Raw genomic sequence first — 55,056 nt, 5'->3', positions numbered from 1 at the left:
CATTTCTGCCCACGCTCTGCGCTCTGTTGATCACCGCGGTGGTCTGGACAAGTACCTGGCGAAAGCCAAGGACACCGAACTGTCCGCACACGCGCTGAAAGTGAAAAAAGAGATCGCCAAGGCGCAAGCTGCCGAGGCGTGATCCGCGGGCCATATGGCCTGAGTGATAGAAAACCCCTACCGCGTGGCGGTGGGGGTTTTTCTTTGTGTTCTATTGTTCTTGGCGGACGCGCTCACCAAAGATGCTGACCGAGGTAATCTGGTTGTCGGCCAAAAGGTCCAACAGCGAAGTGAAAGCTGTGACCGGTGCGGTGCCAAAGTCGACGAAAACTGTATTGTCTTGCAAGATTACGGAGTGAATACTGGCGAGATAGGCCTCACCCGATGGCGTGTGAACGCCATCTATGTCCATCCAACGATCGAACCAGGGCTCAAAACCCGCGATCTTATGCGCTGGGATAGGGAGTTCGATGTTGATGTCGTCCCAACTGCTAGGAAACATTGTCACTGCGATAGTGTTGAACACATATGAACCTGGGCCACTATAATCGCTCTCCTCTGCAGCTATTTCCACGGCACTTGGACCGTCGGGATAGCTTTCAAGAAAATCTACCACATATAGGCGATTAAAGACGGTGCTGTCCTCAGAGAGTTCAAAGGCGACTTCTGCCACAACTTCGTTGGTGCTTTGGAGAAGCTCTTGATGGGCGGCTTCGTAACGCGTCATGTAATCGTTGCGTAACGCTTCGAGAAGACTGAGAAATTCCATTATTCATCCAAGAGCTCAAAAGTTCTTTGTCGCAACGCTAACAGGTCTGCCACCTTAGACAAGTGCCTCGGCAATGCGAATTTTCAAATACAGATATTAGATACTGCTTTTAACTCTCTTGAGCGGGAACTATGTTTGCCAACAATGAACGTGTTTCTGCGATCTCTCACCGCCTGTGTGATGGCGCTGATGCTCGCGCTGACCAGCCAGACCCTGGCGGTGGCGCAGGGGCAGGCGGCGGCTGTGGGCGAGTTGGAGATTTGCCACGGCTTTGGGGTTGTCAGCATTCCGGTGGATGCCGAAGGCAACCCGACCGGCCCGCCCATTGTCTGCCCGGATTTCGCGGCGGCACTGGCGTTGGAGGGGCAGGATGGCCCGTCTTTGGCGGCGCTGAACCCGGTTTGGAACACGGCTGATTTTGTCCCAGGAACTTATCGCAATTCAGGGCGCGCGCCCCGGCTGGCAAGCGCCCGCGATCCGCCCGTTTGGGGCTGAGCTGACACGGATGTGTTGGCCTGGCCAGAGATCACTCCAGGTCTGAGTGAATCTGGCCTGGGATCAAAGACGAAATCACCCTGTAAAATACTGTAAATCAAGGAAACCCTTGTTATGAAATTGAATGCTGTTCTGGCAGGCGCTGCGCTTGCCGTTTTTTCGACCGCGGCTTTTGCTGAGATCGCTGTTGTTGATCCTTACGCCCGCGCGGCGGGTAAATCGGCCAAGGCTGGCGCGGCCTTTATGGTGATTGAAAACACCGGCTCTGAAGATGATCGTTTGATTGGAGCGGCCTCTGACATCTCCAAGCGGGTTGAGTTGCACACCCATAAGGATATGGGCGAGGGCGTGATGAAGATGATGGAAGTCGAAGAGGGCTTTGTCATCCCGGCCGGTGGCAAGCATATGCTGAAGCGGGGCGGGGATCACGTGATGTTCATGGGGCTGAATGGCCCGATGGAGCAGGGGGCCACGGTCAAGGTGACCCTGACCTTTGAAAAGGCGGGTGAGGTTGTTGTCGATATTCCCGTGGATCTGGAGCGCAAGCCGATGACAGGCATGGGTGAGGGGCACGGGCACAAGCACGGTCACGATCACTAAGCCCTGATGAATTGAATGTTGGGGGGCGTGGGGAAACCTGTGCCCCCTTTTTTCTGCCCAGCCGTGGCACGCCGCCCACCCACCCACCCCGTCGCGCCACGGCTGGGGTTTTGACCTTGGCGGGAAAGCGCCCTATGCAGGGGCATGACCAGATCTATCCTCTTTGTGTGTCTCGGAAATATCTGCCGCTCCCCCTCGGCGGAGGCTGTGACACGGGCCAAGGCTTTGGCGCGTGATTTGCCGTTGGAGTTGGACAGCGCTGGGACCGGGGCGTGGCATGTGGGCGAACCGCCCTATGGGGCGATGCAGGTCTGTGCGGCTAAGCGGGGCTATGACCTTGCGCCGCTCAGGGCGCGTCAGGTGACGGCGCAGGATTTTGAGCGGTTTGATCTGATTGTCGCGATGGATGCGGACAATCTGAGGAACTTGCAAGATTTAGCGCCCAACTCGGCCCGGGCCAAGCTGGCCCTGTTCACGGATTTTGCGCCGCAAACCGGGGCCGACCATGTGCCCGACCCCTATTATACACGTGACTTTGACGGCACGCTTGATCTTGTTGAGATATGTGCCGACGCGCTGCTGGATCAGCTATAGATCGCCTTGGCTACCAGATAAGCCACGGGCAGGGCCAGTACGAACCCCGCCGCCGCCGCTGCCAGGATCGGCGTCAAAGTGCCATATCCGGCCGTGAGAACGGCAATGACCAGGGTTCCGGCCAGGGTGGTTGAAATCAAAGAATAGAGGATACTTGCCAGACGCAGCATGTCAGGTCTCCTGAGTTGAAATCCGCGCTTTTTATATTCTGGTTTTGGAATAATTTGATTGACCTAGATCAGGCCGCACCACTGGGCAGCCTGATTTTTGCGCGTCCTGTTGGCATATGGCAAAATTGACAGGCCGATTTTGTGTCAGGCTGCGCGGGTGTCGTGAGGTCTGACTTGAAGCGATGCGGGGAAATCCATTAAATTAAGGCGATTTCAGAATTCTAGGATTAGCTATGATGAAAAGCGCCTTATTAGGGGTATGCGGCCTGGTCATCACCGGGTGTGCTCCGTTTTTGGCCTTGGAAAAGGCCCAAAAGACCGACCTGCCCGAAGTGTCCTGCTTTACCCGCCCGCAAGGGGGATGTGTTTTTGATCACAACCCCTTACGCGTTGAGACCAAAGCGATCACCATTCAAAACCGCCCTTATAAATTCTTTCCGACTTCGGTGACATTGAACTTTGTCGATGCGCTGGGTCGGGATTGGCAGGCGCCTAAGGGGACGTTGACGGATGGGGCGTCGATTCCGGAGATTTTTACCGCCATTGTGGGCAAGCCGACCTCGCCGGAATATATCAACGCGGCCGCCGTGCATGATGCCTATTGCGGTATCGGCAATGAGTCCGGGCCGCGTTTTCACGATGGGCGTTGGGAGGATGTGCATCGCATGTTCTATGACGGGCTGATTGTGGGCGGCACGCCCGAGCTGCGGGCCAAGCTGATGTATGCCGCCGTCTGGCTGGGCGGCCCGCGTTGGGAGACCACGCGCATGTTGGATCGCGTGTCGGATGCGGACCTGCAAACCGCTATGAGGGCTACGAAAAATTACATTTCGGCCAATTCGCCAACCCTGCCTGAGCTGGACAGATATCTGCGCAAATGGGAGAACCATTTGCTGTTGGATACGCATGAGGAAGAGGTTCCGGAAGACAACGCCGCTGGCCCGATGGAGCCTTATGAGCCGACCTATCCCGATGATCCTTACGAGCCGACCTATCCCGATGATCCCTACGATCCGACCTATCCTAGCGAACCCAATGATCCGACTGATCCGGGGCTGACGTGACCTTAAGATGCGCCCCGATGGGGGGCGAGATCTGAGCGATTTCACAGCTTTGCCCGGTAGGGGTAAATCCAGCGCCCGGTGGTTTAACCCTCGGGCGTTTGCTTTTTCTTAAGGTGCAATCTGTCCGAAACAGGGTTTGTTTGGGGGAGATTGCCTGGGGCGTGCAACCGGGGTCCGAGGGGGCGTCTGGGGCCCCGGCTCAGGCAATCTGTCCGATTCTGGCTCTGTTTCGGACAGATTGGGGTGACGCGCAGAAAGGGTCGAGCATGGAACACGTCTATCGCCGGATTTCGATCTCACGTTTTCGTGAGAAGGCAGGGAAAGACCTGAAATGGGTGGAGCAGATTGGCGGGCATCTATGGCTGACCCGGCATGGCAAACATGTGGCGGCGGTGATCCCGTTTTATCAGCTCAAGATGCTGGAGGAGTTGCTGGGCCAGGTCGAGAGCCAAAAGGCGCAACGGCTGGAGCAGGAATATTCGCGCTGGCGGGCGGCGAAATCGGTGCAGGCGGCGGAAGAGCTGGCGCGGCTGAATTCCGGCAAGCTGGTCGGCGGCGAGGCGCGCTCGGGCGATATTCGGAAACGGGCGCAAAAGGGCGAAGACCCCTGGGACGACGACCCGGTGCTGATCACCACGCATCCCTGAAAGTATCATAAGCCGTTTGAGGTGGAGGGGAATGGGTAGCAGGCGTTAGAAAATTTGAAAAATGTGACAAAAATAACGCATTTATGAGCGAAACGATGCCGAAGTGCTTTGTTCTTGTGGCGATGAAACGTTGGGAGAAGAAAACTATGACATTCGAAACTCTTTGTGATTGCGGGGTAATTTTTCTCAACTCGTTGATATTAATTGAAAATTAATTGAGAGGTCGGAAGTTTTTGTGATTCGGTTAACTAAAACCTTGTCAACTAGTTGTTAGCTTTCACGTTATATGTGAAAACATGTCAACCGGTGGCGCTAGACAGTGTCATTGAAAAAACACAATCAGTTCTTAATTTTTAGTTATCTTGGCTCAAGCCGTTGGGAGTGATCATGACACAGAGTGCAACTACAAATAGGCTGCATTCGCTTCTGTTTGAAGAAGGAAGGCAGCTCGTGAACTTTAAGTTCTTTCCGGGCGACGATAGAGGTTTGTCTGCTTCTGAAATGTGTGAAGCGGCTGAAGCAGCTATTCGCTCTGCGCTTGCGAAGGGTTTGGTCGATAATGCGCCAGCAACAGGTAAACAAAAACAGATGATTTAATCTGGAAAAAGCGAAATTAGTTTGATAAGCCCGGGTACTGACCGGGCTTATTTTGTATAGGAAGCATAAATGTTGCGTGCATTGATTGAAAAATTCCAAGATTGTGTAATGCTTCCAATTGAAATAGACGAAATACGTGATGCGATTATTGAACTGGGTGTCCAAGACAAAATTATTTTTTCGGGCGAGGATTTGGATACCGGTGTTCTTAAGGGAGCCTTTTACCAGTGGTATGAGAGTTCTGGGATGTATGCTGAATCCACTTGGACTACGCTAATAGTGTATCCTGATGGCGAGCCCATTGAGATGCAAAGGGTAATATGCGCTAAAGAGCTAATTCACATTTGTGATAAGGCCATTGCTCGAACACATACCCCCGAACTTATTGATAAACTGGCCAAAAAAGTTCTCGGTCCGTTCGAGTCTCCAGATACTTCATCTGCAGACCTAATGGCCACGATTGACAAACTTGCGCAATACCAGGGGCTAGACTTGCTGTTGCCTAAAGCCGCGCGAGAAATTGCAAGAGATAAAATTTCTAAGGGGTTGCTTACTCCTTCTGATGTGGCAGAGGCCGCAGTAATGCCTCTGAGTCAAACTCTTCTGGTTCTCGATGAAAGTTGGGAAGATATCAGTTCATTTCTATGCACGATAAGTAATGGCCATTGATAGAACTTGAGAGTTTAAATCAACTCGTTTGAAGCAGTTGCGCATTTTTCGGTATTTGGAGTGAGGGCGTCAAAGTGAACTCACGCTGAATCGGTCAGTTGCGTGCGATTCATGCCAAGAGTAGAGAAGGTGCCGCCGCGCGGGGGCGCGACGTAGCGAATGCATGCCTTTGGCATGACGCCGGCGCGGTGGCCTAAAGGCCTTGATGCCGCACCGTGTTTTTCGCCGAGGGGACGAGGCGAGACTGGAGGTCATAAGCTCAAGAGCCTCACCGGGTGGGCTACGCAGAGTTTTGTGCCAAAACTCGCTTTCGCCCATGCGCGCTCGAAAAGGGCCGTCTAAGGGCTTGGTCCTTAGTCGTCCATTTTGAGCGCGGAAATAAACGCCTCTTGTGGGATATCCACCTTACCAAACTGGCGCATTTTCTTTTTACCGGCCTTCTGCTTTTCCAGCAGTTTCTTTTTCCGGGTCGCGTCGCCGCCGTAACATTTGGCCGTCACGTCTTTGCGCATCGCGCTCAAGGTCTCGCGCGCGATGACCTTGCCGCCAATCGCCGCCTGGATCGGGATTTTGAACATGTGGCGCGGGATCAGGTCTTTGAGCTTTTCGCACATGGCGCGGCCCCGCATTTCGGCGCGGTCGCGATGCACCATGGTCGAGAGCGCATCGACAGGCTCGTCATTCACCAGGATCGACATCTTGACCAGGTTGTCTTCGCGGTAGCCTTCCATCTGGTAATCGAAGGAGGCATAGCCCTTGGTCACCGATTTCAGCCGGTCATAAAAGTCAAACACCACCTCGTTGAGCGGCAGGTCATAGACCGTCATGGCGCGCGAGCCGGCATAGGTCAGATCCAGCTGGATGCCGCGGCGGTCCTGGCAGAGTTTCAGCACGTCACCCAAATATTCGTCGGGCACCATGATGGTGGCCTTGATGCGCGGCTCTTCGAGATGGTCGATGGTCGAGGGGTCGGGCATGTCGGCAGGGTTGTGCAGCTCGTGCATCGTGCCGTCTTTTTGGTAGATGTGATAGATCACCGATGGGGCGGTGGTGATCAGCTCGATATTATATTCACGCTCGATGCGGTCGCGGATGACTTCGAGATGCAAGAGCCCGAGGAAGCCGCAGCGGAAGCCGAAACCCAGCGCGGCAGAGGTCTCCATTTCGGACGAGAAAGAGGCGTCGTTCAGGGCGAGTTTCTCGATCGCGTCACGCAGGTCTTCGAATTCGGAACTGTCGACGGGGAAGAGACCACAGAAGACGACGGGCTGCGAGGGTTTGAAGCCCGGCAGCGGCTCGGGCGTCTGGCGTTTCTCATGGGTGATGGTGTCGCCGACCTTGGTGTCGCGCACCTGTTTGATCGAGGCGGTGATAAAGCCGATCTCACCGGGGCCAAGCGAGGGCATGTTTTCCATCTTGGGACGGAAGACGCCGATGCGGTCGACGCCGTATTTGGCACCGGTCTGCATCATGCGGATCTGGTCGCCCTTTTTCAGCGTGCCCTCCATGATGCGCACCAGCACGACCACGCCGAGATAGGGGTCATACCAGCTATCCACCAGCATCGCCTTAAGCGGCGCATCCGGGTCGCCGCTTTCCGGCGAAGGCAGGCGGGTGACGATGGCCTCAAGCACATCCGGAATGCCGATCCCGGTTTTGGCCGAGATCAGGCAAGCGTCAGTGGAATCGATGCCGATCACATCCTCGATCTGCTCGGCCACACGCTCGGGCTCGGCTGCCGGAAGGTCGACCTTGTTCAGCACCGGCACGATCTCGTGATCGGCCTCAATCGCCGTATACACATTGGCCAGGGTCTGCGCCTCAACCCCTTGCGAGGCGTCGACCACCAGCAATGACCCTTCGACCGCGCGCATGGAGCGGCTGACCTCATAGGCGAAATCCACATGGCCGGGGGTGTCGATCAGGTTCAACACATAATCAAGCCCATCATTCGCCGTGTAATCGATGCGCACGGTGTTGGCCTTGATGGTGATGCCACGCTCGCGCTCGATATCCATGGAGTCCAGCAGCTGTTCCTGCATATCCCGTTCGGCCACCGTGTTGGTGGATTGGATAAGCCGGTCAGCCAGGGTGGATTTCCCGTGGTCGATATGGGCGACGATGGAGAAGTTGCGGATGCGATCAAGAGGGGTCATGGTGACGGGATATGCGGTGGAATCTGCGGGTGGTCAACACCTCACAGCTAAGCACTAGTTGGAAATTTTATAAATTCGAGCTTTTACACAAAATGAAGTTGAACATTGAAAACCTGCACGCTGCCTGTTCACTCCGGTCTGTATTACGAGCTGTTCCGGTCATCCTTGCAGCAAGAGAACACTGTATTTCGAATAACCTAGGCGAAGATCTGAAATTTTGCGACAGAAGACTGCTAGAGATCTGTCGTTCGCTAACTGTTAATTTCTGCTATGTCTGCGTAAGTACGAAGCCGATCAAGTTGCAAATGATTGAAGCAGAGAAAAGGTTGAAACACATAAGGTTCAAAATTCAATCTGATCCCGATAACGAGCCGGTTTCACCAACAAATGATCTGTTGGCTGCGGCTGAGAGTTCGATAAGCGGTAGTTGGCGCTCCTCTGTCGAAACAACCAGGATCAATGCTAATGTCTTGGCAGCACGTGCTATCTTAGCACTAACAGACTTGCCAGTTTCTGGGCAATGGTCGAATGATCTTGTGGTTCCTGCCGAAACCATTTTTTCAACGCCACTTTGGATGGAGATAGACCCACCCGAACCCATACTCTCGTACGTGGACAGTTGGGGAGTTCCAACTGAAAGTTGGGGATTTTGGAGAAAATGGTACGACAGTTTTCTCATTGGCGAACCGATTAGCGTCGAACTTCAAAGGCGAGTTGCTGAGATCCCAGATGAAGTTTGGCAGTCCGGTCCCGAAGCCGTCGCCAAAGAAATCGCTCGGATCGAAGCGGAGTGGTTGGCGGAGCAGGTGCCGCAGGCGGAGGTTATTGAGCTTAATCCCGAGACGCAGAAGTTCTTTGTCACACCGATCCCTGTGGAAAATCCGCCTCTGACCTACAATCTGATTTCGCGGGTTGAGGATGCTTTGGAAGATGCGGTTCAGGGGCATAATGGCTTGAATGAACGCACTTCAGTGGTGCGCAAATTGCAGCGCTGTTGTCAGCGCTATGCCAATGATCCGCAACGGGTTGAGATGGAGTTTACCTCGGCCGCTGTCAGTTTGCGGCGGCAAATGCATGAGAGCTTTGAGATCCCCGATAGCGAAGACAACATCATGCTGTTGGAAGCAGTCGAGGAGGGCGTGCGTGGTATCAGAGCCAGCCACCCAGAGGTGGCGCAGAACCGCGAGCAATTGGCCAAGCTCAAGGTCAAGGAGTTGTTGCCAGAGGAACGCGAGATTCTGGAGCAGGCGGAGCCGGTACTGCGGGCCTTGTCAGAAGGGCAGTTGGAAGAGGATTTCGCTGAGGATATTCCCCAACTGCTGAACACCTCGGTCGGGCCATTGCCAACGGGCTCGCCGGCTTTGCCGGGGGTGGATGCGTCGATGCGGGTGTTCTCGCGGGCAGCTAAAATTATGTCGATGGAGGACAAAATCGACAAGATGCATGATGGTAAGGCGCATCGCTCTGCAACGATGGCAAACACAGTGTGGGGATTAGGTGGAATGCTATACAAGATTTTACAGATCGGCCTGCGGCTATTTGGTGTAGGCCCCTAATACTGTCCCGCCCGGCTTGCCGGGCTGCGCCGACCCGCCCCATGGGCGGCGCAATTGCGCCACCCCGGGTCGGCGCTGCCCTCTGTTGAAGATTGCCATGACCGCGTTGATCAGTGGTCAGGTATTCCCTGATCCGGTTTTCCTGACTGATGCCGGGACCCTTGCCGCGCTACATTAAAGGCACAGATATGGAGCCCGCTATGACCCGCATGACCTTGACCCTCACCGTGATCTCACTGACCGTTTTCACCAGCGGAGCGCAGGCTTTGACCGCTCAGATTGACGGGTTGCGCGGAGCGGATGGCAAGGGCGCGTCGCTGACGGCGCAGATTGATGGCTTTGCCAGTGCTGGCGGGTTGGGCACGACGCGTGTCCGCAAGTGACATCCGCAAAACCCTTTGACTTCTTCCTCCCTGACTGATTAATTTCCATCACTAAAATAAATGCCCGACCGCGAGTCGGCAGACATATGTTTGGGAGGACATCATGTATCTTGGGCTCGATCTGGGCACCTCTGGGTTGCGTGCGCTTTTGGTGGATGGCACTGGCGCGCCTCTGGGCAGTGCCGAGGCGCATTATGATGTCTCTCACCCCCATCCCGGTTGGAGCGAACAGGACCCCAAAGATTGGGTAAGCGCCTGTGAAACGGCGATTTCTCAGTTGAAATCCCAGCATGGCGCGGCCTTTGCGCAGCTCAGCGGCATTGGCATCAGCGGCCATATGCATGGTGCGGTGCTGCTGGGGGAGGCGGATGAGATCCTGCGCCCTTGCATCCTATGGAATGACACGCGCTGTGCCGATGAGGCGGCGATCTTGGACGCGACTCCGGGGGTGCGCGAACTGTCGGGTAACATCGTCTTTCCAGGCTTTACCGCGCCGAAACTGCTTTGGGTCGAAGCCCATGAACCCGATATTTTCCAGCAAGTGAAAAAAGTCCTGCTGCCCAAGGATTACCTGCGGCTCTGGCTGACCGGGGCCCATGTGGGCGACATGTCGGATATGGCGGGCAGCAGCTGGCTGGATGTGGGCGCGCGCGATTGGTCGGAGACGCTGCTGGAGCACGGGCATATGCGTCGCGACCAGATGGCGGATCTGGTGGAAGGCTCGGAAAGCTCAGGCATTTTGCGCGGCGCGCTGCAAGAGGCCTGGGGCGTGGGTGAGGTCGTGATCGCCGGGGGCGGTGGCGACAATGCGGTCGCGGCTTGCGGTGTGGGCTGTTTCAAAGAGGGGCAGGGATTTGTCTCGCTCGGCACCTCGGGTGTGCTTTTGGCGGCCAAGGACAGTTTTGCCCCAGATCCGGCCACGGCGGTGCACACGTTTTGCCACGCGGTGCCGGGGCGCTGGTATCAGATGGGGGTGATCCTGGCGGCGACGGATGCGTTGAATTGGTTGTCCAAGCGGCTAAAGGCGAGCCCGGCGGAGCTGTCGGCCTTAGTCACTGCTGTGGACGGGCCGGGGCAGGCGCTGTTCCTGCCCTATCTTTCGGGCGAACGCACGCCGCATAATGACAGCGAGATGCGCGGGGCTTTTGTCGGGCTTGATGTGGGCGGCGGGGATGCGGCCTTGGTGCAGGCGGTGATGGAAGGCGTGTGCTTTGCCCTGCGCGATTGTCTGGAGGCCTTGCGCGCGACGGGGACGGAGTTAGAACAGGTTCTGGCCATTGGCGGCGGCACGAAATCGCGCGTCTGGGTTGAGATGCTGGCAACGGTGCTGGGCCTGCCCTTGGCGCTGCCCAAGGATGGGGAGTTTGGCGCGGCTTTGGGTGCGGCGCGGCTGGCCATGGTGGCGACAGGGGCCGAGATCGAAGCGGTGATGACGCAGCCGGAAATCGGCGAGGTTGTAGCTCCCAAGGCTGAGCTGCGCGAGGCCTATGAGGCGGCTTATCAGCGGTATCGGCGGCTCTATCCGGCGATCAAGGGGGCCTTGGCGTGACGGGGCGCGCGACATGGCTCTGGCTGATGGCATTGCCGGTAGCGGCCAGTGCCGAGATGGTCGCGCCAGTCTTTGACACGCCTGACCCGGCGCGGGTGAAACTGGGCTGGCAGCTGTTTTATGACCCGATCCTGTCGGGCAATCGCAATATCAGCTGCGGCACCTGCCATCATCCGCGCTTTGGCACGGCGGATGGGGTGTCGCTGGGCCTCGGGGAAGGCGCGATGGGGCTGGGGCCGGATCGCCATGTGGGCAGCGAGAATGTGCCCGAGCAACGTATTCCCAGAAACGCCCCCGCATTGTTCAACCTCGGGGCCAGCGAATTCACCGTGATGTTCCATGATGGCCGGCTTGAGGCCGACCCGGATCACCCGGATGGCATGCGCACGCCTTTGGGCAGCGAAATGTTGTCGGGTTTTGACTCGGTCCTGTCGGCGCAGGCGATGTTCCCGGTTCTGTCGGGTGACGAAATGGCTGGGCATTACAGCGAGAACGAGGTGGCGCAGGCGGTGCGGCTGGGCTTTTTGTCGAGCGAGGGCGGGGCCTGGGATCGGATTGCGGCGCGGGTGACGGATATCCCGGAGTATCGCGCGCAGTTTCAGGCTGTGGCACCGGGCGAGCCGATCTCTTTTCCCCTGATCGCCAATGTGATTGCCGATTTTATCGAGGTGGAGTGGCGCGCGGATGACAGCCCGTTTGACCGCTTTTTGCGAGAGGGCACGCCGCTGGACCCGGCGGCAGAGCGCGGGCGGCAGTTGTTTTATGGCGCGGCGGGCTGTTCGGAGTGTCATTCGGGCTGGTTCCAGACCGATCACGATTTCCACGCCATCGCCATGCCGCAGGTCGGACCGGGCAAGGCGGCGCGGTTTGAAAACCACGCCCGCGATGTTGGGCGGATGCGGGTGACAGGGCGGGCGGAGGACGCCTATGCCTTCCGCACGCCGTCGCTGAGAAATGTCTATGAAACAGCACCTTATGGGCATGATGGGGCCTATGCGACGCTTGAGGCGGTGATCCGTCATCACCTTGATCCGGTGGCGGGGTTAGAGGGTTATGATCGCACGCAGCTGGTTTTGCTGGGGCTTGAGGGCGCGCAAGACTGGAAGGCCAGCGATGACCCTGATGAGACGGGTCGGATCGGGGCGGCGAATGGCTTGGCCGCGGTGTCATTGGACGCGGCCCAGATCGCGGATGTGCTGAGCTTTCTTGAGGCGTTGACGGATGAGAGCTGGAAGGTTGGTCGGTTGGGGGTGCCTGACAGCGTGCCGAGCGGGTTGCCGGTGGATCGGTGAGAAACAACAGAGGTTCGCGCCCGGCCCGTGGGCGGCTTTCAATCTGGTGTTAGCTGAAAACAAACTCAACGTAGTCGGCAGTTAAGACGTTGAAGTTTCGCACCCGCCCAGGGGGGCGGGTCGGGTGCGAACCGGATTGCGGGGCAATCCGGAATTGGGTCAAAACTGAGTGCTTAGCGCTCTATGGCGATGGTTTGATTGACCGCCACCTCTAACCACTCAGACACGGTTTGATCCGGCCAGATCACCCGCAGCTTGGCCTTGTCCCAATCTCCCAGACCAAAATGCTGCGCCCCGAGCGCGCCGCCCGCATGACCGCCGCCAATGGTGATCTCGCGGGTGTGGCAGTGATCGCCTGCTAGATCACACAGCTCGATATGGGTACCGATGGCGTTTGGATTCACGCCTGTCTGAGCCACATTTACCAGCAACCAATTGCCTCCGGCGCTGACATTCTCGTAAAGCTCCATTGGCGTGCGGCGGTTGACCACGGCGAGGTCGAGGTCTCCGTCAAAGTCGAGATCGGCCAGAACCGCGCCGCGGCTTTTCGCCATCGAGGCGACGCCTGCCGGGCCGGACATCTCGGTAAAACGGCCGTCATCCCCTTGAATCAAAAGGGTATTCGGGTCCTGCATGGCGGCATCGGGCATCTGTTCGACATTGCCCTTGGCCACAAAAATATCGTCGCGACCATCGTTGTCCACATCGCCAAATGCAGCGTGCCATCCGGTGGAGGGGCGGCCATCTTCGCCGATATGGGGGCGGTGTGCGGTGGTGCCGCGTTCATAGGTGGCATCCCTGTAAGCGGGTGAGTTCGCGTCGCCCTCAAAGGTCTGGAATTTTTGATCGCCCATCGAGGTCAAATAGACATCGGCAAACCCATCCCCGGTGAGATCACGCGAGGCAATGCCCATGCCCCAGATGCTGAACGGGTGCCAGCCTTCTTCGGCCTCGTAAAGCCGGGGCGTGGGCTCCATGGCCCACATCTGCTCCTGCCCGGTTTTGACATAGTAATGCCGGTCATTGGAGACACGCAGATCGGCGCGGCCCGTGCGGGACCAATCGCTGAACAACATGGAAAGTGCGCAATATCCGGGGCTTAGGCGCTGTGGCGTGCCATATCCATCCCCAGTGGGGCGGTAAAGCAGCGTGTCATCACAGGTCTCAAACGGCCCTTTGGGATCAGAGCGATCGACATAGGTGCCAATGGCCAGTGTCGGCAGGGTCTGCCCGGTTTCCCAGGTGGCGGAAAAGGCGGTGGACCAGTGATCGCCGCTTTCAAAGCCCAGATCAAAGGGGGTGAATTGGCAATCACCCGTGCCGCGCATCAGCATGTCTGGCCCGACGCGCAGAATGGCGAGGTCGGTCAGCCCGTCGCTGTCGATATCCAGCGGATAGGCCCCGATCACGCCGGTCAGGGCCAGAGCCTCTGGCGTGTCAGCGGCAAAATTCAGCGCGCCGGTGTTGTGCAGCAATTGCGCCGGGTTGCTGCCGCCTGCGGCATAAAGCTCGGGCAGGGCATCGCCATTGCAGTCAAAGCTGGCCAAGCCGCCGCCCACAAAATGTTCCCAGCCGCCCGCATAGACATGGTCGGGCAGGGGGCGGGGGGTGAATTGTGGGTCGTTGGCCAGGGCAGCGCTTGTGATGGTGGTGCTGGCAAGAAGGCATAAAATCAAGGCGTTACGCATCAACCGGGACCTCGCGCACGGTCAGGGCAGAGACCTTTTCGATGGCATAGGCCGCCGCGCCCTTGGCCCACATCTGATCGCCCCAGGCATGGACCCGCACCTCGGGCAGGGGGGCGTCGACCTGGATCGAGGATTGGTGCATCGCCTCAAGCACCGCATCGGCATAGAGATAGTCAAAGGAGAGCTGCTCACCGGCGAGGACGATCAGCTTGGGGTCGAATATGTTGATGATATTGGCCAGGCCCATGGCGAACATGCGCCCGGCGCGTTCAAAGATTGACCGGGCCATGGCGTCCCCCGCCTCGGCGCGTTTGAACAACATGCCGATATCGGCCAGAGGCATTTCGCGATCCATGATATTGGCCTCGCGCAGCAGGGCGTAATTTCCGACATAGGCCTCGAGACAACCGCGCTGGCCGCATTGGCAAAGCGCGCCGTCGAGATGCACCTTGGTATGGCCGAATTCAGCGCCGCAGCCACGTTCGCCGCGATAAATCTCGCCGCCAATGACGATGCCCATGCCGACACCGTGTTCGATGGTCACAACGATGAAATCATCAACCTTGCGGCCTTCGCCGAACAGGTGTTCCGCCTTGGCGACCAGATTGGCGTCATTGTCGATAAAGACCGGGCAGGGGAGCACGCGGTCCAGATGCGCGCCCAGATTGACATTGCGGTCGGTCAGGGAGGAGGACCAGTAGACGAAATTGCGCTTGGCATCGACAAGGCCGGCCATGGCGACCCCGATGCCGGAGAGATCGGAGAGCGCAAAGCCACCCTTGGCGCAGGCCTGAGACACGGCGCGTTTCAGGGTTTCGCAGAAATAGGGGGTGGCCATGCGCGGTTCTGGCATGGGCATGTCATGGCTGACAACTTCGCTGCCCTCGAAATCCAGGATCAGCACCGAGACGGAATTATGCGCCACCTTGATCCCGGCAATCAGATGCGCCGCGCCGCGTAGACGCAGGGAGACACGGGGGCGGCCGCGTCGGGTTGAGGGTTTTGCATCGGCCGCAGGTTCCGGGGTGATTTCCTCGATCAGCCCGGACTCGAGCAATTGCGAGGTGATCACCGTCACGGTTGCCGGGCTGAACCCGGTTTCCTTGGCGATGTCGATGCGGGCAATTGTGCCGGCTGCGCGAATAACATCGAGCACCTGAAGGCGCCCGGCTTCGCGCTGGTCACTATTGTGATTACTTTTTTCTATCTGCGCCAAGACGCTGTTCCTCCCATAGGCGACCCCGCAACCCGCCCATGTTTTGTTGACATGGTCTCCAACCGGGAAGTTCGGGGCCTGTCAAACAGAATAATTATTTTTGAGATCAAAAAAAGTATTTTTTAGTCAGTAAAAAAATGTTATACCCGATTCCACCGGCTCGGAGTGACGAGGGTCATTCGGGGCTAACAAGTTGAAAATGAAAATGTTTCGATAGGGAGGAGAAACATGAAATTCGCAACAGGTATTTCCGCATTGGCGCTGAGCCTTGCCATGGCGGGCGGTGCATTGGCCGCAGACCTGACCGTTGGTGTCAGCTGGTCCAACTTCCAGGAAGAGCGTTGGAAAACTGACGAAGCGGCGATCAAAGCAGCGCTGGACGCGGCTGGTGCGGCTTATATCTCGGCAGATGCGCAGTCTTCTTCGGCCAAGCAGCTGGCGGATATTGAATCGCTGATCGCACAGGGCGCAGATGCGCTGATCATTCTGGGTCAGGACACCGCAGCGGTGATCCCGGCGGTGCAGGCCGCTGCTGACGAAGAGATCCCGGTGATTGCTTATGACCGTCTGATCGAAGACAGCCGTGCGTTCTATCTGACCTTTGACAATGTCGAAGTTGGCCGGATGCAGGCCCGCGCGGTTCTCGAAGCCATGCCCAAGGGCAATTATGTGATGATCAAGGGCTCGCCCACCGATCCAAACGCGGACTTCCTGCGCGGTGGTCAGCAGGAAATCATCCAGGCGGCGATTGACGCCGGTGACATTACCATCGTTGGCGAAGCCTATACCGATGGCTGGGTTCCTGCCAACGCGCAGCGCAACATGGAGCAGATCCTGACTGCCAATGACAACAAGGTTGACGCGGTTATCGCTTCCAATGACGGCACCGCCGGTGGCGTTGTGGCGGCTCTGACGGCTCAGGGGCTCGAAGGTCTGCCGGTTTCCGGTCAGGACGGCGACCATGCCGCTCTGAACCGCGTGGCCACAGGCACCCAGACCGTTTCGGTTTGGAAAGACGCGCGTGAGCTGGGCAAAGCTGCTGGCACCATCGCTGTGGCCCTGGCCAAAGGCGAAAGCGTGGATGGCGCGGTTGAGTGGACCTCGCCCGGTGGCACCACCATGAATTCCATGTTCCTGGCACCGGTTCCGATCACCGCTGACAACCTGAACGTTGTCATCGATGCGGGCTGGATCGCCAAAGACGCGCTGTGCGCGGGTTCCGAACTGGAAGTCTGCAAGTAAGCCTGTAACATCGTCTCCTCGGGTGGCACTGGCCGATCCGGGGAGACCCCCAAACTCTCAATGAAAATGTGGTAAGGTTAACCGATGCTGGGGCAGGGCCCGTGGCGTCCGGGTTTCCGCGCGTTTTCACAACTGCGATCCGGGACGTGGTTCTTATGCAAGACAATGCAAAATCTTTCTTTTCAAAGTTGGGGATAGATACCCGACTGTTGGGCATGATCGGGGCGCTGGTCGTTCTGTGGATTGTGTTCGACGTGATCACCGGCGGGCGTTTCCTCACGCCGCGCAACCTGTTTAACCTGTCGGTGCAGACCGCCAGCGTTGCCGTGATGGCGACCGGCATGGTCTTTGTCATCGTCACCCGCAATATCGATCTGTCGGTTGGCTCGATGCTGGGCTTTATCGGCATGACCGTCGCGGCGCTGCAAGTGCAGGTTCTGCCTGACATTCTGGGCCTTGGGCATTGGTCGATCTGGATCATTGCCGCTTTGGCCGCGATCCTGATGGGCGCGGTTCTGGGGGCGTTCCAGGGCTGGATCATTGGCTATCTGACCGTCCCGGCCTTTATCGTGACGCTGGGCGGTTTCCTCGTCTACCGCGGCGCGATGTGGTGGGTCACCAAGGGCCAGACCCAGGCACCGCTGGACGCAACCTTTCGCCTGATGGGCGGCGGGGCCGAGGGCACGCTGGGCGAAACCCTGAGCTGGGGCTTTGGTATCGTTGCTGCTGTGGCGGCGGTGGTGCTGATCCTGATGAGCCGGCGCCGCAAGGCCGGTCACGGCTTTACCGTGAAACCGGTTTGGGCCGAAGGCATTCTGATCGCGCTCGCCGCCGGTTTGATCCTGTGCTTTGTCTGGGTGATGAACAGCTACCCGATTGCCAAAGGCGCGATGAAACGGATCGCCCGGGCCGAAGGGATTGAGCTGACCGAAGGCATGGTCTGGTATCACGGTGTCGCCATTCCGGTGGTGATCCTGCTGGCGGTCACGGTGATCATGACCATTGTTGCCAGCCGCACCCGCTTTGGCCGCTATATCTATGCCACTGGCGGCAACCCCGAAGCGGCGGAACTGTCGGGCATCAATACCCGCCTGTTGACGGTCAAGATCTTTGCCCTGATGGGCGCGCTGACCGGGATCGCCTCGATCATCGCCTCGGCCCGTTTGAACGCGGTGGATGTGGGACTTGGCACGCTGGACGAGCTGCGCGTGATCGCGGCGGCTGTGATCGGCGGGACGGCTTTGTCGGGTGGTTTTGGCACCATCTATGGGGCTGTGATCGGCGCGCTGATCATGCAATCGCTGCAATCGGGCATGGCCTCGGTCGGGGTGGACGCCCCGTTGCAAAGCATCGTTGTCGGGATCGTGCTGGTCTTTGCCGTCTGGGTCGACATCGTCTATCGCCGTCGCACCGGCCAATAAGGAGAGAGTCAGATGGATAAGCAAACTCCTCTTGTCGAAATGAAGAACATGAGCATCGCATTCGGCGGCATCCGCGCCGTGGACGATGTGACGGTTGATCTATATCCGGGCGAAGTTGTTGGCCTGCTGGGTCATAACGGGGCGGGGAAATCGACGCTGATCAAGATGTTGTCGGGGGCCTATCAGGGCGAAGGCGACATCTATGTGAACGGCGAAAAGGTCGAGATCCACAACCCGCGTGACGCGCGCAATTACAATATCGAGACGATCTATCAGACGCTGGCGCTGGCAGATAACCTTGATGCCGCCGCCAACCTGTTTTTGGGGCGCGAGTTGATGACCCCGGCGGGGACGCTGGATGATGACGCGATGGAGGCCGAGACCCGCAAGATCATGGGCCGGTTGAACCCGAACTTTCAAAAGTTCAGCGCGCCGGTATCCGCCCTGTCGGGTGGTCAGCGTCAATCGGTGGCGATTGCCCGCGCGGTCTATTTCAACGCCAAGATCCTGATCATGGACGAGCCGACAGCGGCGCTGGGCCCACATGAGACGCAGATGGTGGCGGAGCTGATCCAACAGCTCAAGGCCGAGGGCATCGGGATCTTTTTGATCGACCATGATGTGCATGCGGTGCTTGAGCTGTGCGACCGCGCCAGCGTGATGAAAAATGGCCAGTTGGTTGGTACGGTGAACATCCCGGATGTCACCGATGATGACCTGCTGAGCATGATTATCCTCGGTAAGAAACCGGGCGAAAAAGCCGAGGGTGCGGAGGCTTAGGTCTAAGCTTTCGCAATCGCGGGCTCTGTGGACGGACGGGGCTCTTGCTACTTAGCGCCGCGGAAGCACATCCGCGGCGTTCAACAGTTGAGTTAAGGACAAGAGACATGAGCACTGGTTTTTTCGAGGGGATCGAGAAGGTCGTTTATGAAGGCCCGGACAGCACAAACCCAATGGCCTATCGCCATTACAACCCGGACGAGATCGTCATGGGCAAGCGGATGGAAGAGCATCTGCGCTTTGCTGTGGCCTGGTGGCATACCTTTGCCTGGGAAGGGCAGGATCCGTTTGGCGGGCAGACCTTTGTGCGTCCCTGGCACCCGCAAGACGATATGGAGCGTGCCAAGCTGAAGGCGGATGTGGCCTTTGAGCTGTTTGACATTCTGGGCGTGCCGTATTTCTGCTGGCATGACGCGGATATCCGCCCCGAGCAGGGGTCGTTTGCAGAAAACCTGCGCACCCTGAACGAGATCACCGATTATATCGGTGAAAAGATGGAAGCGGGCGGGCCGGATCTGCTTTGGGGCACCGCAAATATGTTCAGCCACCGCCGCTGGATGGGCGGGGCGAGCACCAATCCGGACCCGGATGTCTTTGCCTTTGCCGCAGCGACGGTCAAAAGCTGCATGGATGCGACCCATAAGCTGGGTGGCCAGAACTATGTGCTTTGGGGGGGACGTGAGGGTTATGAAACCCTGCTGAACACCGATCTTGGGGCCGAGCTGGACCATATGGGCCGGTTCTTGAACATGGTTGTCGACTACAAGCACAAGATCGGCTTCAAAGGCACGATCCTGGTGGAGCCCAAGCCTCAGGAACCGTCCAAACACCAATATGATTTTGACGCGGCGACCTGCATCGGGTTCCTGCGCAAATATGGGCTGGAGAACGAGGTGAAGCTGAACCTGGAGCAAGGCCATGCGATCCTGGCCGGGCATAGCTTTGAGCACGAGATTGCTGTGGCGGCGGCCGAGGGGATGCTGGGCAGCATCGATATGAACCGCAATGATTATCAATCAGGCTGGGACACGGATCAGTTCCCCAATAACACGCCGGAAGTGGCGCTGGCCTATTACCACATCCTGAAATCCGGCGGCTTTGCCAGCGGTGGCACCAATTTTGATGCCAAGGTGCGCCGCCAGTCGATTGACCCGGCGGATCTGGTCGCGGCCCATGTGGGCGGGATGGATATTTGCGCGCGCGGCTTCAAGGCCGCCGCAGCGATGCTGGAAGATGGCGGGCTCGAGACCGCGTTGAAGGAGCGTTATGCCGGTTGGGAAAGCGCCGAGGCGCAGGCGATGCTGGGCTCGGATCTGGGATCCATTGCGCAGCGCGTGCTGGATGACAATGTCAATCCAGAGCCGCGTTCGGGCCGTCAGGAGATCCTGGAGAATTACGTCAATCGCTTTGTGTGATCGCGCGGCGCAACATGATAACGTGACAAGACAAGGGCTGCCGGCGCAAAGCTGGCAGTCCTTTCATCTTTTATGGAATTGATTCTGCTGCTTGAATAGACCATGATGCGGGCGAGGACAGTGCGCCGGACCAGACGGGAAAACCCGCATCGGCGGCAGGCAAAGACAGGATTGTTATGAGGAACACAGCACTTTTGGTTGTGGTTGCATTTGCGTTGGCTGCTTGTGGCGGCTCGCGCGGTGATCGCGTGTCGCGATATTATGGCGGGGCCAGCGCGACATTCGCCAATGGCCCGATTTCGCAAGCATGTTTGAGCGCGGATCGCAAAGCCGCCAATCGTCGGTTGTGCGGCTGTATTCAAGGGGTTGCCAATAATGCGCTGTCAAACAGCGATCAGAAATTGGCGGCGACATTCTTTCGCACACCCCACCGCGCGCAGGAAATCCGCCAATCGGGTAACAGCCGCAATGAGGCATTCTGGAAACGTTACAAAGCCTTTGCGGCGCGGGCGGATAATACCTGTAAAGGGTATTGATCCCGAAGGGATCCGCCTGCGGCGGGCGGGTTTTGTCGACAGAGCCTAGGGGGCGTTGCCCCCTCTTGGTCGCAAGGCGACCAATTCACCCCCAGGATATTTTTGGCCCAAAGAAACCTGGGGAATTGTCTTGACCTGATGGCACTAGTTTTGGAAAAGCTGAAACTGTAGCGGCAGGGAAGGCTGGGCCATGTTGATCAAAGGCGTGACGTTGAAAGGGCTGGAGGTCTTTGAGGCGCTGGCGCGCGCGGGCTCTGTGGCCGGGGCGGCGGAGATCACCGGGTTAAGCCAGCCCGCTGTCAGCCAGCAGATGCGCAACCTTGAGGCGGCGCTGGGCGCGGAGCTGGTTGATCATGGGCGCAGGCCGATGCAATTGACCCCGGCGGGGCGCGCCTATCTCAATCGGACGCAATCGGTTTTGTCGCAGCTGAGGCTGGCGCAGAGTGAATTGACGGTGATGGATCTGTCGCATCTCAGCCAGTTGAGCCTGGGGATTATCGATGATTTCGACAATGATCTGACCCCGCGCCTGGTGACCATGCTGGCGGAAAGCCTGAGCACGTGTCGCTTTAAGCTGACCACCGCGCCGAGCCATGAGATTTCGGCGGAAATGGCCGAGGGGCGGCTGCATATCGCCATCGCCGCCTCGAGCGGGGAAGCCATGCCGGGCGTCGTGGAATACCCTTTGGTGCGTGATCCGTTTATCCTGGTCTGCCAGAAGGGGGCGCTGGCGCGGGCGGGCGGGGCCGAGGCCTTGATGGCGCAGGAACCGATGCTGAAATATGATCAGGCGCAGCGGATCGGGGCGCAGATCGAGGCGCATCTCAAGCATCAGAACCTGCATTTTGAAGAGCGCTTCGAGATCGGCGCGCATCTGTCCTTGATGACTTTGGTGGCGCGGGGGGTTGGATGGGGGATCACCACGCCGCTTGGCTATATGCGCGCGGGGCGTTTCCATGATCAGATGGAGGCGCATCCGGTGCCGTTTCAGCCCTTTGCCCGCACGATTTCGTTGTTTGCCAGCAGCGATTGGGCCGACAAGGTGCCGCGTGATGTGGCGCAGACGACGCGGATGTTGGTCAATGAGATGGTGATTGCGCCCGCTTGGCAGCAATTGCACTGGCTCAAGGGCAATCTGCGCGTTCTGGACCTGTGATTGCTGATCGCCCGACCTTAAACTTGAGACACGAATACCCTGCCACGCCTTCGGCGCTCTCGGGACATTCGTGTCGCTTGGTGAGTCAGGTTAAAGGCCGGACGCTTTAGGGCCGAGTTTTCGGAAATTGAAAACTGTGGGGCGCTGCGGCTAGACCGGGAGGAAGGCGCGCAGGGAGGCTTCGAATTCGCGGGGCTTTTCTGCGTGCAGCCAGTGGCCCGCACCGGGGATTTTGGCAAAGCGCGCCTTGGGGAAGAGCGCGCGGATCTTGTCGCGGTGTTCTGGCAGGACGTAATCGGACTCTGCGCCGGACAGGAACAGGGTTGGGCCGCTGAACTCACCTGAGACCTCGGGGAAGCCAAGCACATTGGGCATCTGATCGTCCAAGGCGTCGAGGTTCAGTTTCCATCGCTTGTTTTGCAGATCCAGCGATTGGGTGAAAAAGGATTGCAGGGTGGTGTCGGGTACATGCTCGGCCAGTTGCGCCACCGCTTCGGAACGTTTGGTGACGCGGGAGAGGTCGACCTTGCGCATGGCCTTGATGAATTGGATCTGGCTATGGGTATAGGCGACCGGGGCGATGTCGGCGACGACCAGGCGGTTGACCAGGTCGGGCCGGGTGAGGGCGAGAACCATGGCCGCCTTGCCGCCCATGGAATGCCCCACCACATCGGCGCGCCCACCATGGGCCTCGATCACCTCGGCCAGATCGGCGGCCATGGCGGGGTAATCATGCTGGTCTGAGCGAAAGCTGTCGCCGTGATTGCGCATGTCAGGTGTCACCACAAGGCGTTGATCTGACAGGCGTTTTGCGATCACCCCCCAATTGCGACCCGAGCCGTAAAGCCCATGCACAATCAAAAGCGGCGGATTGGGGCCAGCCGCCCCTTGGGTCAACACGTTCAGCATGGCTTAGTCTTTCATCGGGGTGCCGCGCAGGCGCAGGAACAGGCTTTCTTCGTCATTATTGCGAAAGAAGGGCACAGATGTGGGCGGCGCGTCATCCTGTATGCGGGCGGTGATTTCGGCCAGCACGACCTCGGTGATAAAAGGCAGGTCGAACATGCGCACGCGATCCAGCGGGATCCATTGCAGATGCGACAGCTCATCCGTGGCGGCCGAGAAATCATCGGGGTCCGAGGCCAGCGCATCGGCATCGAGCAGGAAGAAGCGCGCATCAAAGCGGCGCGGGCGGCCCGGAGGCGTGATGGCGCGGAACACAAATTGCAGCGCGTCGGCGGCGGGGCGATGGCCGGTGCCGGCAAAGCTGAGCCAATCATCGGGAACCGCGCCGGGCCAGGGGGCCGGGGTGCCGAGGATCTGACCGGTTTCTTCCCATAATTCGCGCACGGCGGCTGCGGCCAGGGCGCGGGCCATGCCGGGAGGTGCGCTTTCATTCAGGCGGGCAGAGCAGAGCTGGGGCAGGGGGCGGGCCAGAGGCACTTTGGCGTCGTCCGCATCGACCGCGCCGCCGGGAAAGACAAACTTGTTGGGCATGAAGGCCGCGCGCGCCCCGCGTTGCCCCATCAGAACCGAGGGGTTGGATCGGCGGTTGCGCACCACGATCACCGTCGCCGCATTGCGAATGGCGCTTTTGTCTATGGCTGTCATTCTGCCCCCGTTTTGCCCGACAGATTATTTGGGCTCTGCAAACCCATATAGGCGGCGTGCCCATTGGAAGGCAACGATTGCGCCCTTCATCTTGGGGAGAAGGTAAAGCGACAACCCAACACATCCAACCGCAAAAATCGTGAACAGCACCAGCGGATCGGGATGGAATTGGACAAAGACAAAGGTCAAAAACGGTGCCATGATCAAAGTGACCAGAAAAATGGTCACATAGGCCGGGGCGTTCGTGACCCTGTGCTTGCGCAGCTTTTCCAGACAGACCGGGCAATGGTCGCGCACCCGCAGGTAACTGGACAAAAGCGGCCCGGACCCGCAATTGGGGCAGCGCCCATGCAAGCCACGCATGATGGAAACACGCGTGTCACGTTTGGCCAAACCTGTCTTTGGTCGATCTGCCATATGTCTGGGGGCACCGATGGGCTTTGTTCCTGTTGAAGCTGTAGAATGGCCGCAAGGGGGCGATTTCGCCTAGGCCGCAAAACGTCCTTGCGGCGGGATGTCGCGAGGGCAGAGCAGATTTTTCTTGCCCCTGTGCAAAGTTTTTTCAGTTTTTTGCGACGGAACCCAAAACCTGGCCCGTGAAACCCTGCAGAGACGCCCGAGAGAGCGGGCGGTTTCATAAAGCAAAGAACAGGAAATGGAGACCTGGAAATGAAAAAGGCAACACTTTTGGGCGGCGTTCTGATTTTGGCTTTGGGCGGCGCAAGCTTGGCCTCCGCAGCAGGCATGCAGCATGGCAAAGGCCCGGGCGGTATGCGCGGTATGCCGAATACCGATATGCTGTTTGAGCAACTGGATGCCAATAGCGACGGCCAGATCACCAAGGAAGAAGTCGAAAACGCGCCAAAACTGCGCTTTGAGGCGGCTGATACTGATGGTGACGGTTTCCTGAGCGATGCCGAGCTGAAAGCTGCGGCTGAAAAACGCGACGCGGCCCGCGCTGCCCTTCGCGACGACCGTATCGCCAAGATGATCGAGCGTCTGGATGCGGATAAAGACGGCAAGCTGTCCATGGAAGAGATGGAAGCGCGCGGTGAAGGTCGCAAAGGCAAGGGCAAAGGGGATCGCGCCCTGCGTCTGTTTGAACATGCCGATGCCAATAACGATGGCGTGTTGACCAAGGAAGAGGTCGAGACCGCCATGGCCAACATGGGCAACCGCAAAGGCTTTGGCAAACGCCACGGTCATGGTCGCGGCCACTACTAAGTGGTGAGTGGTCCGGGGCCGATGATTTGGCCCCGGGCATTGCACGGCGCGGCCCGAAAGGGTAGCGCTTTGGAATGGATCAGATGCCCTATGACGCCATGAATGATCGCGGTGACGAAGATTTGCTGCTAGCTTTTGCCGGTGGCGACGCGGCGGCTGCACGGGCGCTGACCGGGCGTTTGGGGCCTCGGGTGTTTGCCCATGCCATGCGGATGCTTGGGGATCGGGCTGAGGCCGAAGATGTGGCACAGGATGCTTTGCTGAAACTGTGGCGCATCGCACCAAGCTGGCGCGTGGGCGAGGCCAAGGTGACCACCTGGCTCTACCGAGTGACGGCGAATATGTGCATCGACCGGATGCGCAAGCGCCGCAGCGGGCCTGATCTGGATGCGGTGCCTGAAATCGCAGATAATGCGCCCACAGCCGCGCATCAGATGCAACAAAATGCACGGGCCGAGGCCCTGCAAAACGCGCTGAACCAATTGCCCGACCGCCAGAGACAGGCGGTGATCCTGCGCCATATCGAGGGGTTGTCGAACCCTGAGATCGGTCAGATCATGGACATTGGCCCACGCGCTGTGGAAAGCTTGACCGCAAGGGGAAAACGCGCGCTCGAAGCGATTTTGAGCGGGCGGCGGTCCGAACTGGGGTACGAAGACGATGACGGATAGCAAAAAGACCGCCCCTGATGGGGATTTCGAGCTGGACAGCTTTTTCGCCGCCGCGCGCGCCGAAGAGCCTTTGCCCAGCGGCGATTTCATGGCCCGGATCGAGGCAGATGCCCTAGCGGCTTTGCCAAGCCCGGCTGCGGTGACACGGCCCGGGCTTTGGCAGCAATTCCTGCAATCGGTGGGCGGTTGGCCCGGTGCCGCCGGCCTGGCCGCGGCCTGCGCCACGGGCGTGTGGATCGGGGTTGCCCCGCCGGATGCTTTGTATGATCTCTGGGCCCAAACCGCCGGTTTGGGTGGCGTTGAAATTGATCCGACCAGCGGGTTTGACCTGGCGATGATGGAAGGCTGAGCATGTCCAAGGCAAAACAAAAGCCACCCCTGGGGCGCAGGATGCGGATTTTACTGTTCGTTTCGCTGGCCTTTAATCTGGTGATCGTTGGTCTGGTTGTTGGCATGTTCGCCAAGGGCGGGCCGCCGCCGCGCGATCACCACCGGTCTGATCCTGTGCTGCCCTTTACCCGCGCTTTTGACGATGATCAGCGCAAGGAGTTGGGGCGCGAGCTGCGCCGCTCTTTCTGGCAGAAGGATAAAAAGGAGCGCGGCGGCTGGGTTGAAAGCTATCAGGAGGCGTTGGAGGTTCTACGCGAGGACCCGTTTGATCGCGCCCGGTTTGATACGGTGATTGTCAATCAAAAAGCCCTGGCCGAAAGCCGTCGCGGCAATGGTCAGGAGATTCTGAGCGATTACCTTGAAAAGCTCAGCCCAGAGGAACGCGCGGCTTATGCGGATCGGCTAGAGGAAGAAATCTCGCGCTTGTCCAAACGGCGCAAGCATTGGCGCAAGGATCGGGACTAAGAGAAGATCCAAGGCCCTTGGCGGGCCTTGGGTTTGGTTTGTTCCTCAATAACGTCCGCGATTGACCTGCGGGCCAGTGCCGTTTTGCGACAGGGCCGGGCTTGCCTGAACAGTTTCTACCTGGGTCGGGTTGCGGCGCGGCAGGGGTTTGGTGCGTTCCGCGGTGACGACGCGATTGCGGCCCTCTTGTTTGGCCATATAAAGCGCCTTGTCGGCACGGTCGATCAGTGCCAGCGGGGCGGTTTCCCCCTCGCGCGAGGCGGTGGCGACGCCGATGGACAGGGTCACAGTGATCCGCGCCCCACCGGGCAACATCACCGGGTGCTCGGCCATGATCTGACAGAGGCGTTCGGCGGTGCGTTGGGCGGCCATGCGGCCGGTATCGGGCATGGCAATCAGAAACTCCTCCCCGCCCCAGCGCGAGATCAGATCCGCCGCGCGCAGATTATCCTTGAGACGTTGCGCGAGCGATACCAGCACGGCGTCACCAGCGGGGTGGCCAAATTTGTCATTCACCTGTTTGAAGTGATCAAGATCCAGCACCAGCACCGCATAGGGGCGCCCCTGACGGGCCGAGCGTTCGGCCAGGCGGTTGAGATGGGGCAGGGTGTAGCGGCGGTTATAGAGACCGGTCAGCGGATCAGTCACCGCTGCTCGCAACCCATCCTGCATATTGGCGCGCAGCCGGTCGGCGGTGCGTTTACGCTCGATCTGTTTTTTCAGGCGCAGCGACAGTTCCTGTAGCTCCAGCCCGCCCGCCAAAAGGTCATTGGCCCCCATATCCAGCGCACTGGCCGCCTCACGGCGTTGATGGGGCTGGGCCACATAGATCAGCGAGGCATGGCGCGTCAGAGTCGAGGCGCGCATTTGTGCCAGCAGGGTCAGCCCCTCGCCATTGCCGCCGGGACCTTCGGCGATCACGATCACATCCGGGGCAGGGCGGCGTTCGCGCAGCGCATCCTCGGGATCGACCAGAGTGATACGGTCGCGCAATTCGGCGCTGAGATCCGAGACAATCTTTTCCGCTTCGGGCTGGCGCCCGGTGGGAATCAGCGCAACATGGGCGGGGGTGGCAAATTCGGCGGGTTGTTCGGCCAGACCAAGCGCGCGGCGGGTATCGTCGCGCAGCTGCAATTCGGCTTCGGCATCGCGGGCCCGCAAGAGCGAGCGCAGCCGCGCCAGCATCACCAGATCATCAATCGGACGGGCCAGCACATCATCGGCCCCCGCCGCCAGCGAGGCCAGCCGTTCGCCGGGATCATCATCACCATGCAGCATGACAACCGGCAGTCGCACGCCGCCATCCTGCCCACGCAGGGCCTGAACCAAGGCGCGCCCGGTCATATCCGGCAGATCCGACGCGGTCATGACCAAATCCGGCTTGGCCTTTTTCATCATGGCCAGGGCCGCCTTACCCGACGCTGCCTGCACCACCTCGTAAAAGGCGGCGGACAGTTTCACCCGAAGGATGATTCGGTTCGTCGGGACTGGGTCCACCACGAGAATTCGACCTGTCATATGGTTCTTCCTTGCGCTTGGGCAGTCCGTTAAGACTCGGCACCTGCCTGCTTGCACTTCCTGTTGCTCTCAGATTTGATGAAGATTGGTTAAGAAACCCTTTCGGAATTTGATCACAATGACACTTTCTCTTGATGCGGCTGAAACAATTGGCCTGCACGCGGTGGCCTGGCTGGCCGCAAATGATGAGCTTTTTCCGGTGTTTATGGGGTCCTCCGGGGCGTCAGAGGCGGATGTTCGCGCAAATCTGCAAGACCCGGAGTTTCAAGCCTCGGTCCTGGATTTTCTGTTAATGGATGATGCCTGGGTGATCGGGTTTTGCGATGCCCAGAATATACCCTATGAAAGCGTCATGCAGGCGCGGGCGGTGTTGCCCGGCGGTGGACAGGTACATTGGACATGACTTTGCGCGCGGACGCGGTTCTTTTCGACAAGGACGGAACTCTCTTTGATTTTGGGGCCACCTGGGATGTCTGGGGCGGTGAGATGATCACCTTTCTGGCCGAGGGCGATGCGGAGCTGGAACAGGCCATGGCCGCTTCGGCGCGCTATGATCTGGCGGCCAAGCGGTTTCATCCCGACAGTCTGGTGATCGCGGGGACAAACCGCGAGGCGGCAGAGTGTCTGGCGCGGGTATTGCCGGGGCGCAGCCTGGATGAGGTCGAAGAGATCCTGATGCGCGCGGCGGCGGATGCGCCACTGTCACAGGCGGTGCCCCTGGTGCCGTTTCTGGCACAATTGGCGGCGATGGATCTGGCGCTGGGCGTGATGACCAACGACACCGAATATGCCGCACGGGCGCATTTGCAGAATGCTGGCGTCGAAGGCATGTTCGACTTTATCGCCGGGTTTGACAGCGGTTTTGGCGCGAAACCATCACCCGACCCGCTGCTGGCCTATGCGATCTCGGTCAATGTCGATCCAGGCCGCTGCGTGATGGTGGGGGACAGCACCCATGATCTGATGGCGGGGCGGGCCGCGGGGATGCAGACGGTTGGGGTGCTGACCGGGCCAGCCGAAGCGGTCGAGCTGGAACCGCTGGCGGATATCGTCTTGCCCGATATTGGCGGTTTGACCGATTGGCTGCTGATGCGCTGAGGCGTTGGTCGTTTTTGCCGGGGCGCTGTTTTTTGTGGTGTCAAACGAATGCATCCCTGACCCGTGGCGAGGCGCGATCTATCAAAATCCCGCAAGCTGAACGCGACAGAAAGTGTCGCAAATGAGAATGTAAGTGCCGGTCTCGTCCTGTGTCATTGAACGAAATGAAGGAGGGCGACATGACACAATCTGAAACCGTCACAACGGGCCGCCGCAGGGGCGGGGGGCGTCGGGGTACGGCGGCACGGCGCGGATTGCAGGCGGTGGAACAGGCCCCCTGGGTCAAGATCAAGAACCGTGATCGCCCCACCGAGCCTTTGCGCCCCGAAGAGGTCGAGCGCGTTCATGATGCCACCATGCGGGTGCTCGAAGAGATCGGGATCGAGTTCCTGAACCCCGAAGCGGTCAAGGTGTTGAAAGAGGCCGGATGCGAGGTGCGCGGGGAAAATGTGCGCATGGATCGCGAGCTGGTGATGGAGCTGGTGGGCAAAGCCCCGGACAGTTTCACCGTGACCCCACGCAACCCGGATCGCCAAATCTCGCTCGGGACTGGGCATATCTATTTCGGCAATGTGTCTTCGCCGCCGAACTACTGGGATATGGAGATTGGCCGCAAAGTGCCCGGAACGCGGGAGTTTTTCCGCAACCTTCTGAAACTCAGTCAGTATTTCAATGTGATCCATTTCTGTGGCGGTTACCCGGTCGAGCCGGTGGATCTGCACCCACGTGTGCGCCATCTGGATGCGGTGCATGACAAGCTGCTGCTGTCGGACAAGGCCATGCATGTCTATTCGCTGGGCAAAGAGCGGGTCGAGGATGGCATGGAGATGGTGCGCATCGCGAATGGGCTGAGCCATGAGGAATTCGAAGCCAGCCCGCGCATGTATACCAATATCAACTCTACCTCACCGCTCAAGCATGACCATCCGATGCTGGATGGCTGGATGCGTATGGCGGCGCGGGGGCAGGCGCTGGTGGTGACACCCTTTACTTTGGCGGGGGCCATGGCACCTGTGACCATGTCCGGCGCGGTGGTGCAATCCCTGGCCGAGGCTTTGGCAGCAGTGGTGCTGGCGCAGGCGGTGCGCCCCGGCGCGCCCTGCATGATCGGGACCTTTACCTCAAACGTTGACATGAAAACCGGGGCCCCGGCCTTTGGCACGCCGGAATATATGCGCGCGACCCAGATCACCGGGCAGATGGCGCGGTTCTATGGCTTGCCCATGCGCTCCAGCGGGGTCTGCGCCGCCAATGTCCCCGATGGGCAATCCATGTGGGAGACCGAGCACAGCCTGTGGGCGGCGATCCAAAGCGGCACCGATATGGTCTATCACGCGGCGGGGTGGCTGGAGGGCGGGCTGATTGCCAGCCCGGAAAAGTTCATCATGGATTGCGAAGTGCTGAGCCAGATCCAGCGCTATATGGAGCCTGAGGTCTGCGACGTGTCCGATGACTCGCTGGCGGTGGAGGCGATGCGCGAAGTTGGCCCGAACGGGCATTTCTTTGGCATCCAGCACACGCAAGACCGCTATGAAACCGCCTTTCACCAGCCGTTCCTGTCGGATTGGAAAAACTACGAGGCCTGGGAGGCGGCGGGGGCGATTTGGACGCCGGAACGGGCGCATGGGATCTACAAACAGATCCTCAACGAATTCGAAGCCCCACCGCTTGACGTGGCCATCGCCGAAGAGCTGGCCGCCTTTGTTGACAAGCGCAAGGAAGAGGGCGGGGCACCGACGGATTTTTAGGAGCCTGATCCGAAGGCCTGTGCCTGATCTTGTGAAACGCGAGGGAGTCAGGCAGGGTTGGCCTGTTTGAGGTATCCATGTCTGCTGTCACAACCGCTCCGCCGTTGGAATTCCGCCTGTCCCTCCCGGTTCTTGGGGCCGGGATTGGGGCTGCAGGGTGGTGCCTGTGGTGGCTTTGGCAAAACGCCCTTGTGTCCGAACATGTCTTGCTGGCGTTTGCTGCCGGGCTAAGCGCCTGGGCCATCTGGCTGGCCTCGGCGCTTGGCACCGGTCGCGTTGGGCCGATCCTGGTTGGGGCGACCAGCGCGGCGGCGCTGCTGGCCGGGGCCCTGTGGTGGGCCGCATCGCGACATATAGATGTGGTAAGCTTTCTGAACCTGGGCTATCCGATTTTCGCCTGGGGGATGATCACCGCGATCTTGACACCGCTGCTGGCTGCCGAAGCCGAGCAGGCGGGCGGTTGGAGCCAGTATCGGGTGCTGTTTCGCAGTTGCTGGCAGGTGCTGCAACGCCATGCACTGGCGCTGTTGATTTGCGGCTTTCTGGTCTTTTCCCTGACGCTTGTGGGCAGTGTTTTGCGCCTGTCTGGCCTGTCAGTCGCGATGATCACGCTGGTCGGATCACCCTTGTTTTGGGTCATTTTGGGGGCGATTTACGGCGCGGCTCTGGCGCTGGCACGTAATATGGACAGCGACGTCTCCCCCTTTCTGATGGTGGAGTTGCTGCGCTTCTTTTTGCCATTGGTCGCATTACTGGGTTTGGGCGCGGCGGTTCTGGCACCTTTGGCCATGTGGGGCGGGAGCGGGACGGTTGCCTTAAACGCGCAGCTGCTGGCGGGATTGGCGGTTGCGACCATCGTGACAATCGCCGCCGCGCTGGGCGCAGACCGCATGAGCGAGGTGCAGGACAGTTGGTTGCGCATCTGCGTGGCTGTGCTGGCTTTGATCCTGCCGCTGCTAACGGGCCTGTTGGCCTGGTCGGTCGGTCTGCGCGTTGCGCAATACGGCTGGACACCAACCCGGTTGATGGCGGCCACTGGGGCGGCGATCTTGCTGATTTACGGGGTGACCTATGGGCTGTCCCTGCTGTTGCGCGGCGATTGGATGGCGCGGATCCGTGAGGTCAATCTGGGCCTCGCCTTGGCGAGCCTCGTGGTGGCCTTTATCTGGCTGACGCCTTTGGTGGTGCCAGAACGTATCGCGTCGATGTCTCAGGCCATGCGGGCCTTGCGCGGGGAGGCGGGGATCAACCTGCCGCTTCGCGAACTTGCCCGCGATTGGGGTAAGCCCGGCCAGCGTGTTCTGGACCAGATCGCGCAATTGCGCCCGGATCTGCGCCATGCCATCGGGCGGGCCCGACCCGAGGTCGAAGGCAGGGCTGATCGCCCCATCGTGGATCGCGTGAGATTGGCCCGTGTGATGCCGGTCCTTCCGGACCAAGATCTGGCTGGTGAAATATGGGAGGCTCTGCCCGAAGACGCGGCGCGCCTGTGGCTGCGCGCCTGCGAATACAAGCTTGATGGCTTTCCCGGCTGCGCCTTGATTCTGGGCCCGCGTGTGGACGGGACGGCCAGCGGCCTGGTTCTGTTGCGAGACTTGGGTGGGTCTGTTTTAGCCAAGGCAATTAGATTGGAAAACAACCAGTTGCAGGTCGAGGGTGAGGTCATTCTTCCCCAAGGGAAGGCAGGCGCGCAGCTGACCCTTCTGGATCTGGTTGCCGTACAGTCAGGCGCTGTGTCGATTTCCGAGCAAAGCCAGCAAGTCTTTCGGCTTAATGGCCGGGCTATATTTGTGCACAATTGAAAATGTTACCTCAAAATTAAACCTCCATGGCCCATGTTGCACAGGTGGCAAACAGGCGGAGAGACCATGCACGGGTTGATACTCAAGACCCTCCAGGTTTTCGTTCAGGATACATATGGACAAGAACCCTGGCAGAATATCGCGGCGCATGCGGCGCTGGACGAGGTCGATTTTGAGGCCATGTTGAATTATGACGAGGATATTTTTACCGATGTGGTGAACTCTGCCAGTGCTGTTTTAGACAAACCAGCCGAAGCGATCCTAGAAGATGTCGGGACCTACCTGGTGTCTCATCCCAATTGCGAGGGGTTGAGGCGCTTGCTGCGCTTTGGTGGGGTGGATTTCATCGAGTTTCTGCATTCCCTGGATGATTTGCCCGATCGGGCGCGGCTGGCGGTGGCTGACCTGCATCTGCCGGATCTGGAATTACGCGACCACACGATCAATCAGTTTCAGCTCAAGATCGACGGGCATTTGCCCGGATTTGTACATGTGATGACCGGGTTGTTGCGCGCGATGGCGGATGATTACGGTGCACTGGCCTTGCTCGATCACGAAGGGGACCGGGGCGACCGGTTGCAATTGATCGATATTACCGTGGTTGAAACCGCATATGCCGAAGGGCGCGATTTTGACCTGGGTGCCGCCAACCAGATGGGAGAGGCGTCATGAACCGGTTTCCTATTGAAATGCTGCATCGGTTCTGCCCCATGCATGCGGTGCTGGATTCCACCGGACATATCCGGCAGGCAGGGCCGACACTGCATAAGATTTGTGGTGACAATCTTGAGGGCAAACGCTTTCTCGAGATTTTTGAAATTTATCGCCCCCGCGCTGTTGTTGGCATGGGGGACCTGCTGAAAACCGAAGGGCGCAAATTGCATCTGCGGCTGCGCCACGGCGTGCGCACCCCGGTCAAAGGGGTGCTGGGCGCGGATGGCAATGGCGGGGCGGTGATCAACCTGTCTTTCGGGATTTCCGTGATTGACGCCGTGCGGGATTATTCACTGACCAGCACCGATTTCGCCCCGACCGATCTGGCGGTGGAAATGCTTTATCTGGTTGAGGCAAAATCAGCGGCGATGGATGCCTCGCGCAACCTCAATACCCGGCTCCAAGGGGCCATGGTTGCTGCGGAAAAACGCGCCTTTACGGACACATTGACCGGCTTGCACAATCGACGCGCCGTCGATCAGGTCCTGGATCGGATTTGTCGCAGCGGTCAGCCGTTTTCGCTTATGCATATCGATCTGGATTTCTTTAAGCAGGTCAATGACACGATGGGCCATGCGGCGGGGGATCACGTGCTCAAGGCCTGCGCTCGCGCCATGCTGGACACCTCGCGCAAGGATGACACGGCGGCACGGGTCGGTGGCGATGAGTTTGTCATCATCTACACGACCCTGACCAATCGAAGCCGCCTTTCCGATTTGGCCGGGCACCTGATTTCCAGAATCGAACAGCCGATTCCCTTTGAAGGGCAGGATTGCAATGTGTCGGCCAGTATCGGCGTCTTTAGCAGCGATGGATCGGTCACGGATCCGGCTTTGGTGATGGAACGGGCTGATGTTGCGCTCTATGCGGCCAAGCGGGCTGGGCGCGCGCAATACTGCTTTTTCGACGACATTGAAGCGGCGTCGGACGATGATCAGGCACGTGCAGCCAATGGCGAATAAAAAGCCCAAAAATTTTTCAAAGAAGGGCTTGAACCTGCCGATTTGTCAGCGTAGATAGCGCTCCACAGTTGGGGTGTAGCCAAGTGGTAAGGCAGCGGTTTTTGGTACCGTGTATCGTAGGTTCGAATCCTACCACCCCAGCCAGTTTTCAAAAAATAGAGACTGTTAGCATTGCTAAACGTAAGACAAGTCTGACTTTCTTACCTGAGCTGACGCAGTAGCCATTCCTGAAATTGAACCGCGTGCAAATTGCTGTCATCAATCGACAGGTAATATCCTTCATGTCCCGGTATCGTAGCTGAATCTGCTGTTTCGACGTCTCCTGCTTTGATCGCATTTTTGACGAGGAATTCGCTCACCAGTGCTACGCCGTTTCCTTGGCTGGCCAGATACAGCGCCATTCCGTAGGAATCAGCAAAGAGCTGAGGTTCCGGAACCGGCCCGTTCACGGCGGCCCATTTCTTCCACCCGCTGGATGTGCCGACGGCTTCAATGAGAGGCAAGCTTTGCAGATCTCCGATAAGCTTGGGGGCTTTTACCGCGACCAGGCGATTAGGTGTTAACAGTTGCGCATTTTTCCCAACCTGTTTCTCTGATCCAAATCGGATCTCCACGTCAGCCTGGGCGGAGTTGAAATCGTCTGGCCAAATCGCGCTTAGAAATCTGATACGGACATTGGGGTGGCTTTGGGTGAAATCAGCGAGGTTCGGCGCGATAATCCACTGTGTCACACTGATCGACGCGGCGATGGTCAGCAAATTGGTCGACGGGCCAGCGTCGAATATGTCTGTCGCGGCGGCCAGTGTTCCCAGCGCCGAACCAACCTGGGGCAGCAGTTTTCGCCCGTCATCGGTCAGAGATAACCCCCGAGCATGACGCGTGAACAAGGCGACCCGAAGCCGGGTTTCCAGCGCCTTAACCTGTTGGCTAACCGCTGATTGCGTCAACCCGATCTCCTCTCCGGCAGCGGTAAAGCTCAGGTGACGCGCGGCGGCTTCGAAGGCGCGAAACCAGGTGAGCGGAGGCAGTGATTTTTTCATGAAATAAGTGACCTATTAGTCTTGTTAATACCTAAGACCATAAATCATTCGTTTGTCAAAACCGAAGTGATTTTAGACAGTCCTCTTCAGCGAATAGGAGGACCAGATGCACCCCGACATCCGGAAAATCGTGACCTATGACGAAGAGGTCTTTATCGAAGGTTTTAAGGCGGCCAAGGAACCTTGGCGCATGTTTGCAGTCGCCGCAGTGGTTCGGAACCCATGGGCCGGTCGGTTTGTCGAAGATTTGAAACCCGAAATTCACGCCTATGGCCCGGTGCTGGGCGAAATGATGACAAAGCGGATGATTGCTTTGGCCGGAAGCGGTGATGCGATTGAGGCCTATGGCAAGGCGGCCGTCGTTGGGTTGAATGGTGAAGTTGAACACGCATCCGGCCTGATCCACACCCTGCGTTTTGGTAATTTTTACCGAGAGGCAGTGGGAGCGAAATCCTATCTGGCCTTTACCAATACACGCGGTCCAGCCAATGCGCCCATCATGGTGCCGCTGATGGACAAGAATGATGCCGGTCGGCGGTCACACTACTTGACGATCCAGTTTTCTATCCAAGATGCGCCCCGCGATGACGAAATTGTCGTCGTCCTGGGCGCTGCGACAGGAGGCCGCCCGCATCACCGTATCGGGGATCGCTACCAAGACTTGAAGGATCTGGGCCATGACCTGGACAACCCGGCCGCGGTCTGAGTTCGGCGCGCTGCGTGCGATCACTGCAGGTCAGGGACCCGTTGTGGTCCTGATCCATGGTGTCGGTTTGCAGGCCGACGCCTGGAATGCGCAGATCGATGCCCTTTCAGACCGCTTTCGCATCATAGCCGTCGACATGCCCGGCCATGGCCAAAGCCCCTTGGGTGCCGACGACATGGTGTTGCAAGACTTTACCGATTGTGTCGTTGCAGGTTTTGACGGTCCTGCTTTGGTTATCGGTCATTCGATGGGCGCGATGATCGCCCTGGATATGGCGATCCGCCATCCTGACATGGTGCGCGGTGTGGCAGCGTTGAATGCGATTTTCGAACGGGACGGTGCCGCAGCTCTGGCTGTGAAAGCGCGGGCAAACAGCCTTGACGGGGCAAAAGTCGCCGACCCGACCGACACGTTGGAGCGCTGGTTTGGCGACACGGCATCGGCCGAGCGGAATGCCTGTGACCATTGGTTGAGACATGCGGACCCCAAAGGCTACCGCAGTGCCTACACCGTGTTTGCGCAGGAAAATGGTCCCGCGGCTGATGATCTGGCAACCGTGTCTTGCCCGGCCCTGTTCATGACAGGCCAGGAAGAGCCGAATTCCACCCCCGAAATGTCAGAAAAGATGGCAGCGCTTGCACCTAAGGGACGCGCGCGGATCATCGAAGCCGCGGCACATATGATGCCGATGACCCATGCGGCGCAGGTCAATACCGCGCTTGAGGAATTCGCACAGGAGGTTTGGTCATGACTGATCTTGATCCGCGCGCTTTGCGCACGGCCTTTGGCCGATTCATGACAGGCGTAACTGTGGTGACCACTCGCACGCCTGACGGGACATTATGCGGCTTTACCGCCAATTCGTTTTCCTCCGTGTCGCTCGATCCGCCTTTGTTACTGGTTTGCCCTGGCAAATTTTTGTCGACCTTTCAGAGTTTTGCAGATTGTTCGCGCTTTGCGGTGAATGTGTTGGCCGAAGGGCAGGAAGACGTCTCAAACACCTTTGCCAGTTTCAAAGGAGATCGTTTTGCGCAAGTGCCCAACACACTTGATGCCCATGGTATCCCCTTGATCGACGGGGCGATTGCGCAGTTTTCCTGCACAACCTGGCAATCGCTTCCAGCGGGTGATCACCAAATCCTGATCGGAGAAGTCACGGAGTTTACCCAAAGCGAAACCCCTGGCCTTGGCTATGCGGGCGGGCAGTATTTTAGCCTGGGCCTTGAACGCGCTGTGCTGGATCAAACCTTTGACAAGACTGTTTGCGGCGCACTCATCGCCTACGATGACACGGTGTTTCTGGAAGAAACGCCAGACGGTTTCCGCCCGCCACAAGTTGATCTGAAAGACCGGGGCCGGTTACGGCTCGACTTGCAAGAAGCGTTGCTGTTGCGCGGATGTGACCTTGATCTTGGGGCCGCCTATTCCGTCTTTGATGACGCTGGCAGAAGGACTCATCACGCTTATTTCCTTGCCACCAGTAAGGGGGCACCCGGCACCGGAATGCAGGCGGTTCCGTCCCGGGACCTTCCCACGCTCACATACACGACGCCCGCCATCGCCGAGATGATGGCGCGCTATTCTCTCGAAGCCCGCAGCCGCAGTTTTGGTCTCTACCTTGGGGATGCAAAGCGCGGAGATGTGCACAGTTTGACCGAAAGGACCTGAATTATGGAGTTTTCGCTATTTGCGCATAAGGAACGGCTGACGCCCGACCAATCCCATCAGCAATTGAGTGATGAGTTCATCACATTGTGCAAGATGGCGGATGAGGCGAAGATGCGCGCGGTCTGGACGGGGGAACATCATGGGATGGATTTTACGATCTCTCCCAACCCGTTGCTTGAACTGGTAAATCTCGCCCACCACACCAGCCATGTGAAATTGGGCACAGGGACGGTTATCGCGCCTTTTTGGCACCCAATCAAACTGGCGGGCGAGGTGGCCTCGGCGGATTTGATCACTAATGGCCGTATCGAGTTGGGCATCGCGCGCGGGGCGTATTCCTATGAATATGAACGCCTCATGCCCGGAATGGATGCCTGGGAGGCTGGCCAGCGGATGCGCGAATTGGCCCCGTTGGTTCCCAAGCTATGGGAAGGGGATTGTGCGCATGACGGCGAATTCTTTCAATTTCCGGCAACGACCTCGGCCCCGAAACCGTTGCAAGAGGATGGTCCGCCCATCTGGATCGCGGCGCGTGACCCAAACAGCCATGAATTTGGCGTCCATAACGGGTTCAACATTCAGGTGACGCCGCTATGGCAAGGGATCGAAGAGATCGAAAGCCTGATAGCGCGTTTCAATGCGGCCTGTGACACCCATGAGGGAAAAAGGCCAAAAATCATGCTGTTGCATCACACCTATGTGGCCAAGGATGCCGACGATGTGGACCGCGCCGCCAAGGAATTGTCGCGCTTCTATTGCTATTTCGGCGCATGGTTCCAGAACAAGCGCCCGGTGTCGCAGGGGCTTATCCAGGCGCTGAGCGAGGAAGAAATGGCCGCCAATACCATGATGGCCCCCGAGAACCTAAAGCGAGATTTGACCATAGGAACGGCGCAAGAGGTGATCGACCAGATCAAACGCTATGAAGATCTGGGATATGATGAGTATTCGTTCTGGATTGATAGTGGGATGAGCTTTGAGCGCAAACGCGAGTCGCTTGCCCGGTTCATCGACGATGTTATGCCTGCATTTCAGTGAGGGACCCAATGGGACAGAAACCACATTATCAGCTGTTCATTGACGGTGAATGGGTCGACGGCGCAGACGGGCAGGTTATGACATCTGAAAACCCGGCAACCGGTGAAGGCTGGGCGACATTTGCCTGTGCCGCGCCTTCAGATGTGGACCGCGCCATTGGGGCCGCGCAACGCGTTTTGAACGATCCCGCGTGGCGCGACATGACGCAAACCCAACGCGGCAAGTTACTGTATCGCTTGGCGGATCTGATCGAGGAAAACGCGCAGGCCATTGGACGTATAGAAACCACCGATAGCGGCAAACTCTTGGCGGAAACCGCGATGCAATCGGCCTATGTCGGTGACTATTATCGCTACTATGCGGGGCTTGCGGACAAGATCGAGGGCGCGGTTCTCCCGATTGACAAGCCAGACATGCATGTCTTTACCCGCCGAGAACCCATCGGGGTTGTGGTGGCCATTGTGCCCTGGAACGCCCAGATGTTCCTGACGGCGACCAAGCTCGGCCCAGCCCTGGCTGCGGGGTGTTCGGTAGTGCTCAAGGCGTCCGAAGTCGCTCCGGCGCCGATGTTGGAATTTGCTCGTTTGATCGAAGAGGCAGGGTTTCCCCCTGGTGTCGTCTCTGTCATCACCGGTGACGCAGACAACTGCGCCATCCCATTGACCCGCCACCCAGATGTTGATCGGATTGCCTTTACCGGCGGGCCGGAAACCGCCCGCCATGTGGTGCGCAATTCGGCGGAGAACTTTGCGGTGACAACGCTGGAGCTTGGGGGCAAGTCGCCCATTCTGGTCTTTGACGATGCTGATCTGGACGGTGCTGCTAATGGGCTGATCGCCGGGAATTTTGGTGCATCAGGTCAAAGCTGTGTTGCGGGCAGTCGCGGCCTGATCCACCGCCCGATTTTCGAAGAGCTGATGGCGCGGATCGAAGAGAAAGTGCAAGGGGTCAGGGTTGGCGATCCGCTCGACAGCGACACGCAAATCGGCCCACTCTGCACCGCGGCGCAGGTGGCGAAAATCGAGGCAACTCTGGACGCCGCACGCGTTGGCGGCGCACGCATCCGCTTTGGCGGGGCCAAGATTGACCGGCCGGGCAACTACATGGCACCGACGCTGGTTGAATGCCCGGATGCGGACATTGAAACCCTCAAGACAGAAATGTTCGGGCCGGTGATGTCCCTGCTGCCGTTCGATACAGAGGAAGAGGCCATCGCCTTGGCCAACGCGACGCCTTACGGGTTGGGATCAGGGGTGTTCACGCAAAACGTGGCCCGAGCGCACCGGGTTTCGAAACGCCTCAAGGCGGGGATTTGCTGGGTCAACACCTATCGCGCGGTATCTCCGATTGCGCCTTTCGGAGGCTATGACCAATCCGGATACGGGCGAGAGGCGGGGATTGATGCGGTGCTCGATTACACACGAACGAAAACCACCTGGATTAGCACGTCTGAGCAACCGATGGCCAACCCTTTTGTTATGCGCTGACTGTCCTCATGTCCCGAGTGCGGCAGGTTTGTTTTCGGTCCCTGGTCCATTGGCATACCGTTGTTTCTGAACGAAAAAGATCGTGAATTCGATTGTATTTCGGTGACTTTCCTCTGTGGAAATGCTAGGCTCTTTCTGATGTCCCAGTTTTGGTGCGACATAGGAGAAAAGCATGTGCAGATTGTTCATCGGAGCGGACCCAAAGCTTTGGGAAAGCATCACCAAATCCTTTCGTATGGACGGTATGGTGACGAGCGTTCGTTTGGAACACATGTTCTGGAACGTACTCGAAGAGATCGCGTCCAGAGAGGATGTGAATGTGCCGCAACTGCTTCATCGGCTCTACAATGAATCAATTGATGAGGGGCACGATCTTGGGAATTTCACATCCTTCCTCCGTGTGTGTTGCCTGCGCTTTGTCAACTTGCAGCTTCATAATTTGGTTCCAATGACCAATACCTCTGAGTTGGACATGCTGCCGACCGAAGAAATCCTTGAAATCGAAGACAGGTTGAACGCCAAGGCCGGACGCCTTCGGTCTACTCATTCCGCTCAACACTGAGGCTTATCGCAAGAAGGCCAATTGATAGATCCGAAAAGGGAGACCGGATAACCGGTCTCCCTCCGTTTTTGCGGCCAGCTTTGGCTGACCAGTATCGATGACACTACAGGTTTCCCTTTGCCAGTTCATCGGCAATGTGATCGGCCTGACGGATTGCCAGAGCGACAATGGTGAGTGTTGGGTTTTCCGCCGCGCCAGTGGTGAATTGAGACCCGTCGGAAATGTACAGGTTCTCAATATCGTGGCTGCGCCCCCATTTGTTCACCACACCGTCCTTTGCCTCGGCGGACATGCGGTTTGTTCCGAGGTTATGGGTCGATGGGTAAGGCGGGGTCGGGAAGGTTCGCGTCGCCCCAACGGCCTCGTAAACGGCCTGACCTTGCTTATACGCATGTTCACGCATGGCGATATCATTGGGGTGATCTGAAAAGTGAACATTAGCCACGGGCAGGCCCCATTGATCTTTCACATCGGTATTCAGTGTTACGCGATTGGTTTCCTGGGGCATGTCTTCGCCGACAAGCCACATACCGGCCATGTTTTCATAGTGGTCCAGAGCGGTGGTAAATCCACGCCCCCAAGCGCCGGGATTCAAGAAGGCCGCCATGAAGGGCAGGCCAAGCGCCAGCGTTTCCATTTCGTAACCACCAACAAAACCTCGGCTCGGATCATGGCGGGCTTCGTCCTGGATGATGCCGGCCATTGTGGTCCCACGCCACATTTTGACCGGTTTATCAAAGACGGCGTAGACCGAACCTGTCATGTGCCGCATATAGTTCTTGCCCACCATGCCAGAGGAGTTGGCGAGGCCATCAGGGAACATGGCTGAGGCCGAGTTCAAAAGCAGTCGGGGGCTTTCAAATGAGTTCCCGGCGACGCAGACCACGCGGGCTTTTTGCAGCTGCAGGTTGCCGTCTTTGTCGAAATACTCGACTCCGTTCACCTTGCCTTGCTTGTCATGGACGATGCGGGCCACATGGGCGTGGTCGCGCACTTCGAGATTGCCGGTTGCCTCGCCGCGAGGAATATCCGTGTAGGCGGCCGACCATTTGGCCCCCCATTTGCAGCCCTGAAAGCAAAAGCCGGTTTGCTGGCACATCATGCGATCATCATTATCGTCGCTATTGATCGCCATGCGGCCCGTATGGACATTCTCATATCCAAGGGCTTTGGCCCCGGCTTCAAACACCTTGTAATTGTTGTTGCCCGGCAGGCCTGCGCGGCCACCTGTGCGTGTCACGCCAAGTTTGTTCTCGGCCTTGGTGTAATAAGGGTCCATTTCGGCGGCATCGATTGGCCAATCGAGCAAATTCGCGCCAGCAACGTCCCCATAGGTGGTCTTGGCCTTCCATTCATGCTCTTGGAAGCGCAACGAAGCCCCGGCCCAGTGGGTTGTTGTGCCGCCAACCGCCTTGACGATCCAGGCTGGAAGGCCGGAAAAGTCTTTGGCCACACGCCAGTCACCTGACGTTGTGCGGGGATCGACCCAGGCCAATTGGCCAAAGCTTTCCCATTCATCATTGACGTAATCCTCTGGCAGATAACGCCCGCCTGCCTCTAAGGCGACTACTTTTACCCCTTTTTGGGCAAGCTCATTGGACAAGACACCACCGCCAGCACCCGTCCCGATAACGACAACAACGCTGTCATCGTTCATGTCAAATTTCGCAGCCATGATCGGTCTCCTTACAGCCAGTTGATGTCGTCAAAGCCACGGTGGATATAGCCACCCATCGAAAAGCTCTCGCCTTCGTAGCCAAAGATCGGCCAGACGGCTTTTTGGTTGTAAAGGCCGGTTACCAGCCCGCCGCGAATGGTTTGGAAAAAGGCATCATCCTCAATCTGCTTGAGCAACGCGACGCGATTGTCCTCCCATTTCGTGTCCACATAACTGGCCGCCCCGGTTTGTTGGGCCAGCGCATCAAGCTTTGCCACGCCTTCGGCAACAAAGGCTTTGTTTTCGGTGCTGTCATATCCTTTGACGGCAACCACATAATATTCATCTGCAACCTGGTCGTGCGGATAGATGTCCCGCGCCATCTGCAAAAGCGTGACCATTTGATGTTCCGAAATGGCCGTAACTTCGAGCGCCCAAGCCGCATTGGGGGCGGCGATAAAGCCCGCGCCCGTGACGGCTATGGCTCCCAGAGCCGCCGATTGCTGTAGAAGCGCACGCCGCGTGAGCGTCCGCTTTTCCGGTGTGTTGGTCATAGTGATCCTCCCTATTTCACCGCTGCGTTGGTGACGCCTTATTGATACCTTCCGTATTTTTGCATCACCTCGATTTGGTACCCATCCGGGTCCTGAACAAAGAAGAACCGCGCAAGCAGCGCGCCCTCATGCTCAAAATCCACGATCTTTCTTGGCTGGTAACCGACGGCCTCAAAACGCGCGTGTTCGGCGTCGAGATCATCGACAACAAAGGCAATATGCCCGTATCCATCTCCAAGGTCGTAGGGCTCTTGGCGGGATTTGTTGACAGTCAGTTCCAGTTCGATGCTGTTCTCTGAATTCGCGAGATAAATCAGGGTGAAGTCGTCAAACTCCAAACGATCCGCGACGGTCAAACCGAAGGCATAGTCATAGAAATTGATGGAGCGCTCTTCCTCCAGAACGCGCACCATGGAATGTACCAGCTTGGCCAAGAAACCTCTTCCTTCCGTATCAAGTATGGGTTCAACGACCATAGGGCAGCACGGGCTGGAGCGGGTATTACTGGCATAATACAGGGAAATTTTGTTGGTGAATTTTGGAAGTATGTTTGGTTGCAGAGCTTTATGGTTGAGCTTTGGTCAACCAACCTTCGCGGACGTTCCCAAACCCTGATTGAGTGGTCAAGGTTGCGGAACAATCCGAAGGGCCTTTGCCATCCAGTTGGTTACCCGCCAAAGAAGCGGACGTCGTCATCCAGATGGAACGCGGGGCAGTCATGCGTTTTCGATCAAACGAAGCCGCTCTGGCGGAATGATCTGTGTAACTTGTTTTGGCAGCGCCTGAAGCAACGAGTAAATTCGTTGACGACCACCGAGAGAGTGAGTGATGCACACCAGCCGGAGTGAAGGCGGGTGTGCATCCTGACGATTAGCTGGCTACCTTAGCCGCCATGTTTTTTGATCAACGCTTTGGCCTGTTCGATCAGGGCATTGCCGTCAATGTCCTTGCTGCCCATTTCGCTCACCCAACGTTCAATGACGGGCTTGGACGCTTCTTTGAAACGGGCGACTTCCTCGGCTGACAACTGGACGATGGTGTTTCCGGCTTTCTCAGCGATGGCGCGGCCCGGGGCGTCGTTGTCCCACATGACTTGCGCGGCCATCTCAGACAGTTTTTGACCGGATTCAGCGTCGATCGCTGCGCGGATGTCATCAGGCAGGCTTTCATACTTTGCCTTGTTCATCACGAGGATGATTGTGGCGGTATAAAGCGCCTCGTCGCCGGTAAACTCGGTATGGTAGGTCACCAGTTGCGAGAGTTTGACCGCAGGGGTGACCTCCCACGGGATCACGGTGCCAGAAACGACCCCCTTTGAGAGCGCCTCGGGAATTGCGGGCAAAGGCATGCCCACCGGGGTCGCACCCAGCTCGCTGAGCATGTCGTTGATCACCCGGGTCGGGCCGCGAAGTTTCAGGCCCGACATGTCCTCGAGTTTGTTAACACCCCTGTCTGTATGAATAACTCCCGGGCCATGAACCCAGGCACCAAGCACCTTGACGTCTTTATACTCACCATCCTGAAGATCGGTTTCCACAAGCTCCTGAAACGCTTTGGATGTCGCAACAGGGTTGGTCATCATAAAGGGCAGTTCGAACACTTCGGTTTTGGGGAAACGTCCGGGTGTATAGCCGACCACGGTCATGGTGATGTCTGCGACACCATCAATTGCCTGGTCCATCAATTCAGGGGGTTTGCCGCCCAGGGACATAGCATCGTAATGCTCGATCTTGAGCTTGCCACCAGCGGCCTCCTCCACCTGCGCCGCCCAAGGTTTCAGGATATGCTTGGGCACGGTGGCTGGTGGTGGCAGAAATTGGTGCAATCGAAGCGTGACCTCCTGCGCGGCCACCATGGGTGTGCTGCAGCCAAGCGCAATGGCTGCGGCTGCGGCGGTTTTGAGTAGACTGCGGCGTTTCATATGGTTTCCTCCCTGATCGCAGTTTCATCCGTGTTTTTTTAGTTCAGAGTGACCGGCAGGCTAAGCGGGCCACGAAAACCAAATCCCCAGAACTTGACGGCGTCCGGATCCGGCAAGGTCATGTTGGGAAAACGGTCGAACAACATGGGCAGCACGATCTGGCCCAGCATACGGCGGGCGATATGGGTGCCCTGACAAAAATGTGGTCCGTTGCCAAAGGCCTGATGCGGTGTCTTGGGCCGAAAAATGTCGAAACGTTCGGGGGCTGTATACAGCTCTTCATCATGGCAGGCAGACGCCTGGACGGTCATCACAACCTCACCTTTATGGATCGCGTGCCCGCGAATTTCGGTGTCTTGCATAACCAATCGTGAACTGGCCTGGATCGGAGCCACCCAACGGACGCCTTCTTCGAACGCGGCCAACCACAGGCCATCCTTGACGCAGGCTTCGCGTTGATCGGGATTGGTGAGCAGACCATAAAGGATGGTCAAAAGCGCATCGCGCGGTTCGTTGATCCCGCCTCCGATGGCGATTTTGATATTGGCATAGATTTGACTGGTTTCGATTGGGGACTCGGCATTGACCATGGCGGACAGTGCACTTTGATCTGGCACCGCGCGAACCCGATCAACACAGGTGTCAAACAGGGCGTTCATCTCAGCGTTCTGCGCGTCTGAGTGCTCAAATAGCGCTGGATCATTGCCAAAATTTCCCGCCCCATCGATCAAAGCCTGCGACCAGCGGATCATGTCTTGGTCGCTGGCTTCGGGGATGCCCAAAAGATGCGTCAGACAACGCGCCGCATAAGGGGCGGCAAGGTCGCGGAACAGGTCTATGGTCTCTCCGCGCGGCAAGCGGCCAATATAGTCTTCGGCCACTTTGGTGTAGATCGGTTGCCAGCAGCCCATGATGACCTTGGGATTGAATGCCGGCGCCATGGCGTTGCGCTCTCGCATATGGGCGGCCCCATCTTTGCGCATCAGCGTATGGGCCTGGAACGCTCGTTTCATTGGGGTGAGTGGATCGTTGGACGAAAACAGTTCCCAATTGTCTTTGACATGCTTGGTATCGGCCGCCTTGGTCAGCATTATTCGTTTGATCGATGGGATACGCACGACCGGAGCTTCGGCGCGAAGTCGGCGATAGATCCTATAGGGATCGGATTGCAGCTCTGGAATCTGGATGGATTCGTCGACAGGCACGTCGGCCAAGGTTGCGGTTGTCATGCGGTCTCCTCCAACACCGGACAGTTTGACAAGGTTAGTCACAGGATTTGCATTGGTCCATTTGATGAAACTGATCCACATTATCGAAAAAACTGATACACTGATGCTATGGTTGATCCTTTCACATTGGATTTCGCGGCGCTTCGGTGTTTGCGAATGGTGCATGATCTGAGGTCGTTTTCGCGCGCAGCTGAAAGCCTTGGCCTCGGCCAATCCAGTGTGAGTTATACGATTGCGCGGTTGCGAGAAGTCTTTGGCGATCCCCTGTTTGTGCGGCAGGGGGGCGGCATCCTCGCAACGCAGCGCTGCATCGACATTGTTGAGCAGGTCAGCCAGATGCTGGACGAGTTCGAAGCCTTGGCGTCGCCGCGGGTTTTTGATCCGGGGACAGCAGACCTGGTGGTCGGGATTTCCTGCAATTTCTATGAAAGGGTAACGATCCTTCCTCAATTGACTCGCATGCTGCGGCGGGACGCGCCCGGGATTAGGTTGAATATCATTCCAAGCCAGGTGCGAGGTCGTGAACAGCTGAAGCGTGGGGAAAGCGATATGTTGATCGGCCCCATTCGGATTGAAGAAGCCGGGTATTATCGCCGGACTCTGTTCAAGGATGACTATGTCTGCATCATGGATCCGGAAAACAGCTTGGCGACACAGAGTTTGACCATGGAGGCCTATGTAGCGACACCGCAGGTTGTGGTGAATTATGGTGGAACGTTCCGTTCGCAGTTTCTGGTGGAATTGGAGCGGTTGGGCCAGGTGCCCAATACCGTCATGCAGGTTCCGAGCCCGGCCAACTTGCCAGATCTATTGGCTAGCACCGATATGATCGCGACAGTTCCCCGGCGTACAGCAGCTGTCTTTGGCCAAGCAGTAACCGTGGTGGAATGCCCGGTTCAGGCCGAAATCTCGATTGACCTACAGTGGACGCCGCGCACCCATGTTTCGGTCGCGCATGTGTGGCTGCGCAGCAAGATCGCCGAAGCGTCCAGTCGTTTTGCGAATTAGTGGGCACTGTTGCTTGGCGTAGGTAAGTGGGCTCAGCAACTGCCCCTAAGTCACGCCCGTTTCGAGGGTCTTTGTAAAACGTAGCCCAATTTTAAGAGGCGTTTTTTAACCGGTAGATGGAGGCGCGGCTGAGTTGATGCTGAACCTTCGCATACGTGACAATCAAATCCGCAATGGCGGATGTTTCTGTGGCTGGTTTGACGGGATAGGTGTAGGAAAAGCAGCAGAACATTGCCAAAGGTGACCAATATGGCGGAAAATCCTGATGAAATCCTGACACGCTTGCCCGCGCGGTTAAAACAGGCGCGCAAGGAACGAGGGTTGTCACTGGAAGCTGTCGCCAATCTTAGCGGGGTGTCGCGCTCGATGGTCAGCCAGATCGAACGCGGCGAAAGCAGCCCGACCATTTCGACCTTGTGGAACCTGACTCGTGCGCTGCAGGTGGATTTTGCAGGCCTGTTAGAGGAAGGCGACAACAAGGACCAGATCGAGGTTCTCAGAACCACGGATGTGCCGTCGATCGACAATATGGGACAGGGCTGTCAGATCAAAATCCTGTCCCCGCCCGAAGAAGCCGGCGGTCACGAAGTCTATGACATCCGGTTTGAGGAAGGCGGCAGCCTGAATAGTGCCCCACATACCAGGGGCGCGGTTGAGCAACTGACCGTTCTGGCGGGCGCGGTTCAGGTGGTGTCCGGGGGTGCCGATGAGCGGCTGGGCCAGGGCGATACCGCGCGCTACGCCGCCGACATTCCCCATTCTATTGCGTCAATCGACGGGCCTGCGCGGGTGTTTTTGATTGTCAAAAGCGCCTGAGCGACGGGAAAATCCAAGAACATCCTGTGTGGCGGATTTTTTTCCGCAATATTGAATTCCTGTATTTGGGATTTGAATCCGTTATGGTAGATGTGCGACTCAGCAACGGAGGTCGCACATGTCAGATGCATTCTTGTCCCATATCTCGAACACCCTCACTCAGATCGACGCAGAAGGCCTGTATAAGCGCGAGCGCATGATCACCTCGCCTCAGGGCGGTGAGATCACAGTGGGCGATCAACAGGTGATCAATCTATGTGCGAATAACTATCTTGGTCTGGCGGATCACCCCGCGCTGATTGAGGCGGCCAAAGCGGCGATGGAGCCCAAAGGGTTTGGCATGGCTTCGGTGCGCTTTATCTGCGGTACGCAGGACATCCACCGCGACTTGGAACAAAAGCTGGCGGCCTTTTTGAACAAGGATGATGCGATCCTGTTTGCGGCCTGTTTTGATGCCAATGGCGGCCTGTTCGAGCCCCTGCTTGGCCCCGAGGATGCCATCGTGTCGGACAGTCTCAACCATGCCTCGATCATTGACGGGGTGCGGCTGTGCAAGGCCAAACGCTATCGCTATGCCAATAATGACATGGCGGACCTTGAAGAGGCATTGCAACAGGCCCGCAAGGATGGCGCGCGCCACATCATGGTCGCCACGGATGGCGTGTTTTCCATGGATGGCTATCTGGCAAACCTGCCCGAGATTACGCGTCTGGCCAAGGAATATGAGGCGGTTGTCATGGTGGATGATTGCCACTCCACCGGCTTTATGGGGCCGCGCGGGGCGGGAACGCCTGACCATTTTGGCGTTGAGGTGGATATCCTAACCGGGACCTTGGGCAAGGCGTTGGGGGGCGGGATTGGCGGCTATATTGCCGGGCCGCAGCCGGTGATTGACCTGCTGCGCCAGCGCGCGCGCCCCTATCTGTTCTCCAATTCCCTGCCACCCGCCATCGTGGCCGCAGGGCTGGAGGCGATCCGCCTGGTCGAAAACGGGGCCGATCTGCGCGCGCAACTGTTTGAAAATGCAGCCTATTGGCGGGCCGGATTGGAAAAGCTGGGCTTTGACCTTTTGCCCGGCGAACACCCGATCATCCCGGTGATGCTGGGCGAGGCCAAACTGGCCCAGGCCATGGCCAACAAGCTGTTTGACGAAGGCGTCTATGTCTCGGGATTCTTTTTCCCGGTTGTGCCGCGCGGACAGGCCCGCATCCGCACCCAGATGAATGCCGCCCTGACCCGGCAAGACCTGGACCGCGCCTTGGCCGCCTTTGGCAAGGTTGGCAAAGAATTGGGGATCATCTCATGAAGCCCAACACCATGAAAGCTTTGGAAAAATCCAAACCCGAGGAAGGGCTTTGGATGGTGCAGGCCCCGGTGCCGGAAATCGGCCCGGATGAGGTGCTGATCCGGATCAACAAAACCGGGATTTGCGGCACGGATATCCATATCTGGAATTGGGATGACTGGGCCTCGCACACGGTTCCCCATCCCATGATCACCGGCCATGAATTTGTCGGTGAGGTTGTCGAGATCGGCAAGGATGTCACCGGCCTGTCCATCGGTCAGCGCTGTTCTGGCGAAGGTCATCTGATTGGCAATGACAGCCGCCAAAGCCGCGCAGGCAAGTTTCACCTTGATCCCGGCACGCGCGGGATTGGTGTGAATGAACAGGGGGCCTTTGCCCAATATCTGAAACTGCCCGCCTTTAATGTGATCCCGCTGCCCGATGATATCCCTGATGAAATCGGGGCCATTCTGGACCCGCTTGGGAATGCGGTGCATACCGCGCTCAGCTTTGATTTGCTGGGCGAAGACGTGCTGATCACCGGGGCTGGCCCGATTGGCATCATGGCGGCGGCGGTGGCGCGTCATGCGGGCGCACGCAATGTGGTGATCACCGATATCAATCCGCAAAGGCTTGAACTGGCGGAACATGTGGTGCCAAACCTGCGCCCCGTGAATGTGGCCAAGGAAGATCTGAACGACGTGATCGCCGAGCTTGGCCTGAAAGAAGGGTTCGATGTCGGGCTGGAAATGTCGGGCAACCAGATCGCGCTGGACCAGATGGTCGAGGCGCTGGTGATGGGGGGCAAGATCGCCTTGCTTGGTATCCCTCCTGGGAAATCTCCGGTGGATTGGTCGCGGATCGTGTTCAAGGCCATCACCATCAAAGGCGTCTATGGCCGGGAGATGTTTGAAACCTGGTACAAGATGATCGCCATGCTGCAAAACGGGCTGGATGTGAGCCGGGTCATCACCCACCAGTTTGAAGTCGATGATTTTGAGGCGGGCTTTGCCGCGATGAAGTCCGGACAATCGGGCAAGGTCGTGCTGAACTGGCGCGCCGCCTGACGCGTTGGGTGTCGGCTGGCCGCGGTGGGCGTATTGGGTTGCGTCGGATCTGGCGGCCAGCGATCTGGCCATTTGGCTAAATTTTGTGCAGTTAGGGCGCGAAGGCAGAGAGCGGATCCCCGGATTCGGGGCCACGCGCGATTTCAGGAGGCATCATGCGCATCTTACTGGTCCATACGGGCGGCACGATTGGGATGGTCCAGACCGAGGACGGGTTTGCGCCGCAAAAGGGAGTGGTTGAGGCGGAGGTGGATCGGTTGATCAACGCCGGTGAGATCACCGCTTCGGTCGATATCGTGACGCTTGAGCCGTTGATCGACAGCGCTCAGGCAATCCCGGCCGATTGGAGCAGAATTGCACAATCGATCCATGCGGCCAGCGCTGATTATGACGGGTTTGTCGTGACCCATGGGACCGACACGCTGGCCTATACGGCGGGCGCTTTGTGTCTGGCTTTGCCGGGGCTGCGCCAGCCGGTGATCGTCACCGGGGCCATGCTGCCCCTGACCGTGACCGGATCCGATGGCAGCCGCAATCTGCGTGAGGCGCTCTTGGCGGCACAAAGCACCGCGCCGGGGGTTTGGGTGCAATTCGCGGGCCGCTTGCTGCATGGCGCGCGGGTGCGCAAATCGCATTCCAGCTCTTTTGATGCTTTTGAGGCCGAAGCCTGTGATGTCGCGCCGCTTTTACCTGCCGCTGAACCCGGGTGCCATGAGATTGCTCACCACAATGTCGGAATTTTCTCAATCACGCCGGGGCCTTGCATGGATCTTTTGGCCCATGCTGTCGAGCGTTGCGAGGGGCTGGTCTTGCGCTGTTACGGATCGGGCACGGCACCTGACACGCCCCAGATGCGCGCCGCGCTGGCCAAGGCGCAGGCGAAAGGCATCCCGGTGATTGCGGTCAGCCAATGCCCCGAGGGCGGCATGAAGCTGGGCACCTATGCGGCGGGCAAGGTGATGCGCGACAATGGCGTGGTGGACGGGCGCGACATCACCCCGGAAATGGCCTATGTGAAAATGCATGCCTGCCTGACACGCGGCGACGATTACGAGGCCAGTCGCGCATTTCTGGCGACCAGCCAATGCGGAGAATTGGCCAGCTAGGGTCCAAATCCTAGAGGCCAACGAAGCCTCGTCGAAAGAGGCTTCGTCAGGCCCGTTTCAGGAGGCGAACATACCCTTGTATTGGTCGCGCAGCACGTTCTTTTGAACCTTGCCCATGGTGTTGCGCGGCAATTCATCGAGGATCACCAATTTGCGCGGATGCTTGAACCGGGCAAGCGATTGCTGGACAGAGTCCATCATGGCATCGGTATCCGGCTTGGCCCCGTTCAAAGGTACGATCACCCCCAAGACGGTTTCGCCAAAATCGGGATGCGGCACGCCGATCACTGCGCTTTCCAGCACGCCGGGTTGTTCATCCAGAACCAATTCGATTTCCTTGGGATAGATATTGTAACCCCCTGAGATGATGAGATCCTTGTTGCGCCCGACAATATGGACATAACCATCTTCATCGATCTTGCCCAAATCTCCGGTGATAAAGAACCCGTCCTGTCGCAGCTCGGCGGCGGTCTTTTCCGGCATCTGCCAATAGCCTTTGAACACATTGGGCCCGCGCACTTCGATCTGGCCGACCTCGCCATTGGGCAGCGTTTCGCCGGTTTCGGGATTGGTGATCTTGAGCTCGACCCCGGGCAGGGGGAAGCCAACCGTGCCCGCGCGGCGTTCACCGTCAAACGGGTTTGAGGTGTTCATATTGGTTTCGGTCATGCCATAGCGTTCCAGAATCCGGTGGCCGGTGCGCTCTTCGAATTGCACATGTGTTTCGGCCAAAAGCGGGGCAGAGCCGGACACAAAAAGACGCATATGGGCGGTCAGATCTTTGGTGAAACGATCATCGCCCAAAAGCCGGGTGTAAAAAGTCGGAACACCCATCAGGCAGCTGGCGCTGGGCAGGTGGCTGATCACCTGATCCAGATCGAATTTTGGCATGAAAATCATGCTGCTGCCTGCTGCCAGCGTGACATTGGTGGCGACGAACAGCCCATGGGTGTGAAAGATCGGCAGGGCGTGCAGCAGCACATCCTCAGACGAGAAACGCCATTCGCGCACAAGGGTTTGCGCATTGGACAAGAGATTGCCCTGGGTCAGCATCGCCCCCTTGGAGCGTCCGGTTGTGCCGCTGGTATAAAGGAAGGCCGCCAGATCATCGCGGTCACGTTCGACCGTGGCAAAGCTGGCTGGCATGACCCGTGCTTGCGCCATCAATGTGCCGCTGCCATCGGCGTTCAGTGTTTCGATCCGTGCCCCCAACCCGTGGGCGATTTTGCCAAGGGCGGTCTCGCTTTTGCCATCGCAGACAATCAACGAGGCACCGCTGTTTTCGATGAAATAGCTCAGCTCATCCACCGTATAGGCGGTGTTGAGCGGCAAAAAGACCAGCCCGGATTGCGCACAGGCGGCATAGAGGGCCAGCGCCTCGGGGGATTTTTCGGTTTGTACTGCGACCCGGTCACCGGGTTTCAGTCCAAGTTGCGCCATGACATTGGCAATCTGCGCGCCCATGGCCAGAAAATCCTGATGGGTCAGAGTGCTGCCATCCAGAAGCTGCAGGAAGGGCGTGGTTTTTCCGGCATGAATACCAAAGAGGCCGTCATAAAGCGGGTTGGCCATGGGGTTACCTTTCATCGGTCGTGGAAAACGCGATTTGTTCGGCCAGCGATTGAACATCAGATGTGGCAACGACATCGCGCGTATTGGCAAAGTTTTCGTGGTTCGCGGCGACCCGTGGCAAATCATAGAGGTAATTCACCATGGCACCGCCGGATTGGGCCCGGCCCTTGTCCGAGATGTCAGCATCGGCATGGACCGCATGCACAATCGCGCCATTGCCCAGATGGAACCGCGCGACCGGATCATAGGGCAGGCCGCCGCGGGATTTCGCCTTGAGCAGGTAATGCGCCGCAAGGGCGCGCATATTGTCGGGGTCTTCCGTGCTCCAGTCGAGCCCGACCTCATCCAGCCATTTGGTCAGGCCGGGGATCGGGGACAGGGTGACAAAATTGGACAGGCCGGGCAGTTCGGCCGCCAAATCGGCGGCGACCTGTTTGATCAGCGAATTGCCAAAGGAGATGCTGGCCAGACCAGCCTGACAGTTGGAGATGGAATAAAAGACGGCAGTGTCTGCCGCATCTTCCGGCATGGCATCGCGGTCTTCGGCCAAAAGCGCCTGCACCGATCCGGGGGTGCCCTTGGTCAGGGCGACCTCAACAAAGATCAGCGGCTCATCCGGCATGGACGGGTGAAAGAAGGCAAAGCAGCGCCGGTCGGTCGGTTCCAGCCGCCGCCGCAAATCGTCCCAGCTGTCAATGGCATGGACGGCCTCATAGGCGATGATCTTGTCCAGGATATGGGCGGGGCTTTCCCAGCTGATAGGGCGCAGTACCAGAAAGCCGCGATTGAACCAGGAGGCAAAAAGGTGGCGGAAATCCAGGTCCAACGCCTGCAGCTCTGGTTCGGCCCCGCCAAGGCGCAGCAGATCAGCGCGCATTTGCACCAAGGCCCCGGTCGCGCCGGGCACGCGGTTCAACCGGCGCACCATTTCCTGCCGCGCCGGTTCCGCCGCCTCGGCAAAGGCGCGATAGCTGGCCTTGGAGGGCGCACGTTCGTAATCGTCCAACGTGCTGCGCACGCGTTCGGGGTCGATATTCATCGTGGTGGCGATGTCACGGAAGAAGGCGAGCTTGTCGCCATCTTCCAGTTGTGCAAACCGGGACAGGATTTCGCTGCCCAAGGCCAGGCCCGAGGTCTCGCCCGCTGACCCAACCAGCGCGGTGGCCAGTTCAGTCAGGGGACGCCCGTCCAGGGCGGTGTCCGAAGCGTCGCGGCGATAGCGCCGCTCGAACACCGTTGAAAGCAGATCAGCCAGCAGGGTCATACCGCCGCCCCCATGACCAGATCAGGCAGCCAGGTTGCCAGGCCCGGGAACAGGCAGAGCAGGACAATTGCCAGCACCATACAGGCAACAAAGGGCAGGGACCCGGTCAGGATCGTCTTGAGCGAGATGTCCGGCGCGATGCCGTTGATCACATAGAGGTTCAGGCCAACTGGCGGGGAAATCAGGCCAATCTCCATGTTGATGGTCAACACAACCGCAAACCAGATCGAATCAAACCCGGCGGCATCGATGATCGGCAACAGGATCGGTGCCGCCATCAGGATCACCGCAACAGGTGGCAGAAAGAACCCGGCGATCAGCAGAAAGATGTTCACGACCCCCATCAGCACCCAGCGGTTCACCTCGAGCGTGCCAATCCATTCGGCAATCGACTGCGTGATAAAGAGCGAGCTGAGCATATAGGAAAACACACCCGCAGCGGCGATGATGAACAGGATCATCACGCTTTCCTTGGTGCTGTCGCGCAGCACGACCCAAAGGTCTTTGGGGTTCCAAAGCTTGTAGATGATCATGGCGATCATCAGGCACAGCAATGCGCCCACTGCTGCCGTTTCCGAAGGTGTCGCGATGCCGCCATACATGGCGTAAAGAACGCCGAGGATGATCAGCAGAAAGGGCAGGACCCGTGGCAGGATCTCAAACCGTTCCTTCCAAGTGTAGCTGCCCGCGCTCAACCGCGAGGCATTGCCGGATTTCCAGGTCGAATAGAGCGACCAGATCATGAACAGCCCAACCAGCATCAGGCCGGGGATCACGCCGGCCAGGAACAGGCGGCCAATCGAGGTCTCGGTGGCAATGCCATAGACAATCATGGTGACCGATGGCGGGATCAGAATACCCAGGGTGCCCCCAGCCGC

57 protein-coding genes and 1 tRNA gene (2 of these 58 cut by a window edge) are annotated in these 55,056 nt (G+C 58.3%); 40 read left to right on the top strand and 18 right to left on the bottom strand.

The annotated features are described in order from the left end of the window. A protein-coding gene (gene rpmB / locus CLV87_RS17295) for a 50S ribosomal protein L28 (RefSeq protein WP_099247389.1) crosses the window boundary here: on the top strand, positions 1 to 142 show its final stretch. 149 nt of this gene lie to the left of the window's left edge; only the last 142 of its 291 coding nucleotides appear in the window; its start codon lies off the left edge, out of view; the stop codon is at positions 140 to 142. A gap of 69 nt (positions 143 to 211) precedes the next feature. On the opposite strand, the gene CLV87_RS17290 is transcribed toward rpmB, so the two are convergent. Next, positions 212 to 769: a hypothetical protein gene (locus tag CLV87_RS17290; RefSeq protein WP_099247387.1), complete on the bottom strand. Its 558-nt coding sequence runs from the start codon at positions 767 to 769 to the stop codon at positions 212 to 214. 144 nt (positions 770 to 913) lie between these two features. On the opposite strand from CLV87_RS17290, the gene CLV87_RS17285 reads away from it, so the two are divergent. From CLV87_RS17285 to CLV87_RS17275, 3 genes are all read left to right on the top strand, one after another. Beyond that, on the top strand, positions 914 to 1,264 hold the full coding sequence (locus tag CLV87_RS17285; protein WP_099247385.1) for a hypothetical protein: 351 nt from the start codon (positions 914 to 916) through the stop codon (positions 1,262 to 1,264). A gap of 114 nt (positions 1,265 to 1,378) precedes the next feature. After that, a complete protein-coding gene (locus CLV87_RS17280; protein ID WP_099247383.1) occupies positions 1,379 to 1,864 on the top strand; it encodes a copper chaperone PCu(A)C in 486 nt (161 codons plus the stop codon). A 144-nt stretch (positions 1,865 to 2,008) separates the two neighbouring features. After that, complete coding sequence (locus tag CLV87_RS17275; RefSeq protein WP_099247381.1) at positions 2,009 to 2,458, top strand: low molecular weight protein-tyrosine-phosphatase; 450 nt, start codon at positions 2,009 to 2,011, stop codon at positions 2,456 to 2,458. Here the strand turns inward: CLV87_RS17275 and CLV87_RS17270 are convergent. Further along, a complete protein-coding gene (locus tag CLV87_RS17270) occupies positions 2,449 to 2,628 on the bottom strand; it encodes a hypothetical protein (protein ID WP_099247379.1) in 180 nt (59 codons plus the stop codon). The genes CLV87_RS17275 and CLV87_RS17270 overlap by 10 nt on opposite strands. A 236-nt stretch (positions 2,629 to 2,864) precedes the next feature. Here CLV87_RS17270 and CLV87_RS17265 point away from each other — a divergent pair, with 236 nt between their 5' ends. The 4 genes from CLV87_RS17265 (at position 2,865) to CLV87_RS17250 (ending at position 5,605) form a co-directional block, all read left to right on the top strand. After that, positions 2,865 to 3,692: a DUF1353 domain-containing protein gene (locus tag CLV87_RS17265; protein ID WP_166652780.1), complete on the top strand. Its 828-nt coding sequence runs from the start codon at positions 2,865 to 2,867 to the stop codon at positions 3,690 to 3,692. A gap of 266 nt (positions 3,693 to 3,958) precedes the next feature. After that, on the top strand, positions 3,959 to 4,339 hold the full coding sequence (locus tag CLV87_RS17260) for a hypothetical protein (protein WP_133840821.1): 381 nt from the start codon (positions 3,959 to 3,961) through the stop codon (positions 4,337 to 4,339). A gap of 387 nt (positions 4,340 to 4,726) precedes the next feature. After that, complete coding sequence (locus tag CLV87_RS17255) at positions 4,727 to 4,936, top strand: hypothetical protein (RefSeq protein WP_099247373.1); 210 nt, start codon at positions 4,727 to 4,729, stop codon at positions 4,934 to 4,936. 69 nt (positions 4,937 to 5,005) lie between these two features. Next, positions 5,006 to 5,605, top strand: coding sequence for a hypothetical protein (locus tag CLV87_RS17250; RefSeq protein ID WP_099247371.1), 600 nt, complete (start codon positions 5,006 to 5,008; stop codon positions 5,603 to 5,605). A gap of 353 nt (positions 5,606 to 5,958) precedes the next feature. Here the strand turns inward: CLV87_RS17250 and lepA are convergent, their stop codons facing one another. Beyond that, positions 5,959 to 7,761, bottom strand: a complete 1,803-nt coding sequence (gene lepA / locus CLV87_RS17245) for a translation elongation factor 4 (protein WP_099247369.1) — start codon at positions 7,759 to 7,761, stop codon at positions 5,959 to 5,961. 11 nt (positions 7,762 to 7,772) lie between these two features. On the opposite strand from lepA, the gene CLV87_RS24190 reads away from it, so the two are divergent. From CLV87_RS24190 to CLV87_RS17225, 4 genes are all read left to right on the top strand, one after another. Further along, positions 7,773 to 9,317 (top strand): hypothetical protein, encoded by a 1,545-nt coding sequence (locus CLV87_RS24190; RefSeq protein WP_235871967.1) that lies wholly within the window; start codon positions 7,773 to 7,775, stop codon positions 9,315 to 9,317. Between the two features lie 200 nt (positions 9,318 to 9,517). Further along, complete coding sequence (locus tag CLV87_RS17235) at positions 9,518 to 9,700, top strand: hypothetical protein (protein WP_099247367.1); 183 nt, start codon at positions 9,518 to 9,520, stop codon at positions 9,698 to 9,700. A gap of 103 nt (positions 9,701 to 9,803) precedes the next feature. Next, complete coding sequence (gene xylB, locus CLV87_RS17230) at positions 9,804 to 11,249, top strand: xylulokinase (RefSeq protein ID WP_099247365.1); 1,446 nt, start codon at positions 9,804 to 9,806, stop codon at positions 11,247 to 11,249. Positions 11,250 to 11,275: 26 nt separating this feature from the next. Further along, positions 11,276 to 12,541 (top strand): cytochrome-c peroxidase, encoded by a 1,266-nt coding sequence (locus tag CLV87_RS17225; protein WP_099247363.1) that lies wholly within the window; start codon positions 11,276 to 11,278, stop codon positions 12,539 to 12,541. A gap of 173 nt (positions 12,542 to 12,714) precedes the next feature. Here CLV87_RS17225 and CLV87_RS17220 read toward each other — a convergent pair whose 3' ends face one another. Beyond that, positions 12,715 to 14,229 (bottom strand): CRTAC1 family protein, encoded by a 1,515-nt coding sequence (locus CLV87_RS17220; protein WP_099247361.1) that lies wholly within the window; start codon positions 14,227 to 14,229, stop codon positions 12,715 to 12,717. Then, positions 14,222 to 15,445, bottom strand: a complete 1,224-nt coding sequence (locus CLV87_RS17215; RefSeq protein ID WP_099247359.1) for an ROK family transcriptional regulator — start codon at positions 15,443 to 15,445, stop codon at positions 14,222 to 14,224. Before CLV87_RS17215 ends, CLV87_RS17220 begins: the two co-directional genes overlap by 8 nt. A 228-nt stretch (positions 15,446 to 15,673) precedes the next feature. Here CLV87_RS17215 and xylF point away from each other — a divergent pair, with 228 nt between their 5' ends. From xylF to CLV87_RS17185, 6 genes are all read left to right on the top strand, one after another. Then, positions 15,674 to 16,687 carry a D-xylose ABC transporter substrate-binding protein gene (xylF, locus tag CLV87_RS17210; RefSeq protein WP_099247357.1) on the top strand — a complete coding sequence of 338 codons (1,014 nt, stop codon included), beginning with the start codon at positions 15,674 to 15,676 and terminating at the stop codon, positions 16,685 to 16,687. 155 nt (positions 16,688 to 16,842) lie between these two features. Then, positions 16,843 to 18,108 carry a sugar ABC transporter permease gene (locus CLV87_RS17205; protein ID WP_099247355.1) on the top strand — a complete coding sequence of 422 codons (1,266 nt, stop codon included), beginning with the start codon at positions 16,843 to 16,845 and terminating at the stop codon, positions 18,106 to 18,108. A 12-nt stretch (positions 18,109 to 18,120) separates the two neighbouring features. After that, the gene (locus CLV87_RS17200; protein WP_099247353.1) at positions 18,121 to 18,888 is read left to right on the top strand and encodes an ATP-binding cassette domain-containing protein; all 768 of its coding nucleotides are present in this window, start codon (positions 18,121 to 18,123) and stop codon (positions 18,886 to 18,888) included. Between the two features lie 107 nt (positions 18,889 to 18,995). Beyond that, positions 18,996 to 20,303 carry a xylose isomerase gene (xylA, locus tag CLV87_RS17195; protein ID WP_099247351.1) on the top strand — a complete coding sequence of 436 codons (1,308 nt, stop codon included), beginning with the start codon at positions 18,996 to 18,998 and terminating at the stop codon, positions 20,301 to 20,303. 176 nt (positions 20,304 to 20,479) lie between these two features. Continuing rightward, on the top strand, positions 20,480 to 20,839 hold the full coding sequence (locus CLV87_RS17190) for an arginine transporter (RefSeq protein ID WP_099247349.1): 360 nt from the start codon (positions 20,480 to 20,482) through the stop codon (positions 20,837 to 20,839). Positions 20,840 to 21,029: 190 nt separating this feature from the next. Next, positions 21,030 to 21,995, top strand: coding sequence for a LysR family transcriptional regulator (locus tag CLV87_RS17185; RefSeq protein ID WP_099247347.1), 966 nt, complete (start codon positions 21,030 to 21,032; stop codon positions 21,993 to 21,995). Positions 21,996 to 22,145: 150 nt separating this feature from the next. Here CLV87_RS17185 and CLV87_RS17180 read toward each other — a convergent pair whose 3' ends face one another. Genes CLV87_RS17180 through CLV87_RS17170 form a run of 3 tightly spaced genes read right to left on the bottom strand, consistent with a single transcriptional unit; the run spans position 22,146 to position 24,023 of the window. Then, positions 22,146 to 22,904, bottom strand: a complete 759-nt coding sequence (locus CLV87_RS17180) for an alpha/beta fold hydrolase (RefSeq protein WP_099247345.1) — start codon at positions 22,902 to 22,904, stop codon at positions 22,146 to 22,148. Positions 22,905 to 22,907: 3 nt separating this feature from the next. Further along, positions 22,908 to 23,606 carry an NUDIX hydrolase gene (locus tag CLV87_RS17175; protein WP_099247343.1) on the bottom strand — a complete coding sequence of 233 codons (699 nt, stop codon included), beginning with the start codon at positions 23,604 to 23,606 and terminating at the stop codon, positions 22,908 to 22,910. A 24-nt stretch (positions 23,607 to 23,630) separates the two neighbouring features. Then, positions 23,631 to 24,023, bottom strand: a complete 393-nt coding sequence (locus CLV87_RS17170) for a DUF983 domain-containing protein (RefSeq protein ID WP_099247341.1) — start codon at positions 24,021 to 24,023, stop codon at positions 23,631 to 23,633. Positions 24,024 to 24,275: 252 nt separating this feature from the next. On the opposite strand from CLV87_RS17170, the gene CLV87_RS17165 reads away from it, so the two are divergent. From CLV87_RS17165 to CLV87_RS17150, 4 genes are all read left to right on the top strand, one after another. Next, positions 24,276 to 24,830, top strand: coding sequence for an EF-hand domain-containing protein (locus tag CLV87_RS17165; RefSeq protein ID WP_099247339.1), 555 nt, complete (start codon positions 24,276 to 24,278; stop codon positions 24,828 to 24,830). A gap of 83 nt (positions 24,831 to 24,913) precedes the next feature. Then, complete coding sequence (locus tag CLV87_RS17160; protein ID WP_099247931.1) at positions 24,914 to 25,501, top strand: RNA polymerase sigma factor; 588 nt, start codon at positions 24,914 to 24,916, stop codon at positions 25,499 to 25,501. Continuing rightward, positions 25,491 to 25,850 (top strand): hypothetical protein, encoded by a 360-nt coding sequence (locus tag CLV87_RS17155; RefSeq protein ID WP_235871966.1) that lies wholly within the window; start codon positions 25,491 to 25,493, stop codon positions 25,848 to 25,850. The genes CLV87_RS17160 and CLV87_RS17155 overlap by 11 nt, the downstream gene beginning before the upstream one ends. Before the next feature lie 41 nt (positions 25,851 to 25,891). Then, on the top strand, positions 25,892 to 26,356 hold the full coding sequence (locus CLV87_RS17150; protein WP_166652779.1) for a periplasmic heavy metal sensor: 465 nt from the start codon (positions 25,892 to 25,894) through the stop codon (positions 26,354 to 26,356). 45 nt (positions 26,357 to 26,401) lie between these two features. Here CLV87_RS17150 and CLV87_RS17145 read toward each other — a convergent pair whose 3' ends face one another. After that, positions 26,402 to 27,874 carry a diguanylate cyclase gene (locus tag CLV87_RS17145; protein WP_099247335.1) on the bottom strand — a complete coding sequence of 491 codons (1,473 nt, stop codon included), beginning with the start codon at positions 27,872 to 27,874 and terminating at the stop codon, positions 26,402 to 26,404. 118 nt (positions 27,875 to 27,992) lie between these two features. Here CLV87_RS17145 and CLV87_RS17140 point away from each other — a divergent pair, with 118 nt between their 5' ends. The 7 genes from CLV87_RS17140 to CLV87_RS17110 all read left to right on the top strand — a co-directional run bounded on the left by CLV87_RS17140 (position 27,993) and on the right by CLV87_RS17110 (position 34,342). After that, entirely contained in the window at positions 27,993 to 28,277 is a 285-nt protein-coding gene (locus tag CLV87_RS17140; protein ID WP_099247333.1) for a DUF3572 domain-containing protein, read from the top strand. Then, the gene (locus CLV87_RS17135; RefSeq protein WP_099247331.1) at positions 28,274 to 28,972 is read left to right on the top strand and encodes an HAD family hydrolase; all 699 of its coding nucleotides are present in this window, start codon (positions 28,274 to 28,276) and stop codon (positions 28,970 to 28,972) included. The genes CLV87_RS17140 and CLV87_RS17135 overlap by 4 nt, the downstream gene beginning before the upstream one ends. 179 nt (positions 28,973 to 29,151) lie before the next feature. Continuing rightward, a complete protein-coding gene (locus tag CLV87_RS17130; protein ID WP_099247927.1) occupies positions 29,152 to 30,720 on the top strand; it encodes a trimethylamine methyltransferase family protein in 1,569 nt (522 codons plus the stop codon). Between the two features lie 77 nt (positions 30,721 to 30,797). Continuing rightward, on the top strand, positions 30,798 to 32,522 hold the full coding sequence (locus tag CLV87_RS17125; RefSeq protein ID WP_099247329.1) for a DUF4153 domain-containing protein: 1,725 nt from the start codon (positions 30,798 to 30,800) through the stop codon (positions 32,520 to 32,522). 66 nt (positions 32,523 to 32,588) lie between these two features. After that, a complete protein-coding gene (locus tag CLV87_RS17120; RefSeq protein ID WP_099247925.1) occupies positions 32,589 to 33,194 on the top strand; it encodes a heme NO-binding domain-containing protein in 606 nt (201 codons plus the stop codon). Beyond that, positions 33,191 to 34,198, top strand: a complete 1,008-nt coding sequence (locus tag CLV87_RS17115; protein ID WP_099247327.1) for a GGDEF domain-containing protein — start codon at positions 33,191 to 33,193, stop codon at positions 34,196 to 34,198. The genes CLV87_RS17120 and CLV87_RS17115 overlap by 4 nt, the downstream gene beginning before the upstream one ends. 69 nt (positions 34,199 to 34,267) lie before the next feature. Then, a tRNA-Gln gene (locus CLV87_RS17110) sits at positions 34,268 to 34,342 on the top strand. A 56-nt stretch (positions 34,343 to 34,398) separates the two neighbouring features. Here the strand turns inward: CLV87_RS17110 and CLV87_RS17105 are convergent. Then, positions 34,399 to 35,238 (bottom strand): LysR family transcriptional regulator, encoded by an 840-nt coding sequence (locus CLV87_RS17105; RefSeq protein ID WP_099247325.1) that lies wholly within the window; start codon positions 35,236 to 35,238, stop codon positions 34,399 to 34,401. A gap of 106 nt (positions 35,239 to 35,344) precedes the next feature. Between CLV87_RS17105 and CLV87_RS17100 the strand changes: the two genes are divergently transcribed. The 6 genes from CLV87_RS17100 (at position 35,345) to CLV87_RS17075 (ending at position 40,699) form a co-directional block, all read left to right on the top strand. Then, positions 35,345 to 35,944, top strand: coding sequence for an amino acid synthesis family protein (locus CLV87_RS17100; RefSeq protein WP_099247323.1), 600 nt, complete (start codon positions 35,345 to 35,347; stop codon positions 35,942 to 35,944). Then, positions 35,916 to 36,695, top strand: coding sequence for an alpha/beta fold hydrolase (locus tag CLV87_RS17095; RefSeq protein WP_099247321.1), 780 nt, complete (start codon positions 35,916 to 35,918; stop codon positions 36,693 to 36,695). The genes CLV87_RS17100 and CLV87_RS17095 overlap by 29 nt, the downstream gene beginning before the upstream one ends. Then, complete coding sequence (locus CLV87_RS17090) at positions 36,692 to 37,612, top strand: flavin reductase family protein (protein WP_099247307.1); 921 nt, start codon at positions 36,692 to 36,694, stop codon at positions 37,610 to 37,612. The genes CLV87_RS17095 and CLV87_RS17090 overlap by 4 nt, the downstream gene beginning before the upstream one ends. 3 nt (positions 37,613 to 37,615) lie before the next feature. Further along, positions 37,616 to 38,650, top strand: coding sequence for an LLM class flavin-dependent oxidoreductase (locus CLV87_RS17085; protein WP_099247305.1), 1,035 nt, complete (start codon positions 37,616 to 37,618; stop codon positions 38,648 to 38,650). A gap of 8 nt (positions 38,651 to 38,658) precedes the next feature. Further along, a complete protein-coding gene (locus tag CLV87_RS17080) occupies positions 38,659 to 40,137 on the top strand; it encodes an aldehyde dehydrogenase (RefSeq protein WP_099247303.1) in 1,479 nt (492 codons plus the stop codon). A gap of 172 nt (positions 40,138 to 40,309) precedes the next feature. After that, positions 40,310 to 40,699: a ribbon-helix-helix domain-containing protein gene (locus tag CLV87_RS17075; protein WP_099247301.1), complete on the top strand. Its 390-nt coding sequence runs from the start codon at positions 40,310 to 40,312 to the stop codon at positions 40,697 to 40,699. A 103-nt stretch (positions 40,700 to 40,802) separates the two neighbouring features. Here CLV87_RS17075 and CLV87_RS17070 read toward each other — a convergent pair whose 3' ends face one another. The 5 genes from CLV87_RS17070 to CLV87_RS17050 all read right to left on the bottom strand — a co-directional run bounded on the left by CLV87_RS17070 (position 40,803) and on the right by CLV87_RS17050 (position 46,060). Next, complete coding sequence (locus CLV87_RS17070) at positions 40,803 to 42,374, bottom strand: GMC family oxidoreductase (protein WP_099247299.1); 1,572 nt, start codon at positions 42,372 to 42,374, stop codon at positions 40,803 to 40,805. A gap of 11 nt (positions 42,375 to 42,385) precedes the next feature. Beyond that, positions 42,386 to 42,910 carry a twin-arginine translocation signal domain-containing protein gene (locus tag CLV87_RS17065; RefSeq protein ID WP_099247297.1) on the bottom strand — a complete coding sequence of 175 codons (525 nt, stop codon included), beginning with the start codon at positions 42,908 to 42,910 and terminating at the stop codon, positions 42,386 to 42,388. A 38-nt stretch (positions 42,911 to 42,948) separates the two neighbouring features. Beyond that, complete coding sequence (locus tag CLV87_RS17060) at positions 42,949 to 43,344, bottom strand: VOC family protein (protein WP_099247923.1); 396 nt, start codon at positions 43,342 to 43,344, stop codon at positions 42,949 to 42,951. A gap of 449 nt (positions 43,345 to 43,793) precedes the next feature. Continuing rightward, positions 43,794 to 44,831: a TRAP transporter substrate-binding protein gene (locus CLV87_RS17055; protein ID WP_099247295.1), complete on the bottom strand. Its 1,038-nt coding sequence runs from the start codon at positions 44,829 to 44,831 to the stop codon at positions 43,794 to 43,796. A gap of 38 nt (positions 44,832 to 44,869) precedes the next feature. After that, a complete protein-coding gene (locus CLV87_RS17050) occupies positions 44,870 to 46,060 on the bottom strand; it encodes a cytochrome P450 (protein WP_099247921.1) in 1,191 nt (396 codons plus the stop codon). A gap of 108 nt (positions 46,061 to 46,168) precedes the next feature. Here CLV87_RS17050 and CLV87_RS17045 point away from each other — a divergent pair, with 108 nt between their 5' ends. The 5 genes from CLV87_RS17045 (at position 46,169) to CLV87_RS17025 (ending at position 51,342) form a co-directional block, all read left to right on the top strand. Continuing rightward, positions 46,169 to 47,068: a LysR family transcriptional regulator gene (locus CLV87_RS17045; RefSeq protein WP_099247293.1), complete on the top strand. Its 900-nt coding sequence runs from the start codon at positions 46,169 to 46,171 to the stop codon at positions 47,066 to 47,068. A 249-nt stretch (positions 47,069 to 47,317) separates the two neighbouring features. Beyond that, positions 47,318 to 47,884, top strand: a complete 567-nt coding sequence (locus CLV87_RS17040; protein ID WP_099247919.1) for a helix-turn-helix domain-containing protein — start codon at positions 47,318 to 47,320, stop codon at positions 47,882 to 47,884. A 118-nt stretch (positions 47,885 to 48,002) separates the two neighbouring features. Next, positions 48,003 to 49,190 (top strand): glycine C-acetyltransferase, encoded by a 1,188-nt coding sequence (locus CLV87_RS17035; RefSeq protein WP_099247291.1) that lies wholly within the window; start codon positions 48,003 to 48,005, stop codon positions 49,188 to 49,190. An 11-nt stretch (positions 49,191 to 49,201) separates the two neighbouring features. Beyond that, positions 49,202 to 50,236 (top strand): L-threonine 3-dehydrogenase, encoded by a 1,035-nt coding sequence (tdh, locus tag CLV87_RS17030; RefSeq protein WP_099247917.1) that lies wholly within the window; start codon positions 49,202 to 49,204, stop codon positions 50,234 to 50,236. 155 nt (positions 50,237 to 50,391) lie between these two features. Further along, complete coding sequence (locus CLV87_RS17025; RefSeq protein WP_099247289.1) at positions 50,392 to 51,342, top strand: asparaginase; 951 nt, start codon at positions 50,392 to 50,394, stop codon at positions 51,340 to 51,342. Between the two features lie 57 nt (positions 51,343 to 51,399). On the opposite strand, the gene CLV87_RS17020 is transcribed toward CLV87_RS17025, so the two are convergent. The 3 genes in view from CLV87_RS17020 to CLV87_RS17010 are tightly spaced (at most 4 nt apart) and all read right to left on the bottom strand, a layout consistent with a single transcriptional unit that may run on beyond the window. Continuing rightward, on the bottom strand, positions 51,400 to 52,914 hold the full coding sequence (locus CLV87_RS17020) for a malonate--CoA ligase (protein ID WP_099247287.1): 1,515 nt from the start codon (positions 52,912 to 52,914) through the stop codon (positions 51,400 to 51,402). 4 nt (positions 52,915 to 52,918) lie between these two features. Next, a complete protein-coding gene (locus CLV87_RS17015; RefSeq protein WP_099247285.1) occupies positions 52,919 to 54,178 on the bottom strand; it encodes a malonyl-CoA decarboxylase in 1,260 nt (419 codons plus the stop codon). After that, on the bottom strand, positions 54,175 to 55,056 hold the 3' portion of the coding sequence (locus CLV87_RS17010; protein ID WP_099247283.1) for a TRAP transporter large permease. It continues 435 nt past the right edge of the window; 882 of the gene's 1,317 nt are visible here — the last part of the coding sequence; its start codon lies beyond the right edge, outside the window; the stop codon is at positions 54,175 to 54,177. The genes CLV87_RS17015 and CLV87_RS17010 overlap by 4 nt, the downstream gene beginning before the upstream one ends.

Origin of the sequence: Pelagimonas phthalicica (assembly GCF_004364805.1) — a bacterium.
Lineage (GTDB): Bacteria > Pseudomonadota > Alphaproteobacteria > Rhodobacterales > Rhodobacteraceae > Pelagimonas > Pelagimonas phthalicica.
The sequence above is the reverse complement of the archived record's forward strand: the minus strand, read 5'-3'. Positions and strand labels throughout refer to the sequence as shown.

Bases quoted from the DNA above. Each gene is read 5' to 3' on its own strand.
- CLV87_RS17290 (WP_099247387.1), bottom strand. From the start codon at position 769: ATGGAATTTCTCAGTCTTCTCGAAGCGTTACGCAACGATTACATGACG.
- CLV87_RS17205 (WP_099247355.1), top strand. From the start codon at position 16,843: ATGCAAGACAATGCAAAATCTTTCTTTTCAAAGTTGGGGATAGATACC.
- CLV87_RS17265 (WP_166652780.1), top strand. From the start codon at position 2,865: ATGAAAAGCGCCTTATTAGGGGTATGCGGCCTGGTCATCACCGGGTGT.
- CLV87_RS17095 (WP_099247321.1), top strand. From the start codon at position 35,916: ATGACCTGGACAACCCGGCCGCGGTCTGAGTTCGGCGCGCTGCGTGCG.
- CLV87_RS17040 (WP_099247919.1), top strand. From the start codon at position 47,318: ATGGCGGAAAATCCTGATGAAATCCTGACACGCTTGCCCGCGCGGTTA.
- CLV87_RS17150 (WP_166652779.1), top strand. From the start codon at position 25,892: ATGCGGATTTTACTGTTCGTTTCGCTGGCCTTTAATCTGGTGATCGTT.
- CLV87_RS17165 (WP_099247339.1), top strand. From the start codon at position 24,276: ATGAAAAAGGCAACACTTTTGGGCGGCGTTCTGATTTTGGCTTTGGGC.
- CLV87_RS17125 (WP_099247329.1), top strand. From the start codon at position 30,798: ATGTCTGCTGTCACAACCGCTCCGCCGTTGGAATTCCGCCTGTCCCTC.
- CLV87_RS17220 (WP_099247361.1), bottom strand. From the start codon at position 14,229: ATGCGTAACGCCTTGATTTTATGCCTTCTTGCCAGCACCACCATCACA.
- CLV87_RS17100 (WP_099247323.1), top strand. From the start codon at position 35,345: ATGCACCCCGACATCCGGAAAATCGTGACCTATGACGAAGAGGTCTTT.
- CLV87_RS17155 (WP_235871966.1), top strand. From the start codon at position 25,491: ATGACGGATAGCAAAAAGACCGCCCCTGATGGGGATTTCGAGCTGGAC.
- xylA (WP_099247351.1), top strand. From the start codon at position 18,996: ATGAGCACTGGTTTTTTCGAGGGGATCGAGAAGGTCGTTTATGAAGGC.
- CLV87_RS17255 (WP_099247373.1), top strand. From the start codon at position 4,727: ATGACACAGAGTGCAACTACAAATAGGCTGCATTCGCTTCTGTTTGAA.
- CLV87_RS17090 (WP_099247307.1), top strand. From the start codon at position 36,692: ATGACTGATCTTGATCCGCGCGCTTTGCGCACGGCCTTTGGCCGATTC.
- CLV87_RS17070 (WP_099247299.1), bottom strand. From the start codon at position 42,374: ATGGCTGCGAAATTTGACATGAACGATGACAGCGTTGTTGTCGTTATC.
- CLV87_RS17280 (WP_099247383.1), top strand. From the start codon at position 1,379: ATGAAATTGAATGCTGTTCTGGCAGGCGCTGCGCTTGCCGTTTTTTCG.
- CLV87_RS17190 (WP_099247349.1), top strand. From the start codon at position 20,480: ATGAGGAACACAGCACTTTTGGTTGTGGTTGCATTTGCGTTGGCTGCT.
- CLV87_RS17160 (WP_099247931.1), top strand. From the start codon at position 24,914: ATGCCCTATGACGCCATGAATGATCGCGGTGACGAAGATTTGCTGCTA.
- CLV87_RS17065 (WP_099247297.1), bottom strand. From the start codon at position 42,910: ATGACCAACACACCGGAAAAGCGGACGCTCACGCGGCGTGCGCTTCTA.
- CLV87_RS17145 (WP_099247335.1), bottom strand. From the start codon at position 27,874: ATGACAGGTCGAATTCTCGTGGTGGACCCAGTCCCGACGAACCGAATC.
- CLV87_RS17260 (WP_133840821.1), top strand. From the start codon at position 3,959: ATGGAACACGTCTATCGCCGGATTTCGATCTCACGTTTTCGTGAGAAG.
- CLV87_RS17270 (WP_099247379.1), bottom strand. From the start codon at position 2,628: ATGCTGCGTCTGGCAAGTATCCTCTATTCTTTGATTTCAACCACCCTG.
- CLV87_RS17275 (WP_099247381.1), top strand. From the start codon at position 2,009: ATGACCAGATCTATCCTCTTTGTGTGTCTCGGAAATATCTGCCGCTCC.
- CLV87_RS24190 (WP_235871967.1), top strand. From the start codon at position 7,773: ATGCGGTGGAATCTGCGGGTGGTCAACACCTCACAGCTAAGCACTAGT.
- CLV87_RS17180 (WP_099247345.1), bottom strand. From the start codon at position 22,904: ATGCTGAACGTGTTGACCCAAGGGGCGGCTGGCCCCAATCCGCCGCTT.
- CLV87_RS17235 (WP_099247367.1), top strand. From the start codon at position 9,518: ATGACCCGCATGACCTTGACCCTCACCGTGATCTCACTGACCGTTTTC.
- CLV87_RS17085 (WP_099247305.1), top strand. From the start codon at position 37,616: ATGGAGTTTTCGCTATTTGCGCATAAGGAACGGCTGACGCCCGACCAA.
- CLV87_RS17225 (WP_099247363.1), top strand. From the start codon at position 11,276: ATGGCATTGCCGGTAGCGGCCAGTGCCGAGATGGTCGCGCCAGTCTTT.
- CLV87_RS17170 (WP_099247341.1), bottom strand. From the start codon at position 24,023: ATGGCAGATCGACCAAAGACAGGTTTGGCCAAACGTGACACGCGTGTT.
- CLV87_RS17250 (WP_099247371.1), top strand. From the start codon at position 5,006: ATGTTGCGTGCATTGATTGAAAAATTCCAAGATTGTGTAATGCTTCCA.
- CLV87_RS17130 (WP_099247927.1), top strand. From the start codon at position 29,152: ATGACACAATCTGAAACCGTCACAACGGGCCGCCGCAGGGGCGGGGGG.
- xylB (WP_099247365.1), top strand. From the start codon at position 9,804: ATGTATCTTGGGCTCGATCTGGGCACCTCTGGGTTGCGTGCGCTTTTG.
- CLV87_RS17015 (WP_099247285.1), bottom strand. From the start codon at position 54,178: ATGACCCTGCTGGCTGATCTGCTTTCAACGGTGTTCGAGCGGCGCTAT.
- CLV87_RS17045 (WP_099247293.1), top strand. From the start codon at position 46,169: ATGGTTGATCCTTTCACATTGGATTTCGCGGCGCTTCGGTGTTTGCGA.
- CLV87_RS17200 (WP_099247353.1), top strand. From the start codon at position 18,121: ATGGATAAGCAAACTCCTCTTGTCGAAATGAAGAACATGAGCATCGCA.
- CLV87_RS17105 (WP_099247325.1), bottom strand. From the start codon at position 35,238: ATGAAAAAATCACTGCCTCCGCTCACCTGGTTTCGCGCCTTCGAAGCC.
- lepA (WP_099247369.1), bottom strand. From the start codon at position 7,761: ATGACCCCTCTTGATCGCATCCGCAACTTCTCCATCGTCGCCCATATC.
- CLV87_RS17175 (WP_099247343.1), bottom strand. From the start codon at position 23,606: ATGACAGCCATAGACAAAAGCGCCATTCGCAATGCGGCGACGGTGATC.
- CLV87_RS17050 (WP_099247921.1), bottom strand. From the start codon at position 46,060: ATGACAACCGCAACCTTGGCCGACGTGCCTGTCGACGAATCCATCCAG.
- CLV87_RS17115 (WP_099247327.1), top strand. From the start codon at position 33,191: ATGAACCGGTTTCCTATTGAAATGCTGCATCGGTTCTGCCCCATGCAT.
- xylF (WP_099247357.1), top strand. From the start codon at position 15,674: ATGAAATTCGCAACAGGTATTTCCGCATTGGCGCTGAGCCTTGCCATG.
- CLV87_RS17135 (WP_099247331.1), top strand. From the start codon at position 28,274: ATGACTTTGCGCGCGGACGCGGTTCTTTTCGACAAGGACGGAACTCTC.
- CLV87_RS17025 (WP_099247289.1), top strand. From the start codon at position 50,392: ATGCGCATCTTACTGGTCCATACGGGCGGCACGATTGGGATGGTCCAG.
- CLV87_RS17035 (WP_099247291.1), top strand. From the start codon at position 48,003: ATGTCAGATGCATTCTTGTCCCATATCTCGAACACCCTCACTCAGATC.
- tdh (WP_099247917.1), top strand. From the start codon at position 49,202: ATGAAAGCTTTGGAAAAATCCAAACCCGAGGAAGGGCTTTGGATGGTG.
- CLV87_RS17055 (WP_099247295.1), bottom strand. From the start codon at position 44,831: ATGAAACGCCGCAGTCTACTCAAAACCGCCGCAGCCGCAGCCATTGCG.
- CLV87_RS17020 (WP_099247287.1), bottom strand. From the start codon at position 52,914: ATGGCCAACCCGCTTTATGACGGCCTCTTTGGTATTCATGCCGGAAAA.
- CLV87_RS17140 (WP_099247333.1), top strand. From the start codon at position 27,993: ATGACACTTTCTCTTGATGCGGCTGAAACAATTGGCCTGCACGCGGTG.
- CLV87_RS17080 (WP_099247303.1), top strand. From the start codon at position 38,659: ATGGGACAGAAACCACATTATCAGCTGTTCATTGACGGTGAATGGGTC.
- CLV87_RS17185 (WP_099247347.1), top strand. From the start codon at position 21,030: ATGTTGATCAAAGGCGTGACGTTGAAAGGGCTGGAGGTCTTTGAGGCG.
- CLV87_RS17075 (WP_099247301.1), top strand. From the start codon at position 40,310: ATGTGCAGATTGTTCATCGGAGCGGACCCAAAGCTTTGGGAAAGCATC.
- CLV87_RS17285 (WP_099247385.1), top strand. From the start codon at position 914: ATGAACGTGTTTCTGCGATCTCTCACCGCCTGTGTGATGGCGCTGATG.
- CLV87_RS17120 (WP_099247925.1), top strand. From the start codon at position 32,589: ATGCACGGGTTGATACTCAAGACCCTCCAGGTTTTCGTTCAGGATACA.